The 43,763-nt window shown below is 70.4% G+C and carries 33 protein-coding genes and 1 pseudogene (1 of these 34 cut by a window edge); 19 read left to right on the forward strand and 15 right to left on the reverse strand.

All coding sequences use genetic code 11. From position 1 onward, the window contains the following. Positions 1-565, reverse strand: the 5' portion of a protein-coding gene (locus tag U9J39_RS23390) for a LysR family transcriptional regulator (protein ID WP_116312551.1). 464 nt of this gene lie to the left of the window's left edge; the window shows 565 of its 1,029 coding nt (coding positions 1-565); it begins with the start codon at positions 563-565; its stop codon lies beyond the left edge, outside the window. A 240-nt stretch (positions 566-805) separates the two neighbouring features. Between U9J39_RS23390 and U9J39_RS23395 the strand changes: the two genes are divergently transcribed. Beyond that, positions 806-2,284 (forward strand): glycine betaine ABC transporter substrate-binding protein, encoded by a 1,479-nt coding sequence (locus U9J39_RS23395; protein ID WP_115711639.1) that lies wholly within the window; start codon positions 806-808, stop codon positions 2,282-2,284. On the opposite strand, the gene U9J39_RS23400 is transcribed toward U9J39_RS23395, so the two are convergent. Continuing rightward, the gene (locus U9J39_RS23400; RefSeq protein ID WP_116312552.1) at positions 2,281-3,699 is read right to left on the reverse strand and encodes an aminotransferase-like domain-containing protein; all 1,419 of its coding nucleotides are present in this window, start codon (positions 3,697-3,699) and stop codon (positions 2,281-2,283) included. The genes U9J39_RS23395 and U9J39_RS23400 overlap by 4 nt on opposite strands. 157 nt (positions 3,700-3,856) lie before the next feature. Here U9J39_RS23400 and U9J39_RS23405 point away from each other — a divergent pair, with 157 nt between their 5' ends. Genes U9J39_RS23405 through U9J39_RS23415 form a run of 3 tightly spaced genes read left to right on the forward strand, consistent with a single transcriptional unit; the run spans position 3,857 to position 7,251 of the window. Next, a complete protein-coding gene (locus U9J39_RS23405; RefSeq protein WP_012352788.1) occupies positions 3,857-4,042 on the forward strand; it encodes a DUF2970 domain-containing protein in 186 nt (61 codons plus the stop codon). 13 nt (positions 4,043-4,055) lie between these two features. Next, the gene (locus tag U9J39_RS23410) at positions 4,056-5,381 is read left to right on the forward strand and encodes a c-type cytochrome (protein WP_326348201.1); all 1,326 of its coding nucleotides are present in this window, start codon (positions 4,056-4,058) and stop codon (positions 5,379-5,381) included. A 7-nt stretch (positions 5,382-5,388) separates the two neighbouring features. Next, positions 5,389-7,251: an NAD(P)-binding protein gene (locus tag U9J39_RS23415; RefSeq protein ID WP_326348202.1), complete on the forward strand. Its 1,863-nt coding sequence runs from the start codon at positions 5,389-5,391 to the stop codon at positions 7,249-7,251. Between the two features lie 7 nt (positions 7,252-7,258). Here U9J39_RS23415 and U9J39_RS23420 read toward each other — a convergent pair whose 3' ends face one another. Then, positions 7,259-8,161: an acyltransferase gene (locus U9J39_RS23420; RefSeq protein ID WP_326348218.1), complete on the reverse strand. Its 903-nt coding sequence runs from the start codon at positions 8,159-8,161 to the stop codon at positions 7,259-7,261. 196 nt (positions 8,162-8,357) lie between these two features. Continuing rightward, entirely contained in the window at positions 8,358-9,314 is a 957-nt protein-coding gene (locus U9J39_RS23425) for a SphA family protein (RefSeq protein ID WP_115711641.1), read from the reverse strand. A gap of 212 nt (positions 9,315-9,526) precedes the next feature. On the opposite strand from U9J39_RS23425, the gene U9J39_RS23430 reads away from it, so the two are divergent. From U9J39_RS23430 to U9J39_RS23490, 13 genes are all read left to right on the forward strand, one after another. Beyond that, positions 9,527-10,675 (forward strand): BamA/TamA family outer membrane protein, encoded by a 1,149-nt coding sequence (locus U9J39_RS23430; RefSeq protein WP_115709452.1) that lies wholly within the window; start codon positions 9,527-9,529, stop codon positions 10,673-10,675. Positions 10,676-10,811: 136 nt separating this feature from the next. Continuing rightward, positions 10,812-12,044: a formylglycine-generating enzyme family protein gene (locus tag U9J39_RS23435; RefSeq protein WP_326348203.1), complete on the forward strand. Its 1,233-nt coding sequence runs from the start codon at positions 10,812-10,814 to the stop codon at positions 12,042-12,044. 58 nt (positions 12,045-12,102) lie between these two features. Further along, positions 12,103-13,176 carry an HAD family hydrolase gene (locus tag U9J39_RS23440; RefSeq protein ID WP_326348204.1) on the forward strand — a complete coding sequence of 358 codons (1,074 nt, stop codon included), beginning with the start codon at positions 12,103-12,105 and terminating at the stop codon, positions 13,174-13,176. A 65-nt stretch (positions 13,177-13,241) separates the two neighbouring features. Continuing rightward, positions 13,242-14,999, forward strand: a complete 1,758-nt coding sequence (locus U9J39_RS23445) for an arylsulfatase (RefSeq protein WP_116312558.1) — start codon at positions 13,242-13,244, stop codon at positions 14,997-14,999. Between the two features lie 69 nt (positions 15,000-15,068). Beyond that, on the forward strand, positions 15,069-17,717 hold the full coding sequence (locus U9J39_RS23450) for a fused MFS/spermidine synthase (RefSeq protein WP_326348205.1): 2,649 nt from the start codon (positions 15,069-15,071) through the stop codon (positions 17,715-17,717). Beyond that, positions 17,714-18,688 carry an AAA family ATPase gene (locus U9J39_RS23455; protein WP_326348206.1) on the forward strand — a complete coding sequence of 325 codons (975 nt, stop codon included), beginning with the start codon at positions 17,714-17,716 and terminating at the stop codon, positions 18,686-18,688. Before U9J39_RS23450 ends, U9J39_RS23455 begins: the two co-directional genes overlap by 4 nt. A 22-nt stretch (positions 18,689-18,710) precedes the next feature. Then, positions 18,711-19,733 (forward strand): DUF58 domain-containing protein, encoded by a 1,023-nt coding sequence (locus U9J39_RS23460; protein ID WP_115709464.1) that lies wholly within the window; start codon positions 18,711-18,713, stop codon positions 19,731-19,733. After that, positions 19,730-20,245, forward strand: a complete 516-nt coding sequence (locus U9J39_RS23465; protein ID WP_115709466.1) for a DUF4381 domain-containing protein — start codon at positions 19,730-19,732, stop codon at positions 20,243-20,245. Before U9J39_RS23460 ends, U9J39_RS23465 begins: the two co-directional genes overlap by 4 nt. Then, positions 20,232-21,317, forward strand: a complete 1,086-nt coding sequence (locus U9J39_RS23470) for a vWA domain-containing protein (protein ID WP_326348207.1) — start codon at positions 20,232-20,234, stop codon at positions 21,315-21,317. The genes U9J39_RS23465 and U9J39_RS23470 overlap by 14 nt, the downstream gene beginning before the upstream one ends. Continuing rightward, complete coding sequence (locus U9J39_RS23475) at positions 21,317-22,984, forward strand: VWA domain-containing protein (RefSeq protein WP_326348208.1); 1,668 nt, start codon at positions 21,317-21,319, stop codon at positions 22,982-22,984. The genes U9J39_RS23470 and U9J39_RS23475 overlap by 1 nt, the downstream gene beginning before the upstream one ends. Further along, positions 22,981-24,396 (forward strand): BatD family protein, encoded by a 1,416-nt coding sequence (locus tag U9J39_RS23480; RefSeq protein WP_326348209.1) that lies wholly within the window; start codon positions 22,981-22,983, stop codon positions 24,394-24,396. The genes U9J39_RS23475 and U9J39_RS23480 overlap by 4 nt, the downstream gene beginning before the upstream one ends. A gap of 45 nt (positions 24,397-24,441) precedes the next feature. Next, entirely contained in the window at positions 24,442-26,139 is a 1,698-nt protein-coding gene (gene aspT, locus U9J39_RS23485; protein WP_115709474.1) for an aspartate-alanine antiporter, read from the forward strand. A 129-nt stretch (positions 26,140-26,268) separates the two neighbouring features. After that, positions 26,269-27,147: a class II glutamine amidotransferase gene (locus U9J39_RS23490; RefSeq protein WP_115680231.1), complete on the forward strand. Its 879-nt coding sequence runs from the start codon at positions 26,269-26,271 to the stop codon at positions 27,145-27,147. 31 nt (positions 27,148-27,178) lie between these two features. Here the strand turns inward: U9J39_RS23490 and U9J39_RS23495 are convergent, their stop codons facing one another. From U9J39_RS23495 to U9J39_RS23545, 11 genes are all read right to left on the reverse strand, one after another. Next, positions 27,179-29,602 carry an SAM-dependent methyltransferase gene (locus U9J39_RS23495; protein WP_326348210.1) on the reverse strand — a complete coding sequence of 808 codons (2,424 nt, stop codon included), beginning with the start codon at positions 29,600-29,602 and terminating at the stop codon, positions 27,179-27,181. Between the two features lie 40 nt (positions 29,603-29,642). Beyond that, on the reverse strand, positions 29,643-30,335 hold the full coding sequence (locus tag U9J39_RS23500; RefSeq protein WP_373429538.1) for a protein-L-isoaspartate(D-aspartate) O-methyltransferase: 693 nt from the start codon (positions 30,333-30,335) through the stop codon (positions 29,643-29,645). A gap of 163 nt (positions 30,336-30,498) precedes the next feature. After that, a complete protein-coding gene (locus U9J39_RS23505; protein WP_326348219.1) occupies positions 30,499-33,279 on the reverse strand; it encodes an Hsp70 family protein in 2,781 nt (926 codons plus the stop codon). A 28-nt stretch (positions 33,280-33,307) separates the two neighbouring features. After that, entirely contained in the window at positions 33,308-35,155 is a 1,848-nt protein-coding gene (locus tag U9J39_RS23510) for an Hsp70 family protein (RefSeq protein WP_326348212.1), read from the reverse strand. After that, positions 35,152-35,724, reverse strand: a complete 573-nt coding sequence (locus tag U9J39_RS23515) for a DUF2760 domain-containing protein (protein ID WP_116312567.1) — start codon at positions 35,722-35,724, stop codon at positions 35,152-35,154. Before U9J39_RS23515 ends, U9J39_RS23510 begins: the two co-directional genes overlap by 4 nt. Before the next feature lie 38 nt (positions 35,725-35,762). Continuing rightward, positions 35,763-37,727: an RNA polymerase sigma factor RpoD gene (gene rpoD, locus U9J39_RS23520; RefSeq protein WP_116312568.1), complete on the reverse strand. Its 1,965-nt coding sequence runs from the start codon at positions 37,725-37,727 to the stop codon at positions 35,763-35,765. 329 nt (positions 37,728-38,056) lie between these two features. Beyond that, positions 38,057-38,515, reverse strand: coding sequence for an Lrp/AsnC family transcriptional regulator (locus tag U9J39_RS23525; RefSeq protein ID WP_326348213.1), 459 nt, complete (start codon positions 38,513-38,515; stop codon positions 38,057-38,059). A gap of 56 nt (positions 38,516-38,571) precedes the next feature. Continuing rightward, entirely contained in the window at positions 38,572-39,135 is a 564-nt protein-coding gene (locus U9J39_RS23530; protein WP_326348214.1) for a cysteine dioxygenase family protein, read from the reverse strand. Positions 39,136-39,335: 200 nt separating this feature from the next. After that, on the reverse strand, positions 39,336-40,100 hold the full coding sequence (gene tolA / locus U9J39_RS23535) for a cell envelope integrity protein TolA (RefSeq protein ID WP_115709484.1): 765 nt from the start codon (positions 40,098-40,100) through the stop codon (positions 39,336-39,338). Positions 40,101-40,226: 126 nt separating this feature from the next. After that, a complete protein-coding gene (locus U9J39_RS23540; protein WP_115709486.1) occupies positions 40,227-40,595 on the reverse strand; it encodes a VOC family protein in 369 nt (122 codons plus the stop codon). A 74-nt stretch (positions 40,596-40,669) separates the two neighbouring features. Beyond that, complete coding sequence (locus U9J39_RS23545; protein ID WP_115711648.1) at positions 40,670-41,365, reverse strand: TetR/AcrR family transcriptional regulator; 696 nt, start codon at positions 41,363-41,365, stop codon at positions 40,670-40,672. 344 nt (positions 41,366-41,709) lie between these two features. Between U9J39_RS23545 and U9J39_RS23550 the strand changes: the two genes are divergently transcribed. Then, the gene (locus U9J39_RS23550; protein ID WP_326348215.1) at positions 41,710-43,434 is read left to right on the forward strand and encodes an AMP-binding protein; all 1,725 of its coding nucleotides are present in this window, start codon (positions 41,710-41,712) and stop codon (positions 43,432-43,434) included. A gap of 57 nt (positions 43,435-43,491) precedes the next feature. Continuing rightward, positions 43,492-43,763 (forward strand): annotated as a pseudogene (locus U9J39_RS23555) (methylcrotonoyl-CoA carboxylase); the annotation flags it as partial.

A 43,763-nucleotide genomic window follows, 5' to 3' on the forward strand; every position in this document is an offset into this window, starting at 1 on the left:
GGCAGTCCTGCAAGGTGAGGGCGGGCCGTGCCGCGAGCGGATCGTCGGCGCGCAGCGCCGCCACGCACGCGGACTGGCCGATCCAGTGCACGGTCACGCCGCGGTGCTCCAGTGGCAGGCTGTTCAGGCCGATGTCGGCGGCGCCGGTCAGCACCGCGTGCACCACCTGTTCCGGCGACTGGCTCTGCACCGCCACGCGTTCCGGCGCGCACAGCCCGCGCGCGAACGCCAGTGCCAGCGCCGGCGGCAGCAGGCCCGCGGCCAGCGCGGGCGTGGCGGCAATGCGCAGCGGCCGGCCATCGCCGCGCGCCAGCGCCGCGGCGCGCGTGCGGATCCGTTGCATGCCCGCCAGCGTCTGCTCGACCTCGTCGTAAAGCAGGAAGCCTTGCTCGGTCGGGCTGACCCGCGGGCCGCTGCGTGTGAACAGGGCGAAGCCGAGCTCCGCTTCCAGTTCCTGGATCAGACGCGTGATGGCCGGCTGCGAGCGGCCGAGCAGCCGCCCGGCGGCGGTGACGCTACCGGTGGTGACGACTGCGGCGAAGGCTTCCAGTTGCCGGATATCCATGGGGCTCGAGAGGATTGGGGGCGCGCTAACGGGTTGTATGTCTAAACTGGATTCTGACGCCTTCAACATGCAGATTGCAAATACTATTTCGGGATAAGTTCATGCGCCGCCTATGATGTAGCGATGCCGGGCGCACACCGGCGCCATATCGGGACGGACGCGTTGGCCGGGATTCGTGGAAGTCGGGCAGGCGGCAGGGCATGGCCCGTGCAGCAAAGGCTGGGCCTGGCCCTGGCATGGGTGCTGGCGGCCGCACTTGGCGCAAGCCTGCCGGCCTATGCGGCGGATCCGCTGCGCGTCGGTTCCAAGCGCTTCACCGAGTCCTACATCCTTGGCGAACTGCTGAGCCAGGCCGCGGGGCCGCCCGGCACTGCGCAGCACCAGCCCGGCCTGGGCAATACCGCGATCGTGTTCGCAGCGCTGAAGGCCGGCAGCATCGATCTCTACGCCGACTACACCGGCACGCTGGCCGCCGAAATCCTCAAGCTGCCGCCCGGCGCCGGGCTCGACCAGATCCGGCGCGCGCTGGCGCCGATGGGGCTGGGCGCGGGGATTCCACTGGGATTCGAGAACACTTATGCGCTGGCCGTGTCCGACGCCCGCGCCGGGTCGTTGCAGCGCTTGAGCGATCTTGCGGCGCAGCCCGGGCTCAGGCTCGGGCTGTCGCACGAGTTCCTCGGCCGCGCCGATGGCTGGCCCGGGCTGGCCAGCCGCTATGGCTTGCCGCAACGCCCGCTCGGGCTGGACCACGGCGTTGCCTACGAGGCCCTGGCGGCAGGGCAGGTCGATGCCATCGACATCTATTCCACCGACGCCAAGATCCGCAAGTACCGGCTGCGCGTGCTGGCGGACGACCGGCATTACTTTCCGCGCTACGACGCCGTGGTGGTCTACCGGCTCGACGTGCCGCAGCGCTTTCCGCAGGCCTGGCAGGCGCTGCAACACCTGGCCGGACGCGTCAGCGCTGACGACATGATCGCCATGAACGCGGCGGCGGAGCTCGATGGCCAGCCGTTTGCCGCGATCGCGCGCGCCTTCCTCGACGGTGGCGGAGCGCAGGCAGCGCATGCTGCTGACGCTCAGCGCAGCCGGCTGCTGGCCGCGCTGTTCGGCCCCGACACCGCGCGCCTGGCGCGGCGCCATGTCGGGCTGGTGGCGGGCGCAGTCGGCGCCGCGACGCTGGTGGGCGTGCCGTTGGGGATGCTGGCGGCGCGGCGGCGCCGCACCGGTCAGGTGGTGCTGGGCGCGGTCAGCGTGCTGCAGACGGTGCCGTCGCTGGCGCTGCTGGCAATGCTGATCCCGCTGCTGGGCCGCATCGGCGTATGGCCGGCCATGGTGGCGCTGTTTCTCTATGCGCTGCTGCCGATCGTGCGCAATACCGCCACCGGGCTGGAGCAGGTGCCGCAGGGCATGCGCGACGCGGCGCGCGCGCTGGGGCTGCGCGGCGCGCAGGTGCTGCGCTATGTGGAGCTGCCGCTGGCGTTGCCGGTGCTGCTGGCCGGCGTCAAGACCGCGGCCATCATCAGCGTGGGCACAGCCACCATTGCGGCGTTCGTCGGCGCCGGCGGTTTCGGCGAGCGCATCGCCACCGGGCTGGCGCTGAACGACACCACGCTGCTGCTCGCCGGCGCGATCCCGGCTGCGGTGCTGGCGCTGCTGGTGCAGGCCGGGTTCGAGGCGCTGGAGTGGGCGCTGCGCCGGCAGCGGGATGCGCGCTAGGCCGCCTGCTGCTGCGCGATGAGCCGCCCCAGCGTGGCCACGGCGGCATCGGCCTGGTCGTTCCACAGATGCCCGTAATTGAGCCGGATGCAGTTGCGGTAGCCTTGCCGCGCCGAGAAGATCGGTCCCGGCGCGATGCCGATGCCGGCTTCCAGCGCGGCATGGTGCAAGGCCAGCGCATCGAACCCCGCGGCAAACTCGACCCACAGGAAATACCCGCCCTCGGGCCGCGACACCCGCACCTCTTCCGGAAAGTGCTGGCCGATCGCGTCGATCATCCGCCCCTGCTGCATCTCCAGCACGTGGCGCAGCTTGCGCAGGTGCTTGTCGTAGCCGCCGTGCTGCAGGTATTCGGCCAGCGCCACCTGCGCGGGCACGCCGGCCGACAGCGTGGTCATCAGCTTGAGCCGCTGGATCGCCTCGCCAAAGCGGCCCGGCGCGACCCAGCCGATGCGGAAGCCCGGTGCCAGGGTCTTGGAGAACGAGCTGCAATGCATCACCAGCCCGTGCGTATCGAAGGCCTTGGCCGGCAGCGGGCAGCGGTTGCCGAAGTAGAGCTCGCCATAGACGTCGTCCTCGATCAGCGGTACCTGGTGGCGCGCGAGCAAGGCCACCAGCGCCTTCTTCTTGTCCTCCGACATGCTGGCGCCGAGCGGATTCTGGAATTGCGTCATGAACCAGCACGCCTTGACCGGATGGCGCGACAGCGCGGTGTCGAGCGCGCCCAGGTCAATGCCTTCGGCGGGATCGACCGGAATCTCGACGGCCTTGAGCCGCAGCCGCTCCAGCGCCTGCAGCGAGGCGTAGAAGCCAGGCGACTCGATCGCGACCACGTCGCCCGGCTGCGTCACCGCCATCAGGCACAGGTTCAGCGCCTCGAGCGCGCCGTTGGTGACCACCAGGTCTTCGGCCGGCTGCGGCGCGCCCGCGCCCAGGTAGCGCAGCGCGATCTGGCGGCGCAACGCGGCATTGCCGGGCGGCAGGTCGTTGACCGAGTACCACGGGTCGAGTGCGCGGCCGGCGCGCGCCAGCGACTTGCCCAGCCGCTCCCATGGAAACAGCTCGGGTGATGGAAACGCAGAGCCGAACTGCACCAGGTCGCGGTCGCGCGCGCCTTCGAGCACGGCGAACACCAGCTTGGAGATGTCCACCTGCGTCGACACCTGCCGCGACGGGCGCGCCTGCGGCTGCGGCAGCTCGCGCCGCGCCGGCCCCGCCACGTAGTAGCCGGAGCGCTCGCGCGCCCGCACCAGTCCGCGCTCTTCCAGCCGGTAATAGGCCTGGAACGCGGTCGACGGGCTGACGCCGTACTGGGCCACGGTCTTGCGGATCGACGGCAGGCGCGTGCCCGGGGGCAGGCTGCCGTTGCGGATATCGGCGGCCAGGGTTTCGGCCAGGGCTTCGTACCGTTTCATGGTGGGGGGCAGGGCGGCGGCGGTCAGGGGATTATCGCCCGGACGCAGCCAACTGATACGTAAATTTTCCAGTTATCTGATGCTGGTATGGCTGGCGGCGACGGGCCATAATCGGCCTCTCGTCCCGATACCCGTTGCCCTTGTGCGAGGAGATGCCATGAACCCGTTGAGGCTGTTGCGGACCGTGCTGTGGGGCTTCTTCGGCCTGCGCCAGGGCAGCGAGCACCAGCGCGACCTGGACAACCTGCGCCCGGTGCCGCTGATCGTGACCGGCGTGGCCGTTGCCGCCGGACTGGTGGCCTGCCTGGTGCTGGCGGCCAACTGGGCCGTGTCGGCGGCATGAGCTGACTGCATCCATGCGCTTTCCTTTTCACGGGCCTGGCCTCGCTTTGTTCCGCGCGTTGCGCAATCTCGCCGGGCTGTCCGTGGCGCTGCTGCTGCCCGCGGGCCTGGCGCAGGCCGCCGGCGACGCGCAGCAGGTCGAACGCGGCCGCTACCTGGCCCGCATCGCCAACTGCGCCGCCTGCCATACCAGCACCGGCGGCAAGCCCTTTGCCGGCGGGCTGCCGATCCGCACCGCGGTCGGCACGCTGTATTCGACCAATATCACGCCCGATGCCGCCAGCGGCATCGGCGCCTACACGCTGGCCGAATTCGACCGCGCCGTGCGCCATGGCGTGGCGCGCGACGGCAAGCGCCTGTATCCGGCGATGCCGTACCCGTCGTACGCGCGCCTGCGCAGCGACGACGTGGCGGCCCTGTACGCCTACCTGCGCGCCGAGGTGGCGCCGGTCGCGCAGCGCAATCCCGCGCCGCAGATGCGCTGGCCGTTCGGCATGCGCGGCCTGCTCGCGGTGTGGAATGTGCTGTTTCTCGATGACGATCCGGTGCGTAACGACCCGGCGCGCGATGCCGCCTGGAACCGCGGCGCGTACCTGGTGCAGGCGGTGGCGCACTGCGGCGCCTGCCATACGCCGCGCGGCACGCTGTTCGCCGAAAAGGGCCTGGACGAGCGCAGCCGGCATTTCCTGTCCGGCGCCAGCGTCGAGGGCTGGTCGGCCACCAACCTGACCGGCGACCAGCTCACCGGACTGGGCGCCTGGTCGCGCGCGGACATCGCCGAGTTCCTGCGCACCGGGCGCAATGCGCACGCGACCTCGTTCGGCCCGATGTCCACGGTGGTTTCCACCGCCACCCAGTACATGAGCCCGGCCGACCTCGATGCGGTGGCCGCCTATCTCAAGTCGCTGCCCGGCGCGCGCGGCGAAGACAAGCCGTTCCGGCCCGATCCCGCCACCGCGCAACAGCTGCGGCATGGCCGCTTCGACCTGCCCGGCGCGCGCCAGTACGCGGTGTTCTGCATGCCGTGCCATGGCGCCGACGGCAAAGGTTTCGCCAGGGTATTCCCACCGCTGGCCGGCAACCCGACCGTGGCCGATCCGGATCCGGCATCGCTGGTCAACCTGCTGCTCGACGGCGCCGTGACCGCCCGGGTGGGCACCGCGCCGTCGGACTACCACATGCCCGGCTATGGCTGGACCCTGGACGACCAGGAGCTGGCCAACGTGCTGACCTTTATCCGCGGCAGCTGGGGCAACCGCGCCGCGCCGGTAGCGGAGGCCGACGTGGCCGCGCGGCGCCGGGCCCTGGCTGCGCAGCGCCAGGCCGACGCCCGACCATGAGCCGCCGATGACGATCACCCGAAGAGACTTCCTCAATGGCACCGCGCTGGCGATTGCCGCGGGACTGGCGCCGGCGCAGCTGCTGCACGCGCAGCCGCGCGCGGGCGCGCCGTCCGCTGCCTACCCGCCGGCGCTGACCGGCCTGCGCGGCAACCATGCCGGCACCTACACGCTGGCTCACAGCCTGGCGCGCGAAGGCGCGAAGTATCCCGCGGTGCTGGCGCGCGAAGCCTTCGACCTGGTGGTGGTCGGCGGCGGCCTCAGCGGCCTGGCGGCGGCGTGGTTCTACCGCCGCCGCTTCGGCGCCAACCGCCGCATCCTGATCCTCGACAACCACGACGATTTCGGCGGCCACGCCAAGCGCAACGAGTTCACGGTGCGCGGCAAGCGGCTGGTGACCTATGGCGGCAGCGCCGAGATGCCGGCAAGCGCGGCCGGCGACGCCGCGGTGCGCGAGCTGCTGGCCGGGCTTGGGCTCGATGCCGCGCAGCCGCCCGCGGCGGCGGCCGCTGACCCGTATGCCGCGCTCGGCATGGGCCGCGCGGTGTTCTTCGACGCCGAGCACTTCGGCCGCGACCAGTGGGTGGCAGGCGACCCCTTCGGCGAAGCGATCGACGCGCGCAGCGGCGCGCGCGCGGGCGGCCCGTCTGGCGGCCCCGATCCTGCGGCCTTGTCGCGCTTCCTCGACAGCGCGCCCTTGCCCGTCGCGGACCGCGCCGCACTGGCGCGGCTGGTCGCCGGCACCACCGATTACCTGCCGGCGCTGGCGGGCGCAGAACGCAGCGCGGCGCTGCGCACCATGCGCTACGCCGCCTTCCTGCGCGACAAGGCCGGCATCGGCCTGGCCGGGCAGCGCTTCCTGCGCAGCCGCAGCCTCGATGCCTACGCGCTCGATGCCGACGGCATTTCGGTGGCCGACGCCATCGCCATCGGCCTGCCCGCCGGCGCCAACATGCCAGCGCCGGCGGGCAACGCGCGGCTGGGCAAGTCGCCCGCCTCGCGGCTGTGGTTTGCCGATGGCAATGCCTCGCTGGCGCGACTGCTGGTGCAGAGCCTGATCCCGGACGTGGCCCGCATCGCCGCGCCGGCGCAGGTGGTGTCGGCCGCGTTCGATTACGGCCAGCTGGACCGCGACGGGCAACCGGTGCGGCTGCGCCTGAACAGCACCGCGATCGCGGTCGAGCCCGACGGCCCGATCACGCGCGTCACCTATGGCTTCAGCGGCAACCTGCATCGGGTCGAGGCGCGCCACGTGGTGCTGGCCGGCTACAACATGATGATCCCGTACCTGCTGCCGTCGCTGCCGGCGCAGCAGAAGGCCACGCTGCACAACGAGGCCAAGGCGCCGCTGGTCTATACCAAGGTGGCACTGGACCACTGGCAGGCGTTTGCGGCGCTGTGCACCCGCCGCATCCATGCGCCCGCCATGCCCTACACCGATCTCTGGCTGGAGCCGCCCGCGGGCCGGGAACCCTCCGATCCGGCGGTGCTGCACATGCTCCATGTGCCGACCGTGCCCGACAGCGGCATGCCCGCGCGCGACCGCTTCCGCGCCGGCCGCGCCCTGCTGCTGGGCACGCCGTTCGAGGCCATGGAGCGCGACATCCGCGCGCAACTTGACCGCATGCTGGGGCACCAGGGCTTTGCTTCGAAGGATGTCATCCGCGGCATTACCGTCAACCGCTGGGCGCACGGCTACAGCTACATGCCCGACAGCCTGGCCGGCGAGAACGTGGCGCCCGACGCGGCGTGGCCGGGCCTGGCTGGCGTCGGCAACATCAGCATCGCCAACAGCGACAACGCCGGCAGCCCTTCGCTGACGGCGGCGGTGGCGCAGGGCAAGCGCGCCATCGAGCGGCTGCCCGGCTAGCCGCGGCTCAGCCCTCGCGCGCCGGCGTCAGCGCGTCGATCTCCGCATCCTTGGCCTCCCACTGGCTTGCCAGCCAGTGGTGGAATTCGGTGCGGAAGGCCTTGTCGCTGCCGTAGTCTGCGTTGCAGAAGGACGGCGGCACCGGCAGCTGGCGCATCCGCACCAGCACCGGCCCCGCGCGCCCGCAGGCCAGGTCCCAGAAGCCGGGCGCGCCTTCCGGGTAGACGATGGTGACATCGATCAGCGAGCGGAACTTGTCGCCCATCGCGTTCAGCGCCACCGCCAGCCCGCCGGCCTTGGGCTTGAGCAGGTGGCGGTAGGGGGAATCCTGCGCGGCGTGCTTGGCCGCGGTAAAACGCGTGCCTTCCGCAAACACCATCACGCTGGTCGGCACCAGCGAAAACTTGGCGCAGGCGCGCCGGGCGGTCTCCTGGTCCTGGCGCCGCAAGGCCGGATTGCGCCGCAGCTCGGCCTTGCCGTGGCGCTTCATGAACGGAAAATCCAGCGCCCACCAGGCCAGGCCGATCACCGGCACATAGATCAGCTGCTGCTTCAGGAAAAACTTCAGCAGCGGGATGCGCCGGTTCAGCGCCCGCTGCAGCACGAAGATGTCGGCCCACGACTGGTGGTTGCAGTTGACCAGGTACCAGTCGGCATAGCGCAGGCCCTCGTTGCCCCGGACGTCCCAGGGCTCGCGCTGGATCCACGCGAACCAGCCGGTGTTGCCCGAGATCCAGGCGGTGGCGATGCCATTGAGCAGCGGGTCGATGCGCCGCCTGACGGCGGTGAACGGCAGCGCCAGCTTCAGCAGCGCGAATGGGAACAGCAGGGTGCACCAGAACAGCGTGCTGGCGATCAGCAGGGTCCAGCTGAGGAGGCCGGTGACAAAGGCGAAGCGGCCGCGCGGCACTAGCGCCCGGCGGCGCGGCGGCACGGCGGGGGCTGCGGAGGTGGGGTGGCTGGCGTCGGGGGGATGGCTGGAAGCGGGGGAAGAAGAGGGCAACGTCGTCATGGGCGCCAGTTTGCAGGCAGGAAAGGGATTGGAGCTTGCGCTTGATCAACGCGGACGCTGGCGCGTGGGTATCTCAAGTTGACGCGTGATGCCATCAAAACACCAGTGTCGCCGTGCCCATGAAGGTGTTGGTGCTCTTCAGCCGGTTCTTGCTGGCCACCGTGGGCACCCAGCGCAGGCCGAGCGACAGCAGGCTCCTGGCGCCAATCTTGGTGTCGTAGGTGACAATCGGACCTACCGCCCAGTCATGGCCGCGAAAGCCGTTCAGGCGGTCGGCCAGCGGGCCGCTGTCGTCGCCCAGCTGCTGCGTGGTGCCGGCGATCAGGCCGACGCCGGCGCCGTTGGCAAAGCGCTTGAGCAGCATCGTGTCGAGCGTGAACAGCGGTGCGTTCTGGTAATCGGTGGCGTGGTTGCGGGTGTAGAACTGGATGCCGGCGACGGCATCGAACTCGAGCCCGTGTTCGGGGAACAGCCGGGTGTAGGCCACCTGCGGGATGAAGGTCCAGTTGTTGAGACTGGGATTGGCCAGGGCGTTGGGGTCGTACTTGCCGGTCGGCGCCCACACGTTCAGGCTCAGCGCCACGTGTTCGGTCTTGGAAAAATGGTAGCCCGCGATGACCGGCGCGAACGAGATGTCGAACAGGTTCGAGGCGGTGTCCTGGGTGCCGAGGCTGCGGCCGCCGACGGCAAGGTTGGCCGTGACTTTGGTCCACACATACGGGAGCGTAAAGCTGGAGGCGAAGTTCCAGGCGCCGGTGTCGGTGTCCCACACTTTCATCACGGTCGCCAGGGTGAAGGCGATCTTGCCGTCGATGCCGGCCGAAGCCTTGCCCGCAACCGGCACGGTGCGGCTGCCGCCGATCGAGCCGTCGAGGTAGATCTCGCCGACATTGACGATCAGCGCCGGTTCGGGCGACACCACCCCCGCGTTGGGAAGCACGCTGGTGCCCGTCACGGGGCGCCCGAGCGCGCCTTCGGTGGCGTGGGCGCCGACGCAGGCCAGCAGCAGCGGGGCAGTCAAGGCAAGCCGTCGTGCGAAGGTCTTTGGCATGGGCATCAACAGGTAGGACAGCCGGGCAGGGCATGCGGTCGGCGTCCGCGCCGGTTTTTTGACATTGCATACTAGCAGCAAACCCCCGCGTCACTGTTGGCGCGAAAGCTCGCAAGAAAAGCACGTTAAAACTTTCAGCACGGCATCGCAAAGTTTTACTTCACAAGGCCGAAGCCGCCCGGCGATGATGCTTGCCGATGATTCATCCCGCCATGACAAAACGCCTTGCCGTGCTGATGGGCGCACTGGCCGTGTGCTGGTGCGGCGGCGCATGGGCGCAGGCCGACGCGCCTGGCGCAAAGAAGCCGCTGTCGTTCTTCGACCCGGACGACGGCGCGCTGGACCTGAGCGACTTCCTGCTCAACCACAGCGGCGCGCTGCCCGTGCCCACCATCATCACCGAGCCGGCGGTCGGCTATGGCGCGGGCCTCGGGCTGATGTTCTTCTCGCAATCGATGGCCGACGCGGCCGCCAGCGCCAGGGCCAGCGGCAAGGGTCCGGCGCCGCCCAACATCACCGGCATCGGCGGCGCGTATACCGAGAATGGCACCTGGGGCGCCGGCGTCGCGCATTTCCACACCTGGGACGGAGACCGCTATCGCTATCTCGGCGCGCTGGCCAAGGTCGACGCCAACCTCGACTACTACGGCTTGCGCAACCAGCCGCGTGCCTATGCGCTGCGCGGGGTGTTCCTGGTGCAGCAGCTGCTGGTGCGCATCGCCGACACGCGCTGGTACGCGGGCCCGCGCTATGTGTATTTCGATTCGACCGCGACCTTCAGGTTTGGCGATGCCGGCGAGCTCGGCAGCTTCGACCAGACCCAGCGCATCGGCAAGGCCGGCCTGGTGGTCGACTACGACTCGCGCGACAACATCTTCTACCCCAGCCGCGGCAGCTATGCCGAACTCGAGGCGCAGTTCGCGCGCGGCGGCTTCGGCAGTACCCAGTCGTTCAACATGTACAACGCGCGCGGCTTTACCTGGCTGCCGCTGGCGCGCACCGTGATCCTCGGCCTGCGCGCCGATACGCGCTTTTCCAGCGGCGAGGTCCCGTTCTACGCGCAGCCCTACGTCGACTTGCGCGGGGTGCAGAAGGGGCGCTACCAGGACCGCAATGCGCTCGCGGCGGAAATGGAATTGCGCTGGGACGTGACCCCGCGCTGGTCGCTGCTGGGCTTTACCGGCGTCGGCAAGGCCTATGGGCGCTGGCACGATTTTTCCGATGCCTCGACCATCTACAGCGTCGGCGCGGGCTTTCGCTACATGATCGCGCGCAAGCTGGGGGTGTCGATCGGCCTCGATGTGGCGCACAGCAAGGGCCAGAACGCGTTCTATATCCAGGTAGGCAGCGCCTGGCGCTGAGGCGCCAGCGGAATGCGAAAAAAACTTAATTCACTGCTGCCTGAAATCATAAAAAGCTGACTTCTGATTGCCGAACCCATCTGAGATCATTGTTTTCGCTGATCGGCGCAGTGTTTTGCATACAGAGACAATAGGAATGAGCGGACCACGTGATAGCGGCAATCCCGGTGCTGGCCCCGCGGCCCTGGCGCCCGCACGGCGCGGCGGCAGGCGGGCGTGGCTGCTGGCGAGCCTGCTCGGCGTCGGGCTCGCGGCCGGCCTTGGCGGCAGCTACTGGTATCTGAAGGGACGGATGCCAGCCACGCCCGCGATTGTCATCGGCGATGGCAGGAACGGCCCCGCCGGCATGGTGCGCGTGCCGGGCGGCGACTTCCTGATGGGCAGCGACAGCAAGATGGCGCAGCCCAATGAAAAGCCGGCGCACAAGGTGAGCGTGCATGGGTTCTGGATGGACCAGCACCACGTCACCAACGCGCAATTCCGCAAGTTCGTCGAAGCCACCGGTTATGTCACCACCGCCGAGCGCGCGCCCGACTGGGAAACCCTGCGCGTGCAGCTGCCGCCCGGCACGCCGCGCCCGCCCGACAGCGCCATGGTCGCGGGCGGCATGGTCTTCGTCGGCACGCCGCGCCCGGTGCCGCTGCAGGACTACTCGCGCTGGTGGCGCTATGTGCCCGGCGCCGACTGGCGCCATCCGACCGGCCCCGGCAGCTCGATCGAGGGCAAGGACAACCACCCGGTGGTGCAGGTTTCGTACGAAGACGCACAGGCCTATGCCAAGTGGGCCGGCAAGCGGCTGCCGACCGAGGCGGAATGGGAATTCGCCGCGCGCGGCGGGCTCGAGCAGGCGACCTATGCCTGGGGCGAGCAGTTTGCCCCCGATGGCAGGCAGATGGCCAATGTCTGGCAGGGACAGCAGAACCAGCCGTTCCCCGTGGTCAGTCCCAAGGCCGGCGGGGCGCTGGGCACCAGCCCGGTCGGCACCTTTCCGCCCAATGGCTACGGCCTTGCCGACATGACCGGCAATGCCTGGCAGTGGGTCGCGGACTGGTACCGCGCCGACCAGTTCCGGCGCGAGGCCGGCAAGGCGCAGCCGATCGACAACCCGGTGGGCCCGCTGGCATCGTGGGATCCGTCCGAACCGGGGGTGCCGGTCAACGCGCCCAAGCGCGTCACGCGCGGCGGTTCGTTCCTGTGCAACGAGGATTTCTGCCTGAGCTACCGCCCCAGCGCACGGCGCGGCACCGATCCCTTCAACAGCATGTCGCACCTCGGCTTCCGCCTGGTGATGGACGAAAGCCGCTGGGCCGAAATGCAGCGGCGGCCGCCGGTGGCGATGGCCGGGTCGGCCAAGCCGGCAGCGCGCTAACGCCGCGCGCGAACCAGGTTTCTTTCCAGCAGGGCAACACGCTACAGGAGCGAGCAACATGACCATGGCAGCGCCTCCCGCAATCCTTGCCAGCCACACGCGCAAGGCCATCGCCGCGCTGGCGCTGGCCGGCCTGGCGCTGGCCGGCTGCTCGACCTCCGCCACCGCGCCGGCGGCGCAGGATGCGGCCGCGCCGTCGGTGCAGGCCGCGGCAGCGGCGCTGCCGTCGTGGCGCGACGGTGCGGCCCGCCAGGCGCTGCTGAAATTCGTCGCCGACGTGACGCGGCCCGGCTCGCCCGGCTTCGTGCCGCCCGAGGAACGCGTGGCCGTGTTCGACAACGACGGCACGCTGTGGAGCGAGCAGCCGCTGTACTTCCAGTTCTTCTTCCTGCTCGACCAGGTGCGGGCGGCAGCGCCGCAGCACCCGGAATGGCGCAATAACCCCGCGTTCAAGGCGCTGATGGCCAATGACATGCAGGGCCTGATGCGCAACGAAAAGCAGTTGCTTGGCCTGATCGCCGAGGCCAACAGCGGCATGACCGTGGACGAATACGACCGCACCATCCGCGACTGGCTGGCAAAAGCGCGGCACCCCAAGTTCAACCGGCCTTACACCGAACTGGTGTACCAGCCGCAGCTGGAACTGCTGTCCTACCTGCGTGCCCACGGCTTCAAGACCTACATCGTCTCGGGCGGCACCATCGACTTCATGCGGCCGTGGAGCCAGGCCATCTACGGCGTTCCGCCCGAACAAGTGATCGGCTCCTCGCAGGCGGTGCGCTACCAGGTGCGCGACGGCAAGCCGGTGCTGGTGCGCGACCCCAAGCTGGACTTCATCGATGACGGGCCGGGCAAGCCGGTCGGCATCTACCGCCATATCGGCCGCCGGCCCATCCTTGCCGTGGGCAACTCCGACGGCGACCTGCAGATGCTGGAGTACGCCACGGGCGGCGACGGCCCGCGCCTGGCCATGCTGGTGCATCACGACGATGCCGAGCGCGAGTTCGCCTATGACCGCCAGTCCAAGGTGGGCAAGCTCGACAAGGCCCTGGACGCGGCCCGCGCCAGGGGCTGGACGGTGGTCAGCATGAAGCGGGACTGGCAGCAGGTCTATCCGGCCGGCAAGCCATGACCACACGTATCAGCAGCAAACCAGCAGCAAACCGACCGTAACGGGTCAATGAACGGAGGCGGGACATGCACAGAGTTGAAGAACGCATAGTCAGAGGGCGGAGTTCCAGGCTGGCGATGCTGGCCGTGGCCGCCGTGGTGGTCGCCGTGACCGGCTGCGACAAGAAGGAGACCCCGCCCAAGGCGCAGCAGCCGGCGGCGCAGGCGCCTGCCGCCACGCCGGCACCGGGCGCGGCCGCACCGGTACCGGCCCGCGAGAATCCGCCGGTGGCGACCAGCGCCCCGGTTGCCGCGGCCTCCGCGCCCGCGCTGGCGGCACCGGCCGCCTCCGGCAAGAAGCCTAACATCCTGGTGATCTTTGGCGACGACATCGGCCAGACCAACATCAGCGCCTACAGCCATGGCGTGGTGGGTTACCGCACCCCGAACATCGACCGCATTGCCCAGGAGGGCATGCTGTTCACCGACTACTACGGCGAGAACAGCTGCACCGCCGGCCGCTCCACCTTCATCACCGGTGAAGTCGGGCTGCGCACGGGCCTGCTGAAGGTCGGCATCCCGGGCGCGCCGGTCGGGCTGCAGGCGCAGAACGTGACCATTGCGCAGGCGCTCAAGCCGCTGGGCTATGCCACCGGCCAGTTCGGCAAGAACCACCTGGGCGACCGCAACGAGTACCTGCCCACCGCGCACGGCTTCGACGAGTTCTTCGGCAACCTCTATCACCTGAACGCGGAAGAGGAACCGGAGCGCCCGTACTACCCGAAAAACGACGAGGCCTGGGTCAAGGCCAACGCGCCGCGCGGCGTGATCCACTCGTTCGCCGACGGCAAGGTCCAGGACACCGGGCCGCTGAACCGCAAGCGCATGGAGACCATCGACGACGAGACCACGGCGGCGGCGATCGGCTTCATGGACAAGCAGGTGAAGGCCGACAAGCCGTTCTTCGTGTGGATGAATACCACCCGCATGCACGTGTTCACCCACGTGCGCGAGTCGATGCGGGGGCAGAGCGGCATGCCGGGCAACGAGTACGCCGACGGCATGATCGAGCACGACGGCCACGTCGGCAAGCTGCTCAAGGCGCTCGACGACCTGAAGATCGCCGACAACACCATCGTAATCTACAGCACCGACAACGGCCCCAACCAGTTCAGCTGGCCGGATGCCGCGACCACGCCGTTCCGCAGCGAGAAGGACACCAACTGGGAAGGCGCGTTCCGGGTGCCGGCGATCATTCGCTGGCCGGGCCGGATCAAGCCCAACACGGTATCCACCACGATGATCTCCGGGCTCGACTGGTTCCCGACGCTGCTGGCCGCGGCCGGCGATGCCGATATCAAGGAGCGCCTGCTCAAGGGCACCAGCATCAGCGGCAAATCGTTCAAGGTGCATCTGGACGGCTACAACTTCCTGCCATACCTGACCGGACAGACCAACACCGGGCCGCGCCAGGACTTCTTCTACTTCAACGATGACGGCCAGCTGGTGGCGATGCGCCACAACGACTGGAAGTTCGTGTTCTGCGAGCAGCGCCAGCCGGGCGGCTTCCAGGTCTGGGCCAACCCGTTCACCTGCCTGCGCGTGCCCAAGGCGTTCAACCTGCGCATGGACCCCTATGAGCGGGCCGATTCGGTTTCCGACCAGTACTACGACTGGACCGCGAAGAACGCCTACATGATCAGTTATGCGTCGTCGCGGGTGGCACCGTTCCTGCAGTCGTTCAAGGACTACCCGCCCAGCCAGCGGCCGGCGAGCTTCACCATCGACCAGATGACCGAGGCGGTGATGTCGTCGATCGACAGGGGCGCGGCCGGCGGCAAGTAGCCTCCGGCGTGACCGGCCAGCCGGCTTCCACTGCAAAGGCCGGCTGGCCCATTCCACAGGGATCGCACCATGGTAGAAGCGCGCGCCGGCGCAGGCTCCGGCAAGGATAAGGTGCGGTATGCGGCGGCCACCAACGGGCAGGGCGCCCGGGCCGCCGCGCAGGCGGGGCAGGACGGGCAGGCGTGGCATGACGCCGCGCTGGTGCCTGCCCTGCTGCTTTTTGCCTCGGGCACCGCGGGACTGGTGTTCCAGGTGCTGTGGATCAGGCAGCTCGCGCTGGTGGTGGGTGTCGAGGTACACGCCGTCACCACCGCCGTGAGCGCGTTCTTCGGCGGCCTGGCACTGGGCGGCTGGGTCTTCGGCCGCAGCGCCGATCGCCATGGCCATCCGCTGCGGCTGTATGCCTGGCTGGAACTCGCGGTGCTGGTGCTGGGCGTCGGCGCGACGCTGGCCCTGGCGCAGGCCGCCGCGCCGTTTGCCTGGCTGGAAAGCCGGGTGGGCCTGCTGGCGTGGGCGTTGCCGTTCGTGCTGGTGATCCTGCCGGCGGCCGCGATGGGCGGCACGCTGCCGGTGCTGATGCGCGTGCTGGGCTCGCGCCCGGGCCGCGTTGGCACGCACGGTGGCCGGCTCTACGCCGCCAACACCGCCGGCGCCATCGCCGGCACGCTGCTGGCTGGCTTTGTGCTGGTGCCCGGGCTTGGCATCCTCGGCAGCGCCATCGCGGCGGGCATGCTCAACGGCGTCGCGGCGCTGTGTGCCTGGCTGCTGGCGCGGCGGGCAACGAGTCCCTGCGCTCCCGCCAGCGCCCACGCAGCGCAACCTGCCGCTGCCGCCGGCGATGTCGCCAGCGGCCGGCTCGCGCTGCTGCTGTATGCCGCCGCCGGCGGCATCGCGCTGGGCTACGAGGTGGTCTGGTCGCAGGCCATCGTGCAGTTCCTCAGCACGCGCACCTTCGCCTTCACCGTGGTGCTGGCCACCTACCTGGCCGGGCTGGCCATCGGCAGCGCGCTGGCCGCGCGCCATGCCGACCGCGTGCGCGACCCGTGGGGTGCCTTCGGGCTGCTGGTGGCGGCGGCCGGGCTGGTGGCCTTGCTGGAATTCGTGCTGCTGGGCGAATGGCTGATGCGCGCACAGGGCAGCGTGTCGGCATGGGTGCAGGGCCTGAGCGCGAGCCCGCTGCTGGCGGCCTGCGCGCGCTTTGCGCTGGCGGCGCTGACGGTGGTGTTCGTGCCGACGCTGCTGCTTGGGGCGGCGTTCCCGTTCGTGTTGCGTGTCAGTGTCGACAGCCGGCGTATCGGCGCGGGCGTGGGCAGCGTGATCGCCCTCAACACGCTCGGCGGCATCGCCGGCACGGCGCTGGCCGGCTTTGTGCTGGTGCCGTACCTGGGGCTGGTGCGTACGCTGGCGCTGCTGGCGGTCGCGGCGGCGGTGGTCGGCGTGGTGGCGGTGGCGCTGGGCAGCGGCGTGCGGCCCGCGGCGCGCTGGGCGGTGCCGATGCTGGGCGTGCTGGCAGTGATCGCCGCCGCGCTGGCGCCGCCGGACCGCCTCGCCACGCTGCTGGCGCGGGCGCGCGGCGGCGAACTGGTGTTCTACGAGGAAGGGCGCGGCGCCACCGTGGCGGTGGTCGAGCAGAGCTCCGCCACCAATCGCTTCCGGCGCCTCTATATCCAGGGCGTGTCCAATTCCGGCGATGCCATGACCTCGCAGCGCTATATGCGGCTGCAGGCGCTGCTGCCGTTGATCGTGCACAACGGCGCGCCGAAGTCGGCGCTGGTGATCGGGCTCGGCACCGGCATCACGGCGGGCGCGACGCTGGCGTGGCCGGGGCTGGAGCGGCGCGTGGTGGCGGAGTTGCTGCCGCCGGTCGCGCGCGCGGTGCCCAGCTTCAAGGGCAATTTCGGCGTCGCCACCGACCCGCGCGTGGAGATCCGCCTGCGCGACGGCCGGCGCGAACTGCTGCAGAGCCCGCAGCAGTACGACCTGGTCACGCTGGAGCCGCCGCCGCCATCGGCTGCCGGCGTGGCCAACCTGTATTCGACCGACTTCTACCGGCTCGCTGCCACGCGGCTGCAGCCCGGCGGCCTGGTGGCGCAGTGGCTGCCGCTGCCGACGCAGAACGACGCCGATACGCGCATGCTGGTGCGAAGCTTCCTCGATGTGTTCCCGCACGCCACGCTGTGGACCACCGAGCTGCACGAGATGCTGCTGGTGGGTTCGATGTCGCCGCTGGCGCTGGATGTGGCGCAGGTCCGCGCGCGCTTTGCGCAGCCGGATGTCGCCGCGGCGCTGCAGGCGGTGGGGGTGCGCTCGGCGGCGGCGCTGCTGGCCACCTGGGTCACCGACCGCGCCGGGCTGGACTGGTATGCGGCCGATGCGCCGGCCGTGACCGACGACCGCCCGCGCATCGAGTATGCCGGCTGGGTCCGCCCCGACGCCTTCCCGGAATCGTTGTCCAGGCTGCTGTCCCTGCAAAGCGAACCGCCGCTGGCGGGCGCCGACGATGCCTTCTGGCGCGAGCTGCGCCACGAGCGCGAGATCCTGCACACGTTCTACCGCGCCGGCCTCGACGCCTACCGCGGCGACCGCGAGGCGTGGGCCAGCCATATCACGCAGGCCATGCGCGCCGATCCCGACAATCCCTACTACGCATGGTTCGTCGGCGGGCAGGCCCGCCGTGCCCCGGCCGCATCCGAGAACACCCCAAGGAACGCCCCATGAGCACACGCGACGACGTCCTGGCCCTGCAGCAGCGCATGGGCGAATCGATCGTGGGCCAGCAGCGCATGATCGAGCGCCTGCTGCTGGGCCTGCTGGCGGACGGCCACCTGTTGGTCGAAGGCCTGCCGGGGCTGGCCAAGACGCGCGCCATCAAGATGCTGGCGCGCAACCTCGATGCGCGGCTGTCGCGGATCCAGTTCACGCCTGACCTGCTGCCGGCCGACATCACCGGCTCGGAAATCTACTTCACCGAAGGCGGCAAGGGCGAGTTCCGCTTCCAGGCCGGCCCGGTGTTCGCCAACCTGGTGCTGGCCGACGAGGTCAACCGCTCGCCGGCCAAGGTCCAGGCGGCGCTGCTGGAGGCGATGGAAGAGCGCCAGGTCACCGTCGGCGGCACCACCCACAAGCTCGAGTCGCTGTTCCTGGTGATGGCGACGCAGAACCCGATCGAACAGGAGGGCACCTACGCGCTGCCCGAGGCGCAGATGGACCGCTTCCTGATGCATGTCAGCGTGGGCTATCCCGAAGCGCAGGCCGAGGCCGACATCGTCAGGCTGGCGCGCGCGGAAGAGGCGGGCGGCGCGGCGGCTGGCGCGAGCGCTCCGGTGCGGCTCGCGCCCGAGGCCATCTTCGCCGCGCGTGCGGCCATCCATGACATCCATGTCAGCGAGGCGGTGGAGCGCTACATCGTCGCGCTGGTGCAGGCCACGCGCGCGCCCAAGCTTGTCGACGACGATCTCGACAAGTGGATCCAGGTGGGCGTGAGCCCGCGCGGCTCGATCGGGCTGGACAAGGTGGCGCGCGCGCATGCGTGGCTGCACGGGCGCGACTTCGTCACGCCCGAGGACGTGCAGGCCGTGGTCGGCGATGTGTTTCGCCACCGGCTGATCCTGTCGTACGAGGCGCATGCCGCCGGCGTCGGCGCCGATGCCGTGATCGAGCGCCTGGTGCAGCAAGTGGCGGTGGCCTGAACCAGCGCGAGGGCCGCCTTTCATGCGCCTGCCATTCCGCGCCATCGCCCGCGCCGCCCCGGCGGCGGCGCACGCGCCGTCTTCACAGGCGCTGGCCGGAGTCAGCGTGGATGCCGCGGCGCTGGCCCGGCTCGAGGTGGCCGCGCGCGACTTCCATTTCCTGCCGCGCCAGCCGGTGCACAGCGTGCTGGCCGGGCGCCATGCCTCGCGCGTGCGCGGGCGCGGGCTGACCTTCGAGGAATTGCGCCTCTACCTGCCCGGCGACGATATCCGCAGCATGGACTGGCGCGTGACCGCGCGCACCGGCCGGCCCCATGTGCGCGTCTACACCGAGGAAAAGGACCGGCCGGTGCTGCTGGTGGTGGACCAGCGCATCAACATGTTCTTCGGCAGCCGGCGCGCGATGAAATCGGTCAGCGCAGCCGAAGCAGCGGCGCTGGCCGCGTGGCGCGTGCTCGCCGAAGGCGACCGCGTCGGCGGCGTGGTGCTGGGCGACGAGCGCATCGAAGCGTTCGCGCCGCGCCGCAGCCGCGACGCGGTGCAGCAGCTGCTGGGCGGCATCGCTCGCTTCAACCAGGCCCTGCGCGCCGACGCGCCGGCGCGCCGCGCCGCCGGGCAGCTCAACGCGGCGCTGGAGCGCACCGCGCGCATGGCGCGCCACGACTGCCTGGTGATCGTGGTCAGCGATTTCGACGGCCATGACACCCGCACCCGCGACCTGATGCTGGCGCTGGCAACGCACAACGATGTGCTGACCATCCTGGTCCACGACCCGTTCCTGGGCGCGCTGCCGGGCTCGGGGCAGCTGGTGGTCAGCGACGGCGAGCTGCAGGTCGAGCTGGGCTTCGGCCACGCCGCCACGCGGCGCGGCATCGCCGAGTTTGCCGATGCCCGCGCCAGGGCACTGCTGGACTGGCACCATGCCATGGGCGTGCCGCTGCTGCCGCTGTCAGCCGCCGAGGAGACCGCGCCGCAGTTGCGCCGGCTGCTGGGCCGGCCGCTGCAGCAGGCACCGGTGCGGCAACGCGCGGGGGCGGCGCGATGAGCCTCACGCACAGCGCCGCCCCGGCGACCCTGGCAACGCTGGCCGACCTCGCCGTGCCGCCGCCGCCGTCGTGGATGCCGCAGACCATCGGCTGGCCGATCGCCGGCGGCGTGCTGCTGCTGGTGCTGGCCTGGGCCGGCTGGCGCGGCTGGCGGCGCTATCGCGCCAACCGCTACCGGCGCGAGGCGCTGGCGGAACTGGCGGCGCTGCCGCAGGACCCGGACCCCGCACACCGCGCCGCGGCCTTGCGCGCGATGGCGGCGCTGCTCAAGCGCACCGCGCTGGCGGCGTGGCCGCGCGCGCAGGTGGCCAGCCTGGCCGGCGGCGGCTGGGCCGAATTCCTGCGGGCGCATGCGGGTCGGGCCGGGGATGTCGCACCGCAGCTGGCGGCCCTGGTGCAAGACGCCGAGTACCGTGGCGACGCCGCGCTGGCGCAATGGCCGGACGCCGAGGTGCGCGCCGTGGCCGCGGCATGCCGGCGCTGGATTGCGGAGCACCATGTACCAGTTTGAATATCCGTGGCTGTTCGCGCTGCTGCCGCTGCCCTTGCTGCTGTGGTGGTGGCTGCCGCCGTACCGCGAGGAAAGCCGGTCGGTGCGGCTGCCGTTCTTTGGCGAGGTCGCCAGTGCCGCCGGGCTGACGCCGGCGGCCGGCGCCGTGGTGCCGCGCCGCAACCGGCTGCAATGGGTGCTGGCGCCGCTGGCGTGGGTGCTGGTGGTGACGGCGCTGGCGCGGCCGCAGTACCTCGAGGCGCCGGTGCAGAAGGTGCAGCCCGCGCGCGACCTGCTGCTGGCGCTGGACCTGTCGCAGTCGATGGACACGCGCGACTTCCGCGATCCGTCCGGCGCGCTGATCCCGCGCGTGCAGGCGGTGCGGCAGGTGGTCGGCAATTTCGTGGCGCGGCGCCCGGGCGACCGCATCGGCCTGGTGGTGTTCGGCGATGCGCCGTACCCGCTGGCGCCGTTTACCCTGGACCACCAGCTGGTGCAGGCGCTGCTGGCCGACCTGCTGCCCGGCATGGCCGGACCGAGCACGGCGCTGGGCGATGCCATCGGCCTCGGCATCAAGCTGTTCGGGCACAGCGAAGCGCCGGAGCGCGTGATGATCGTGCTGACCGACGGCAACGACACCGCCAGCCGGATGCCGCCCGAGCGCGCCGGCGGCATCGCGCGCGAACGCAAGGTGGTGGTGCATACCATCGGCATCGGCGACCCCAACGCCGCGGGCGAAGAGAAGGTCGATCTCGACGTGCTGCAGCGGCTGGCGGCGCAGACCGGCGGGCGCTATTTCTTCGGCGCCGACCAGGCCAGCCTGGAGAGCATCTACGCGACCCTCGACCGGATCACGCCGCATGAGCAGAAGACGTTGTCCTGGCGGCCGCGGCGCGAGCTGTTCATGTGGCCGCTGGGCGCGGCGCTGGCGCTGGTGCTGGCGTACCAGCTGCTGATGTTCGGCTATTCGGCGTGGGTCGCGCGGCCCAGGCCACCCCGAGCCGGCGTGGTGGAAGCGACGGAAGCGACGGAAGCGACGGAAGCGGTGGACCCGCCGGGCGCGATGGCGGATGCCGCCGGGAGCGGGCGCTGATGCCGGCCTGGCTCGAGCCGCTCGCCCACTTCCATTTCCTGCGCCCGTGGTGGCTGCTGGGGCTGCTGCCGGCCGCGCTGCTGGTGTGGGCGGTGCGGCGCCGCGGCGACGTGCGGCGGCGCTGGCGCGACACCATCGCGCCGCACCTGCTCGACGCGCTGATGCTCGGCGAGCGCCGCCGCCTGGCGCTGCGCCCGGTGCACCTGACCGCGCTGCTGCTGGCGCTGGGCACGGTGGCGCTGGCGGGCCCGAGCTGGCGCCAGGAACGCCCGCCGTTCCTCGACGACAAGGCGCCGCTGGCGATCGCCGTGGACCTGTCGCCGAGCATGGACGCGGTCGACGTCACGCCCACGCGGCTGGAGCGCGCCAAGCTCAAGGTCAAGGCGCTCCTGGCGCGCCGCGACGGCGGCCGCACCGCCATCTACGCCTATGCCGGCTCGACCCACCTGGTGTTGCCGCTGACCGACGACGCCAGCCTGCTGCAGACCTTCGCCGATGCGCTGCAGACCCGCATCATGCCGGTGCCCGGGCGCGACATGGCGCAGGCGCTGCGCGTGATCGACGCCGACCTGAAGCGTGAGCCGGTGCCGGGCACCATCCTGTTCCTGACCGACGGCGTCGACCCGGCCGCCGCGGCGGCGTTCCGCGCCCAGGCCGGCAGCGGCCGCAGCCAGCCGGTGGTGCTGGCGCTGGGCACCGCGCAGGGCGGGCCGCTGCGCGATGCCGCCGGCGGCTTTGTCGAGCAGGACGGCGCGCGGGTGTTTGCGCGGCTCGATGTGAAAGCGCTGGAGCGCTTCGGCGATGACAGCGGCGTGCCGGTGGCGACCTTCACGCCGGACAGCGACGACGACGTGGCCTGGGTGCAGCGCCACGTGCAGTCGCATCTCGAACAGATGCAGGCCGGCGACCGCACCCGCTGGAAGGATGAAGGCTGGTGGCTGGTGCCGCCGCTCGCGCTGCTGGCGATGCTATGGTTCCGCAAGGGCTGGACCGTGCGCTGGAACGCGGGCCTGCTGCTGGCGCTGGCGTTGGCGCTTGCCGCGCCGCCCGAGGCGCAGGCGCAGTCATCCGCGCCAGCCACGCAAGCCAGTGAGGTACGCCCATGGCGCTTCGTCGACCTGTGGCTGACCCACGACCAGCAAGGCCGGCGCGCCTTCGAGCAGGGCGATTTTGCGCGCGCCGCGACGCTGTTCGACGATCCGATGTGGCGGGGCATCGCCCAGTATCGCGCCGGCCAGTACGCGCAGGCGGTGCAGAGCTTCGCGCGGGTCGATTCCGCACAGGCCGACTACAACCAGGGCAATGCGCTGGCGCGGCAGGGCCAGTACCGGCAGGCCGCCGCGCGCTACCGCCAGGCGCTGAAGCGCCAGCCGCAATGGCCAGAGGCAAGCGCCAACCTGGCGCTGATGGAAAAACTGCTGGCGCAGCAGCTGCCGAAGGACAAGCCGGACCCCGACGACGGCGAAGAACCACCCGACCTGCCGCCGGACCAGGTCAAGTACGACGCCGCGAAGCCGTCGGCACCGGGCGGCAAGTCGCTGCAGGTGGTACTGACGCAGGACGCCGAGATGTGGATGCGCGCGATCCAGACCACGCCGACCGACCTGCTGCAGCGCAAGTTCGCGCTGCAGCACGGACAGGCGGCGCCGGCGCAGGGCGCGCGATGAGGCGCCACGCCATCCGGCCTCGCGCGTGGCTGCGGCGCGCCGCGCTGCTGGTGCTGCTGCTGGCGGCGTGGCTGTGGCCCTGGCTGGCGCGGGCCGCTGCCGGACCGGCCGGGCCCATCGTGCGTGTCGACGTGGGCGCGCACCAGCCGGTGCTGGTGGGCCAGCAGGTGGGCATCGACGTCACCATCCTCGCGCCCAACTATTTCCTGTCGGCACCCGAGTTCCCGCCGCTTGCGGTGCCGGGCGCGGTGGTCACCTTGCCCGATGCGCGCGCCGTGAATTCCACCGAGACCATCGACGGCGTGGCCTATGCGGGCATTCGCAAGACCTATGCCTTCACTGCCGAGCAGGATGGCGACTTCCGGCTACCGGCCGCGACCATCCGCGTGACCTACGCCGGCGACGACGGCGCGCCGCGCGAGGGCAGCGTCACCTTGCCGCTCACCACGATCCGGGTCGGCACGGGCGGCACCGGCACCGCGGCGGCGGGCGCCACCGCCGGCCGGCGCTTGCTGCCGGTGGCGCGGCTCAGCGTGACGCAGACGCTGGACCACAACCCCGACCACGGCGTGGTCCGGCTGCATGCGGGCGATGCGCTGGTGCGCACCGTCACCACCTTTGCGCCGCAGACCCAGGCGATGATGATCGTGCCGCCGCATGCCGCGTCGCCGCGCGGCGTGCGCATGTTCCGCGCGGACGCGCGGCTGTCCGACCAGGCCCAAGGCGACCAGGCCCAGGCGGCGCCGGAGCCGGGCGGCACGCGCATCGATACGCTGACCTACGTGTTCGAGCGACCCGGCACCTATACGCTGCCCGCGGTCACAGTGGACTGGGTCGATCCCGCCACGCGCCGGCCGACCAGCTCCGAAGCGCCGGCGGTAAAGGTCGAGGTGGCCGCCGCGCGCAACGCCGGGGCGCTGGCGCCGGGCGGGCCGTCGGCCGGCGCGCTGCCGGGCGCGGGCGGCCTGCCGTGGCGCACGCTGCTGTGGGGCGCGGTCGCGCTGCTCGGCGTCGCCTTGCTGGCGCTGCTGTGGCGGCGGCTGCGGCCGCGCCTGGCGCGCCTGCGGCAACGCCGCGCCGAGCGCCGCCGCGCCCGCGCCGGGGGCGCCGAGGCGCGGCTGGCGGCCACGCTGCGGGCCTGCCGCGCGGGCGATGCGGCCGCCGCCAGCCAGGCGCTGGGCGACTGGACCCGCGCAGCGCATGGCACCACGCCCGCGGCCTGGGCCGAAGCCGCCGGCGATGCCGCGCTGGCCGACGCCGTCACCGGCCTGCAGCGCCATCTCTACGGGGCGGTGCCGGTCCCGTCCGCCTGGGACGGCAACCCGCTCGCGCAAGCACTGGGCCGCCACGCCAGGCCCGCCCCGCAGCGCCGGCGCCACGCCGCGCCGGCGCTGCCACCGCTCAATCCCTGATCCCGCCCTGATCCAGCCGCTACCACGAACCCAACCCGCGCCCCCATGACCTGTACCGTTGATTTCCTTGCCGCCAACCCGTTGCTGGTGCTGTTCATCACCGTCGGACTTGGATACTTCGTCGGCAAGGCGCGGGTGGGACCGATCCAGCTGGGAGGCGTGTGCGGCACGCTGATCGTCGCGCTGTTCATGGGGCAGACCGGCTGCCAGATGCATGGCGAACTGAAGGACATGGCCTTCGCGCTGTTCATCTTTGCCATGGGCTATTCCGGCGGGCCGCAGTTCTTTGCCAACCTGAACCGCTCGAGCCTGCGCTATATGGTGCTGCCGGTGGTGGAGGCGGTGGTGGTGCTGGCGATCGCGCTCGCCGCGGCGGCCTGGCTGGGCTTCGATCCGGGCACCGCCGCCGGGCTGGCCGCCGGCGCCGCGACCGAGTCGGCGGTGGTGGGCACCGCCGCCGAAGCGCTCAAGCACCTCGGCCTGGATGCCGCCACCGTGGGCCGCTACGAGGCCAATATCGCCACCGCCTATACGCTGACCTACTTGGTCGGGCTGATCAGCATCGTGTTCTTCACCAGCCAGATCGCGCCGGCGCTGCTGGGCATCGACCTGCGCCAGGCCGCGCGCGAGGTCGCGGCGCGCATGGAGGCCGCGTCCGACGACGACGTGGCCACCCAGCCGGCGCTGCCGCGGCTGATCGGGCGCGCCTACTCGGTGCACCAGGCCGCCGGCATGACGGTGAGCCAGCTGCAGCACCAGGTCGGCGGTCGGGCGTCGGTGGTCAAGGTGCTGCGCGGCGGGGCCGGCATCGAGCTGGGCGATGACGACGCCGTGCAGGCCGGCGATATCCTGGCCCTGGTCGGCATCCGCAGCAACCTGCTGAAGGCCGCCGCGCTGATCGGCCCGGAAGTGCTGCTGCCCGAGGCGCACACCGATGCCATCCAGCTGGTGGAGAAGCGGGTGGTGGTGAACAAGCGCCGCGTCAACGGCAAGACCCTTGGCGAGCTGGCGCGCCTCGCCGGCCCGCGGCGGCTACGCGAGGTCTGGGTGCTGGAAGTGCGGCGCTCGGGCCTGTCGCTGCCGATCACGCGCTCGACGCCGCTGCAGCTGGGCGACGTGATCACGATCGTCGGCCTGGAGCCTTCCCTGTCCGAGGCCATCGCCGGCATCGGGGTGGAGGCCAAGGCCTCCGAGGTCACCGACCTGGTGTTCCTGTGCGTGGGCATCCTGGCCGGCCTGCTGGTGGGCACGCTGAGCCTGAGCCTGGGCGGCATGCACATCTCGCTGGGCAGCGGCGGCGGGGCGCTGCTGAGCGGGCTGGTGTTCGGCTGGGCCCAGTCGCGCAAGCCATCGCTCGGCACCTTTCCGGCGTCGGCGGTGCAGATCCTGAAGGACCTGGGGCTGGCGGTGTTCGTCGCCTGCGTCGGGCTGTCGGCCGGGCCGGATGCGATCGCGCTGATCCGCGAGCACGGCGCGGTGCTGCCGCTGATCGGGCTGGCGGTGTCGCTGGTTCCCGCGTGCCTGTCGTTGTGGATCGGGCACAAGCTGCTCAGGATCGAAGGCCCGCTGCTGGTCGGCGCGATTGCCGGGCAGCATGTCAGCACCCCGGCGATCAGCGCGATCCTGGCCGCCAGCCAGAGTTCGGTGCCGCTGCTGGGCTACACCATCACCTATGCCATTGCCAACGTGATGCTGCCGGTATTGGGGCCGATCATCATTTCGCTGGCCTACCGCTTCACCTGAGTCCGGCTGGCCGGGCGCCGGCGGGTGCCTGACAGACCATTTCTTTGCCGTTCGCGCCGCGCCGTCCTACAACTGATGGGTGGGGCGGAGGGCACCGCGCCGCACCCGCAAAGGACAAGGAGGAGCAATATGTGCCGCTGGCTGGCGTACTCGGGCAGATCCGTTGCATTGGAAACGGTGCTGTTCCAGCCGGAACACTCGCTGATCGACCAGAGCCTGAATTCCCGGCTGGGCCATACCACCACCAACGGCGACGGCTTTGGCGTTGGCTGGTACGGGCGCCATGCCGAGGTGCCGTTCCGCTACCGCTGCCTGCATCCGGCGTGGAGCGACACCAACCTGCGCGAGACCGCCAGGGCGGTGCGCGCGCCGATGTTCGTGGCGCACGTGCGCGCCGCCACCGGCACGCCGACGCAGGAAACCAACTGCCATCCGTTCCGCTTTGGCCGCTGGCTGTTCGTCCACAACGGCCTGATCCGCGACTATCCGCTGGTGCGGCGCGACCTGATGATGGCGGTGGCGCCGCACCTGTTCCGCTGGATCGAGGGCTCGACCGATTCCGAGGTGATGTTCTTCCTGGCGCTGACCTTTGGCCTGGAGCGCGATCCGGTCGGCGCGCTGGAACAGATGGCCGGCCTGATCGAGGATGTCGGCCTTCGCCACGACGTGCAATTCCCGCTCAACATGACGGTCTGCGTGACCGACGGCCGGCAGATCGTCGCGGTGCGCTATTCGAGCGAGACCAACTCGCGCTCGCTGTTCCACAGCACCTCGTTCCGGCAGTTGCGCGAGCTCTATCCGGACGACCCGCGCATCGCCGCGGCGGGCGACGATGCCTTCCTGGTCCTGTCGGAGCCGCTGATCGACGTGCAGGGCGTGTGGGAGGAGATTCCCGAGGGCACCATCCTGGTTGCGCGCGGCGGCGAGATCGACCGCCACCGCTTCGTGCCGCGCCTGCCGAGCCAGCCGGCATTGCACGTGGTTCAGGGCAACGCGGCCGCGGGCTGAGGGTCGCGGGCCCGGCAGCACCACGCAAGTCTCAGGGGCACGCCAGCGCGGCGGTGGCGTACATCAGCAGCGCCACCAGCACCACCACGGTAAAGCCGGCGTGGATCGCCAGCAGCGTGGCCAGCACCGCCGCCACCACCGAGGCGCAGGCGTTGATGCCCCAGGCCCACGGCACCAGTGTGTCGTCGCGGGCCGCGAGCCCGGACAGCCCGAGCGGGAACGGCATCCCCATCAGGAAGCCCAGCGGCGCGATCAGTGCCACCGCAACGGCGACCCGGGCGGGATCCGGCCAGGCAATCAGCCGCGGGAACACATCAGGCAGCGCCACCAGGTAGAGCAGCGCCACGGCACACACGCCGCCGATCGCCAGCGCCACCTGGCGCCGGCCGCGCCCGGGCCCGGCGCGCGCCGGCAGGCGCGGGGCAAAGCGGCTGCCCAGCCCGGCAAAGCACAGGAACGCGCACAGCACCACCGCCACGGCATAGAGCGGATGGCTCAGGAACAGGATGAATTTCTGGATAAAGGCGATCTCGACGAACATGAAGCCAAGGCCGACCGCGACAAAGTAGAAGCCAGTGCGCGCTACTGGCACCAGCGGCACCGATGACGCTGGCGCGCGCCGCCGCAGCACGCGCAGCGGCACGCCGATCAGCAACAGCGCCGCGGCCGTGGCCTGCAGCAGCGTTGCCACCAGCACCGGATAGCCCCAGTCCAGCAAGGGCAGCCCGCCCTGCGCCTTCAGCGAGATCAGCTCCGGCAGCGTGCGCCATTTGAAGAAGTGGAAGAAGTAGGGCCGGTCGTCGGTGGCGGGCCGCACGTCGAACTTGTAGCGCGCCAGGAAGCGCTCGCGCTCGGGGCCGAGCAGCGCCTGCGCGGCGGCGTAGAAGTCTGGCTGGTCGAGCACGTTGTAGCGGTTGGCCGCGCCGGGCCGGATGCCGGGATGGTATTCGACGTCGAACGAGCGCATACGCCCGAAGTCGAGCAATGCGCCGATTTCCGCGGGCTGGAAGTCGCCGTGCTTGACCACCAGCGTGGCCGTCTTCCAGCCGCGCAGCAGCACCAGCCGGCGCGACGGATCGGACACGCCCGCGCGCGCCATCGCCGCCACGGCGGTGGCGAACAGTTTCGGGATATCGCGCGGCGGCAGCGAGACCCAGCGCGTGATCGCCAGCAGGCCGCCGGGCCGCAGGTGGCGCAGGTAGGCCTCGAACGCTTCCACGGTATAGAGGTAGCTTTCGGAGAGCGCATACAGGCCCGCCGACGAGGTGCTGAAGGAATCCAGCAGCGCCACCTGGATCAGGTCGTAGCGCTGCCGGCTGGCGGCCAGGAAGCCGCGCGCCTCGCCGACATGCACCTGCACGCCCGCCGCGCTGTACGGCTTGCCCGAGAACGCGCCGAAGCGGTCCTGCACCAGCCCGATCACCTGCGGGTTCAGCTCGACCGCATCGACCGCGCTGGCGCCGTGGTAGAGCGCCTGCAGCACGTCGGCGCCGGCACCGCTGCCCAGCACCAGCACGCGCGGCGGCGCCTGCAGCAGGTGATACGGCAGCGCCGAGGTCAGGTCGCCCAGGTAGGCCAGCGGCTCGCGCCGGCCGTCGTAGCGGTTGAGCGCGCTCAGGCCGTCGCCGTCGGCCAACACGGCAAGCTGCGGCGGCGGTTCCGCGGTGGCATTCAGGCTGAGCCCCGGCGCATGGCGCAGCGGAATCGCCGGACTCTCGACTACCGTGATCAGCCCCAGCGGACTGGAGCGCTGCGCCACCACGCGCGCGTCGCCGATGCGCAGCAGCTGGCTCAATTCCTTGTAATCCGACGGCCGCAACGTCATCCAGCTGCCCGGGATGGCCGCGGGTAAGGCTGCCGCCGCCAGCAGCAGCGCCGGCAGCCACGGGCGATGCCAGCGGCATTCCATGCAGGCCAGCGCCGCGGCCGCCATGCCCGTCATGCTGACCAGGCGCAGGGCGTCGATGGGGGCCAGCACGAACAGCGCGGCGATGATGCCCAGGCTACCCAGCCCGGCGCCGAGGATGTCGAAGCTGTAGAGCCGGGGTACCTGCACCGGGAAGCGGGCAAAGGCCAGGCACACGCTGGTGGCCGCGCACAGGAAGGGCACGAACAGCAGCAGGTAGATCGCCACCAGGCGCAGCGGCTGGGTGGGTTCCCACAGGATTTCCAGCGGGTTGAAGCCGACGCGCTGCGCCAGCTCGAAGCAGACCAGGGCGCTGATGCCGAACAGCAGCGCGCCGCCGGCAAACACCGGCACGAAATGCCGCACCAGCCCCGGCTGCGCCAGTGCCACCAGCGCCCCCGCGGCGCCGTAGCCGAGCAGGGCCACGCTGATCATCATGTAGGCGAAGTGATGCCACAGGATGATCGAAAGCAGCCGCATCAGCAGGATTTCATAACCCAGCGCGGCGGCGGAGAGCAGGGCCAGGGCAAACAGCGGCGGGCGTGGCATCGCGTTCATCGCCTGGGGTGTCCCGCCGGGTGCCCGCGCCTCAGTGCTTGCCGACCAGCGGCACGAAGCGCACCGGCAGGATCTGCCGGGTGCTGACGCTGCCGTCCGGGGACTTTTCCACCAGCAGCAGGTACTGCGTCAGGAACTGCGCGCCCACCGGGATCACCATGCGCCCGCCCGGCTTGAGCTGCCGGATCAGCGGCGGCGGCACGTGGCTGGCCGCGGCGGTGACGACGATGGCGTCATAGGGGGCATGCTCGTCCCAGCCGTAGTAGCCGTCGCCCACCTTGCACGCCACCTGCCGGTAGGCCAGCCGCTGCAGGCGCTCGCAGGCCTGGCGCCCGAGCGGCTCGATGATCTCGATGGTATAGACCGCGCGCGCCAGCTGGCTCAGCACCGCGGCCTGGTAGCCGGAGCCAGTGCCGATCTCGAGCACGCTGTCGCCCGGCCGGACCCGCAGCAGATCGGTCATCAGCGCCACGATATACGGCTGCGAAATGGTCTGGCCATGGCCGATGGGCAGCGGCCGGTTCTCGTAGGCGTGCGGCTTCTGCGGGTCCGGCACGAACTCATGGCGGGGCACCTGGCCCATCACGGCCATCACGCCCGGGGCGATGCCGTGGCTGCGGTTGGGCACGCCGGCGCCGGCGTCGATCGCCACAATCTCGCTGACCATCTCCGCGCGCTGCTTCTGCCGTGCGTCGTCGGCGCGGCACAGCCCGGCCGATGCCATGGCGGCAACGGCGAGCAAGGCGAGCAAGACGATAGAGGGATGGCGGGTGAACGGCTGCACGATGGGACCCCCGGGGAGCCTACCGTCATCGTAGGTCATCGCCTGCCCCGGCGCCGGCAAGTGGCAAACGAGGCGCTTGCGGGCGCTCGCCGCCCGGGGCGGGCTAGCCCGCGATCAGCTTGAGTCCGGCCGGCAACGCCTCGCCGAAGACCCGTCCCTCGTCCGCGGCGTCGAGTTCGACTACCTCGCGCACCATCGCGATCCAGCCCGGCGGCGCGTTGGCGGCCTGCAGCCGGCGCACCACGTTCGCGCGCAGCTCGTCGGGCAGGTCGCGGGTGCGGTCGCCGGTCAGGCGTGCGATCTGCACCGCGGCGAACGCGGCCGGCTCCACCTTTTTCCAGTCGAGCGCCAGGATGGCGTCCAGCCACTGGCCGGCGGTGTCGGCCGGCACCACGCTGTGGGCGCTGCCGTAGAACGGCATGCGGGCGCCGATGCGGCCCACCGCCCACCAGCCCTGGTTGTTCTCGGAGGGTTTGCGCAGCCGGGTCAGCAGCCAGCCGGCCAGCTCGGTCTTGGCGTCGACGGGCAGGCGCTCGAGCGAGCCGGCCAGCCGGACCATGTCGGCATAGCCGCCACGGGTGGGCCCGGCCGGCTTCTTGAAGTGCGCGCTGCCCGGCGGCTGCAGGTAGAAGGCCATGTCTTCCAGCAGGCGCAGCTGCGCGCTTTCGTCGAGCCCGCCGGCGGCGCGCCGCCACAGCGTCCACCATTCCGACCAGTTCTGGCTTTCGTTGACGTACTGGATGCCCTGGTCGTACTGCGACCACAGCTGCGCGACGCGCCATTCGTCGAGCGGGTAGCCAAAGCCGGGGCGCACGCAATAGCCCGCCAGGTTAAGCCACAGGCGCTCATGGTCCGCCGTGCGGCGGCGGCGCCTGGCGCGTTCCCACAAGGCGCCGAACAGCTCGCGCAGCAGCGCGCTGTCCCACTGCTCGCGCGCGCCCAGGATCTGCTCCAGCTGCGCGCGCAGGCGCTTGACCTCCTTCGGCCCGACCTCCTGCGAACGCGCGCCGAAGGTGCGGTCGATCAACTCCAAAGCCTGCGGCAGAGACGGGTGGGCCGTTGGCGCCGGCGCGGCCGCCGCGGCGTCGTTGCCGCGCAGCTGGAACTCCAGGCGCCAGCGCTGCGCGGCATCGCCGGTGTTGATGCAGTGGACTTCGAGCGTGCCGACTTCGGTCAGCGACGTGGTGATCTGCACCGGCGTTTCGCGCGGGCCGCCGGCGCCGCGCGTCGGCACCACGGTGGCGATCGGCGGCAGGCGCACGAAGTCGCCGCCGGACAGGTCGGTCAGCGCGCCGGCCCGGTAGGGCGTCTCGGCCACCGAAGACACCAGGTGGAACTGCACCGGGTGCCCCAGCCGCAAGGCGAAGGTGCGGTCGCTGAGGTGGATTTCGTGGCCTTCCTCGGTGCCGCGCGGCAGCAGGCAGATCCCTTGCTGGCCCGTGGCGCCATCGTCGAGCACCAGGAAATAGCTGCGCGCCGAGCCGCCGCCGATGCGCGGCGCCTGTCCGGCGCGTGCGCGCGCATACGCGACCGCGCCGCGCGCCACGGCAATGTCGGGATCGGCGTTGTGCAGCACCTGCAGCGGCGCGCCGCGCCAGCCGCCGAGCGTGTCGGCGATGCGGTCGGCCAGCGCCTGCGCGCGGAACACGCCGCCGTTGAGCAGCAGCGTGTCGGGCACCGGCAGGATATCGTCCGGCGCGCCCTCCAGCTCCAGCGCGGCACGGGCCTGCGCGGCATGCTGGCCAAGGAAGGCGGCGACGTGGCGGGTCACGGCGGGATCGGCGGCATAGGGCAGGCCGAACTCGACGATGGCGCCGCGCGCGCGCCGGGGACGTTCGCTGGCCGGCACGTTGGGGAAAAAGCCATCGACCACCAGCTGCTCGACTTCCTGCCGCGTCACCTGTACCGAGCGCGCGCCGCCGACCAGCCGGGAACCCGCGCCCAGCAGCGTTACGTTGACGGCATCGGGCGCGTCCGCGCCCAGCAGTTGTTCCTTGGCGGCGCGGCAGCGCGCCACCAGCTGCGACAGGCTCGCGGCCGACAGGCGCGGCTGCGCCGGCTCTGCCTTGCCCAGGCGCGCTTCGACCTGATGCGCCAGCCCCAGGTCCATGTTGTCGCCGCCGAGCATCAGGTGGTTGCCCACGCCGATACGGGTCAGCTGCGGCTGCCCGTCCTGCATCGCCACGCGGATCAGGGTGAGGTCGGTGGTGCCGCCGCCGACGTCGCAGATCAGCACCAGCCGGGTTTGCGCGAGGTCCTGCTCCAGCGTGTGGCGATGGTGGAACAGCCAGTCGTAGAGCGCGGCCTGCGGCTCTTCCAGCAGGCGCAGCGCGGGCAGGCCCGCCAGGCGCGCGGCTTCCAGCGTCAGCGCGCGCGCGCCCTCGTCGAACGAGGCCGGCACGGTCAGCACCACGTCCTGCTGTTCGAGCGGCGCCTCGGGGAAGCGGTGATTCCAGGCCGCGCAGACATAGCCGAGATAGCTGGCGCTGGCGACCACCGGCGAAATCTTGTCGAGATCCTCCTCGCCGCCCCAGGGCAGGATCGGCGCGGTGCGGTCGACCGAGGCATGCGACAGCCAGCTCTTGGCGCTGGCCACCAGCCGGCCCGGCACCTGCGCGCCCAGCGTCGCCGCCAGGCGGCCGAACACGGTGCGGCGCGCGGCTGCGCTGGCGGCCGATTGCCAGGGCAGCTGCAGGTCATCGCCATTGAGCTCGCCCGACGCCGCGTGGTAGCGCACCGACGGCAGCAGGGGGCGGGCCGCGACCTCGCCCGGCGCGACCAGCTGGTCGATGTCGAACACGCGGATATCGTCGGAGCCGGCCCGGGCGTAGGCCACCACCGTGTTGCTGGTGCCAAGGTCGATGCCGACGATGTATTGCTTCATCGACTGCTTCATCGCCGCTGCCGCGGCTTCAGGCATCGGCGTTGCCGCGCACGTCGAATTGCACCTTCCAGCGTTCGCCGCTGGCACGCGGCACCGCCTCGAGCTCCAGCGTGCCGGCCTCGGTCACGCGCGCATGCAGCCTGACCGGCACCACTTCGCCGGCGGTGCGGCCTTCGGCGGGCAGCGTCGCCTGGATTTCTTCCAGTTCCTGCAGCTCCTCCGGCCCCCAGAAGTCGAGCAGGGTGCCGACCTGGTCCTGGCGCCGCACGGATGAGCCGAAGAAGCGGAAATGCACCGGTTCCCCCACCACCAGGCCGAACTCCTGCGGCGGCAGCTCGGCCTCGGTGCCTTCTTCCATGCCGAACGGCGCCAGGCACAGCGCCTGGATCGGCGGCTCGAAGCCCGGCACGGCGGGCATCGACGATTCCACCGCGACGTAGTAGGCGCGTGCGGTGCCGCCGCGGATGCGCACGCCCTTGCCGCGCCGCACATAGCCGTAATAGGCGGCGCCGCGCGCCACCGCCAGGTCCAGTTCGGCACCATCGAGCAGGCGCGCCGGGGCCGCGCCCTCGGCAGCGAGCCAGCCGTTGAGCGTCTGCAGGATGCGCTCGACCAGCAGGCCCGACTTGAACACGCCGCCGTTGAACAGCACGGCGGTGGGGCGCAGGAAGCTGGCGCCTTCCGGCTGCGTGGCCTGCAGGCCTTCGATCTCGGCCAGCGCGCCTGCTTGCCGCCCCAGGAACGCCGCCAGGTGGCGCGTGATGGCCGCGTCCTGCGCGTAGGGCAGGCCCAGCTGCGTCAGGCCGGCACGGGCCCGGGTGACGGGGCGCGCCGAGGCGTCGACTTGCGGGAAGAACCCTTCGAGAATGGTCTGGGTCAGTTCGGCGCGGGTCAGTTCGGTGCGGATCGAGCCGCCGATCAGCTTCGCGCCGCGGCTGGGCACGACCAGCGGCACGCTGTCGGTGGCCGGGTCGGTCAGCAGGGTTTCCTTGGCGGCGCGGCAGGCGTAGGTCAGCGCGCGCAGTTGCCACGGGTCGGCCTGCGTGCCCTGCGCCGCCAGCTTGCGCGCGACCACGTGCGCCAGCGCCAGGTCCATGTTGTCGCCGCCCAGCAGGATATGGTCGCCGACCGCGATGCGATGCAGTTCCAGGTTGCCGTCACGCTCGATCACCGCGATCAGCGACAGGTCGGTGGTGCCGCCGCCCACATCCACCACCAGGATGATGTCGCCCACCTTGACCTGCTTGCGCCATTGGCCGGCGCTTTTCTGGATCCAGCTGTAGAGCGCGGCCTGCGGCTCCTCGAGCAGGGTCATGCGGGCATAGCCGGCCGCCGCGGCGGCCTCGGCGGTGAGTTCGCGCGCGGCAGGATCGAACGACGCGGGGATCGTCACGGTGATGTCCTGCTCGCCGAACGGCGCGTCGGGATGGGCCTGGTCCCACGCTTCGCGCAGGTGCGTCAGGTAGCGCACCGAAGCCTCTAGCGGCGACACGCGCGGCACCTCCGGCGGCGCGTCGGCGGGCAGGATCGCCGCGCGGCGGTCGACGCCGGCATGGCACAGCCAGCTCTTGGCGCTGGACACCAGCCGGATCGGCGTGCCCGCGCCGCGGCTGCGCGCCATCTCGCCGACCGCGAAGTCGCGCGTGGCGCTCCATGGCAGGTTCAGGTCGCCCGGCGCCAGTTCGCTTTCGTGCGGCAGGTACAGGAACGAGGGCAGCAGGTCGAGATCCTCGACCGCGCCGGGCGCGGTCAGCTGCGTGACCGGCAGCACGCGCTGGCTGGTCTTCTCGCCATCGCTGGCGGCCAGGTCGACGTAAGAGACCGCGCTGTGGGTGGTGCCCAGGTCGATGCCGATTGCATAGCGGGCCTCGCTCATAGCTCCACCTCGGCGGGGGCGATCACGCTGGCGTCGTGGCGCTCGGCCAGGCGCGGCAGGCGCACGTCTTCGACCTTCCAGCCGCGATGGCTGATGGCGCCATGGAACGGCGCGCTGCCCACCACGTTGCCGGTCAGGCGGATCGCGCTGGCATCGAAGCCGTCGGCCAGCGTGACGCGGCTGCCCTCGGCTTCCTCGCGCACCGGCCGGATGGTGAAATGCTCGCGCAGCACCGCGCGGCAGCCATCGTGCACCAGGCGCGCGGCGGCGCCGATCTCGGCGTCGGCATAGCGCGTGATGTCTTCCTCGACGAAGTCGACGAAGCGGGCATCGCGCTGCAGCAGTCCGAGCAATTGCAGCGCGGCCACCGGGCTGGCTTCCTTCAGCGCGGGCGCGGGTTCAGCAACCGGCGCGGGCGCGGGGGCGCTCACCGGGGCCGCCGGCGCAGCGGCCTCGCCCGCGCGCAGGCGCTTGATGCCTGCAGCCAGGTCGCGGTCGCCCAGGATGGCGAAGAACGTGCCCATGGCAAGCGAGAGCCTGCCAAAGAAAGAGAGGTTCGGGTCAGGCATGGATAACACTCCTCTGTGCGCGGATGGCGGAGGACCGCTCAGGCGTCGCGCAGATAGGTGATCAACTGGTCCGCGCGGCTGGGATGCCGCAGCTTCTTCATCGCCTTGCTTTCGATCTGGCGGATCCGCTCGCGCGTGACATCGAACTGCTTGCCGACTTCTTCCAGCGTGTAGTCGGTCGACATGTCGATGCCGAAGCGCATGCGCAGCACCTTGGCTTCGCGCGGCGAGAGCTCGTCGAGCATCTCGCGCACCACCGCGCGCAGGCCGGCCTGCAGGGCGGCGTCGGCGGGCGTGGCGGTGTCCGAGTCGGCGATCATGTCGCCCAGGCTGGTGTCGCCGTCCTCGCCTACCGGGGTCTCCATCGACACCGGCTCCTTGGCGATCTTCATGATCGAGCGCACCTTGTCCTCGGTCATGTCCAGGCGCTCGGCCAGCACCGCCGGATCGGGTTCCTTGCCGGTCTGCTGCATGATCTCGCGCGACAGGCGGTTGAGCTTGTTGATCTGCTCGATCATGTGCACCGGCACGCGGATGGTGCGGGCCTGGTCGGCGATGGCGCGCGTGACCGCCTGGCGCACCCACCAGGTGGCGTAGGTGGAGAATTTCCAGCCGCGGCGGTACTCGAACTTGTCGACCGCCTTCATCAGGCCGATGTTGCCTTCCTGGATCAGGTCCAGGAACTGCATGCCGCGGTTGGTGTATTTCTTGGCGATCGAGATCACCAGGCGCAGGTTGGCCTGCGTCATCTCGTGCTTGGCCTGGCGCATCTGGCGCTCGGCGGCCAGCATCTTGCGGTTGACTGACTTCAGCTCGGCCAGCGACAGCGCCGCGCGGGCCTGGATGTCGATCAGCTTCTGCTGGTGGGCTTCCAGGTCAGGCAGCGCGCGCGCGACCGCGGCGCTGTAGGGGCGGCCTTCGGCGGCCAGGCCCTGGCCCCAGGCGAGATTGGTCTCGTTGCCGGGGAAGCGCGCGACGACGTCCTCGCGTTCCATGCCGCAGCGCTCGACCAGCAGCTGCACCACCTGGCGCTCGATCGCGCGCACCTCGTCGACCATGCCCTGGACGTTGGCGCACAGGCGCTCGATGGTGCGGGCGGTAAAGCGGATCGTGCGCAGCTCCTCGCGCACCGCGTCGCGCGCGGCGGCGAAGGCCGGTGCGGCCGCGCGGCCGGCTTCGCTTTCGGCGCGCATGCGCTCGAACTGCTCGGCGACGCGCGCGAAGCGCTTCATGCATTCGTCGCGCAGCCGGGCCAGGTCGGCTTCGGCGCTCTGCTGGGCGCTGCTGCCTTCATCGGCGCTGTCGTCGTCGTCTTCGTCGGACTCGTCGGCGCTGTCGAGGCTGCTGTCGTCGGCGTCATCCGCGGCGGCGGCGGGCTCGGCGATGGTCTCGTCGCTGAGCCCGTCGACCACGTCGTCGATGCCGATCTCGTTGGCGGCGACCTTGGCCGACAGCTCGAGGATGGCGGCGACGGTGAACGGGCACGCCGAGATCGCGTGGACCATGTTGTTCAGGCCTTCCTCGATGCGCTTGGCGATCTCGACTTCCTGCTTGCGCGTCAGCAGCGTGGCCGAGCTCATTTCGCGCATGTACATGCGCACCGGGTCGGTGGTGCGGCCGAACTCGGAATCGACGGTGGCCAGCGCCACCTCGGCTTCCTCTTCGGCCTGCTCGTCGGAGGCCACCACCGGGCCGTCGCTCAGCAGCAGGGTCTCGGCATCCGGGGTCTGCTCGTAGATCTTCACGCCCATCTCGGCGAAGGTGCCGACGATGCTTTCCATCGCGGCCGTATCCGTGAAGTTCTCGGGCAGGTGGTCGCTGATGTCCGCGTGCGTCAGGTAGCCGCGCTGCCTGCCCAGCTGGATCAGCGCGCGCAGCTGCTGGCTGCGCGCGGCGGCTTCGGCCGTCGGATCAGTGTGTGCCGCGGCCGGGCTGGCCTGGCCGTTGTCCTTGACTGCTGCTGCTCGTGTTTTGGCTGCCGTTCGTTGTGCGCCACTTGTCATTGACTGCTGTTTCCTTCGTGCATCGCGTGTCGACGGCAGTGCGCACGAGGGCGCGCGTGATTCCAACCTGCTGTCAAGGCTCGCGTGGGGTTCGGCGGGGGCGGGGCGGATAACCGTTGGCCGCGGCCGTTTGAATAGGGGCCGCATATTCTACAGCCATTGCTGCGTCGCAGCAGGTTCCGGGCCCGGAATGCGTGGCGGCTAGTCTGCCGGAATGCGTGGTATTTGCAACAGGATGCGCCGAAAAGCGCGGCAGAAGCCGCTGCCATGGCGGAAATTGCGAGAAATTCCGCACCGGGCCGCCGCGCTACGGCCAGCCAAGTGCCGCCTCAGGCATAGTCCAGCGGCAGCGCGGTGGTGTACTTGATCTGCTCCATCGCGAAGCTGGAGCTGACATCGGCCAGCTCGGCGCCCTGGATCAGCTTCTTGTAGACGCTGTCGTAGGCGGCGATATCCGGCACCACCACGCGCAGCAGGTAGTCGGTGTCGCCCGCCATGCGATAGAACTCGGTCACTTCCGGGATCGACGACACCAGTCCGTGAAACTGCTTGAGCCATTTCACGTTGTGCTGGCTGGTGCGGACGGAAACGAACACCGTGACGCCTGCATTGAGCTTGGCGGCGTCGAGCAGCGCCACGCGCTTGCGGATCAGGCCGGCTTCCTCCAGCTTCTGGATGCGGCGCCAGCACGGCGTCGAGCTCAGGCCGACCCGCTCGCCGATTTCCGCCACCGGCAAGGTGGCGTCTTCCTGCAGCAGGGCGAGGATCTGTTTGTCGTAGCGGTCCATGGCGCGTGGCGGTCAGGTGGAAAGGGTGCGCCCGCACCAGGCGCGAAGCGGGTCGGCTAGGCGTCGGCGGGCACCAGCAGGTTCACGCCGGTCGCGATATGGTCGCGGCTGACCCCGTAGAGATGCAGGGAAACCGCGATCTCCTCGCTGGCGTTGCCGAGCGCGTGGATATGCTGCAGGCCGCCCGGCACGCTGAAGGTATCGCCGGCGCTGCGCGTGACGGTGTTGGCATGGTGCGCATGCCGGCTGGCGGGATCCCACCGGTAGTGCTGCTCGGTCAGCGTGCCGCGCAGCACGCGGTAGGCGCACCAGGTGCGGTGGCCATGCACCGGGCTGGCCTGGCCCGGAAGCCAGACCAGCACCATGGCCGAGAAGCGTTCCAGCGGATCGCCGTAGACCAGGTGCCGGGTATAGGTGTCGGCTGAGCCCAGCAAGGCCCCCGGCGGCAACGCCGCCAGCAGCGTTTCGGTGTCGGGCAGATGCTGCGCGATGTGGCTGGCAACCAGGCGCGCGCTGTTGCTGAAGATGTCGGCGAGGTCTAGCGCCAGCCGGTCGAGCGGGGCGCCGGCCGGGCGGGCGGCGGCAAGAGGAGAGGCAGTAACGGGGGAGGCGGTCGTCATGGCTGGCTTCGTCGGCTTGTTCTTGTCTGTTCATGATATGGACCGGCGGTAGCACAGGCATGCGATTTGTCCTTCCAGGTAGGCTGGAATTGTAATGCTATTCCTGTAGACCGCGAATTATTGGAATTTTGTTCTATCGGGTCGCGGTTGGCGCGATAACGCCCGCTGCGGGTTGCGGGGGCGCCTGGGGCGGCGACGGCCTAGCCGCCTTCGTCCTTGGGCCAGAACGTGATCAGGATATTGGACGGCGCCACGCCGTTGCTGTCGCGCGGCAGCGGATCGGAGCGCTGCACCGCGCGCAGCACCGCGTTGTCCCAGCCGGCATTGCCGCTGGACTTGGCAAGCCGCGTCGACAGCAGCGAGCCGTCGGGCGCCATGTGCACGGCGACCACCGCCGCCGGATTGCCGGCGACATCCTCGTCGAAGATGATGTTGGGCTTGACCCGCTGGCGCACGCGCTCGGCATAGCCCGAGGACGGCCTGGCCGACGAGCCGGAACCGGCCCCGGTGTTGGCCGTGGCGCCGGCACCGCCGGCCTGCGCGCGCAGGCGGGCCAGTTCGGCCTGGCGCTCGGCGTTGCTGGCCTGGCGCTGCGCCTCCGAGGCCTTGCGTTGCGCATCCTTGCGTGCCGCTTCGGCGCGGGCCTGGTTTTCACGCTGCCGCGCCTGCTCGGCCTCGCGCTCGGCCTGCCTGGCCTTGCGCTGCTTTTCCTGCAGCGAGATATCGGCGTCTTCTTCCTCGACGGGCTGCGGCACCGGCGCCGGCTTGACGGCAGGTTCGGGCGCGGTGGCTTCGGGGACGGGCTCCCACAGTTCCGCCGCGACGCCGGTGGGCACGGCGTTGCGCCAGCGCACGCCGTAGTACAGCAGGGCCCCCAGCAGCAGGTGCATGAGCAGGGCCAGCAGGAAGCAGGTCAGCGTGCGCCGCTCGCGCACGGGCTGGTAGGGATAGGCGGCGGTCTGCATGGTCCTTGGGTGCGGCGGAAACCAGGCCATTTCATTCTATGAGGCGCAACCGCATCAACCAAGGCAGGGCGGCGCAGGCTGCGCCCGCCGTTGTCTCGCCAAAGGCACGGCAAGGCCGCGCGGGCTTCAGCCCCTGGTGAAGATCTCGAGGAAGTGCTTGCTGGGATCCTCGAAATAGATGCGCCGGCCACCGTCATCGGTATTGACCTCGCCGGGGCGCCGCCGGTACGGGTCGGCCCAGTACGTGAGCCGGTGCGCGCGGACCCGGGCAAAACCGTGGTCGAACTCGGCGTCGCTGACCAGGAAGGCATAGTGCTGCATGGCGATCTCGCCTTCCGCGTCCATGAAGTCGAGGGTCACGCCGTTGTCTAGCGCCACGCCGAGGAAGGGGCCGAACGGCTCGGCTGGCGGACGGCCCAGGACCTCGCACAGGAAGTCCGCGGAGGCCTGCTTGTCGTGAGAGAAGACGATGGTGTGGTTAAGCTGGACGGCCATGTCGCAATCTCCGTGCTGGGGTGGATGCCTCCTCCAGCGTACAAGGAAATCGCCGGTTTGGCCGGGGGATCGGGTCAGGCGCCGTCCAGCTTGCGCAACGCCGCGCCGACTTCGCCATGGAACGCGCGCAGCGCTTCCAGCTCGATATTGGCCGGCTGCAGCGCGGGCCACAGCAGGGCCACCATGCCCGCGGCGGTCTTGTCGATATCGACCTCGCGCTCGCGCGCGATGGCATCCCACAGGATATGCTCCATCGGCCCCAGGATGGCGGAGCGCAACAGGCTCAGCGGCAGGTCGGCGCGAATCTCGCCATGTTCGCGGCCGCGCGCCAGCAGTTCCATCAGCGGCGCCGTATAGCGGCGCTGCAGCGGCACGAACTCCTGCCCGAGGTCCGGCCCCTTGGCCCGTCCTTCGGACAACACCAGCGCGCACAGCCCGGTGCCCTGGATCAGAAACAGGCGCAGGTGCGTCTTCACGTAGAACGCCAGCTGGTCCCTGGTGCTCTGGTGCCGCGGCATGCCGCGCTCGACCGCGTCGATGATTTCGTCGTACCAGTCCTCGATGACCCGCACGCACAGCTTGCGCTTGCTTTGGAAGTACGTGAACACCGTGGCCTCCGACACGCCCAGGCGCTGGGCAATCTCGGTGGTGGTGGTCTTGTCGTAGCCCAGTTCGGCGAACACCTCGCGGCTGACGCGCAGGATGTCGCGGATGCGTTGTTCCGCCCTGGCGCCGGACGGGATCCGGCGGGTGGCGGCGTTGTCTTCCATGGTGGCGGTTCCCGGCAGGCGAAAGCGCGAATGATAGGCCGCATCCCCGATTGGGGGGTGCGGAACTGCGGCAGCGCGGACCAGGCGGTTGCCGCGCAATGCCGTCACATCGTACTCCATTTCACGCGAAGTTGAGTAAGCCTCAAATTAATGTTGAATTTTCCGGCCGGCCCGTATACCTTTTCGTCATTCCGCTGTGACGAGACCGGAAGTCGAATGACCATCCGGCAGCACTAGCAGCAGCTTCACGGGGTTAACCCCGACTGGGCGAATCACCCCGGCGATATTCGTGATCTTGAGTTTAGCTCAACTCAAGTCGAAACCGACGCGCTTTGGAGACAACGATGAAGATGCAGGGAGAGCCGCTTCCCACCATTCTGCCGATCGGCGGGCTGTCGCACGTCCGAGGCGACACCAGCATTGCGCTGTCCGAGCAGACCGTGCCGGCGCTGCTGGCGCAGACCGTGGCAGCGTTCCCGGAACGCGAGGCCGTGGTCTTTCGCGAGCAGGGCGTGCGCTGGGACTGGCGCGAGTTTGCCGACGCCATCGATGCGCTGGCGGCCGGGCTGCACGCGCTCGGCCTGGCCCGGGGCGATCGCGTCGGCATCTGGGCGCCGAACCGGGTGGAGTGGCTGGTGACGCAGTTCGCCACCGCCCGGCTGGGCCTGGTGCTGGTCAACATCAATCCGGCATACCGGCTGGCGGAGCTGGAATACGCGCTGAACAAGGTTGGCGTCAAGGCCATCGTTGCCGCCGAGGCCTTCAAGACGTCGCGCTACCTCGAGATGCTGCAGGCGCTGGCGCCGGAGCTGGCCACCAGCGCGCCGGGCGCGCTGCAGGCCGCGCGGCTGCCGTCGCTGCGCTGGGTGATCCGCATGGGCGAGGGCGAGACTCCGGGCATGATCCGCTATGCCGAGGTGCTGGCGCGCGGCGCCGGCGTGGCGCGGACGGAGCTCGACCGCATCACGGCGCAGCTCGACCGCCATGACCCGATCAACGTGCAGTTCACCAGCGGCACCACCGGCGCCCCCAAGGGCGCCACGCTGACGCATCGCAATATCGTCAACAACGCGCGCTTCATCGCCATGGCGATGCGCTTCTCCGAGCAGGACAAGCTGTGCATCCCGGTGCCGTTCTACCACTGCTTCGGCATGGTGCTGTCGGTGCTGGCGTGCGTGTCGACCGGCGCGGCGATGGTGTTCCCGGGCGAGGCCTTCGACCCCGAGGCCACCATGCGCGCGGTCAGCGAAGAGCGCTGCACCGCGTTGCACGGCGTGCCGACGATGTTTATCGCGCAGCTGGACCATCCGCGCTTCGCCGGCTACGACTTCTCCTCGCTGCGCACCGGCATCATGGCCGGCTCGCCATGCCCGATCGAGACCATGAAGCGCGTGGTGGCGCAGATGAACATGTCCGAGGTGACCATTGCCTACGGCATGACCGAGACCAGCCCGGTGTCGTTTCAGAGCAGCACCATCGATCCGCTCGACAAGCGCACCACCACGGTGGGCCGGGTCCAGCCGCACCTGGAAATCAAGATCGTCGATGCCACCGGCGCGACCGTGCCGGTGGGCGAGAAGGGCGAGCTGTGCACGCGCGGCTATTCGGTGATGCTCGGCTACTGGGACGACGAGGCCCGCACCGCCGAAGCCATCCGCGACGGCTGGATGCACACCGGCGACCTGGCCACCATCGACGAAGAGGGTTACTGCAATATCGTCGGCCGCGTGAAGGACATGCTGATCCGCGGCGGCGAGAACATCTATCCGCGCGAGATCGAGGAATTCCTGTTCCGCCATCCCAAGGTCCAGGCAGTGCAGGTGTTCGGCGTGCCCGATGCCAGGTATGGCGAGGAGGTGTGCGCGTGGATCGTGCTGAAGCCGGGCGAGAGCGCCACCGAAGACGAGATCCGCGCGTTCTGCCGCGACCAGATTGCGCACTACAAGATTCCGCGCTATATCCGCTTTGTCGACGAGATGCCGCTGACCGTGACCGGCAAGGTGCAGAAGTTCGTGATGCGCGACCAGATGGTGCGTGAACTGAACCTCGATGAATCCAGGACGGCCTGAGCGCCGGGTCCGAGAGATTATCCCCACACAACCGATAACCGACTGCCCGAGGCCCCTATGGCGGTAATTGAAACCAAGCTGAACGCCCGCTCCGAGTCGTTCAGGACCAATGCGCAGGCAATGCAGGACCTGGTTGCCGACCTGCAGGAAAAGATCGCCAAGCTGGCCGAAGGCGGCGGCGCGGCCGCACGCGACAAGCACCTGGCGCGCGGCAAGCTGCTGCCGCGCGAGCGCGTGCAGCAGCTGCTCGACCCCGGCACGCCGTTCCTGGAGCTGTCGCAGCTGGCCGCGTACGACATGTACGACGATGCCGCGCCCGGCGCCGGCAT

It is taken from the genome of Cupriavidus sp. SS-3 (assembly GCF_035818815.1).
In the GTDB taxonomy this organism is placed as follows: domain Bacteria; phylum Pseudomonadota; class Gammaproteobacteria; order Burkholderiales; family Burkholderiaceae; genus Cupriavidus; species Cupriavidus taiwanensis_C.

Excerpts from the sequence above, each read along its gene's own strand:
- rpoD (WP_116312568.1), bottom strand. The coding sequence starts at position 37,727 with ATGACAAGTGGCGCACAACGAACGGCAGCCAAAACACGAGCAGCAGCA.
- U9J39_RS23500 (WP_373429538.1), bottom strand. The coding sequence starts at position 30,335 with ATGGCATCGGCCGGGCTGTGCCGCGCCGACGACGCACGGCAGAAGCAG.
- U9J39_RS23425 (WP_115711641.1), bottom strand. The coding sequence starts at position 9,314 with ATGCCAAAGACCTTCGCACGACGGCTTGCCTTGACTGCCCCGCTGCTG.
- U9J39_RS23410 (WP_326348201.1), top strand. The coding sequence starts at position 4,056 with ATGCGCTTTCCTTTTCACGGGCCTGGCCTCGCTTTGTTCCGCGCGTTG.
- tolA (WP_115709484.1), bottom strand. The coding sequence starts at position 40,100 with ATGCAGACCGCCGCCTATCCCTACCAGCCCGTGCGCGAGCGGCGCACG.
- U9J39_RS23435 (WP_326348203.1), top strand. The coding sequence starts at position 10,812 with ATGAGCGGACCACGTGATAGCGGCAATCCCGGTGCTGGCCCCGCGGCC.
- U9J39_RS23545 (WP_115711648.1), bottom strand. The coding sequence starts at position 41,365 with ATGGAAGACAACGCCGCCACCCGCCGGATCCCGTCCGGCGCCAGGGCG.
- U9J39_RS23465 (WP_115709466.1), top strand. The coding sequence starts at position 19,730 with ATGAGCCTCACGCACAGCGCCGCCCCGGCGACCCTGGCAACGCTGGCC.
- U9J39_RS23405 (WP_012352788.1), top strand. The coding sequence starts at position 3,857 with ATGAACCCGTTGAGGCTGTTGCGGACCGTGCTGTGGGGCTTCTTCGGC.
- U9J39_RS23550 (WP_326348215.1), top strand. The coding sequence starts at position 41,710 with ATGAAGATGCAGGGAGAGCCGCTTCCCACCATTCTGCCGATCGGCGGG.
- U9J39_RS23470 (WP_326348207.1), top strand. The coding sequence starts at position 20,232 with ATGTACCAGTTTGAATATCCGTGGCTGTTCGCGCTGCTGCCGCTGCCC.
- U9J39_RS23445 (WP_116312558.1), top strand. The coding sequence starts at position 13,242 with ATGCACAGAGTTGAAGAACGCATAGTCAGAGGGCGGAGTTCCAGGCTG.
- aspT (WP_115709474.1), top strand. The coding sequence starts at position 24,442 with ATGACCTGTACCGTTGATTTCCTTGCCGCCAACCCGTTGCTGGTGCTG.
- U9J39_RS23400 (WP_116312552.1), bottom strand. The coding sequence starts at position 3,699 with ATGAAACGGTACGAAGCCCTGGCCGAAACCCTGGCCGCCGATATCCGC.
- U9J39_RS23450 (WP_326348205.1), top strand. The coding sequence starts at position 15,069 with ATGGTAGAAGCGCGCGCCGGCGCAGGCTCCGGCAAGGATAAGGTGCGG.
- U9J39_RS23525 (WP_326348213.1), bottom strand. The coding sequence starts at position 38,515 with ATGGACCGCTACGACAAACAGATCCTCGCCCTGCTGCAGGAAGACGCC.
- U9J39_RS23440 (WP_326348204.1), top strand. The coding sequence starts at position 12,103 with ATGACCATGGCAGCGCCTCCCGCAATCCTTGCCAGCCACACGCGCAAG.
- U9J39_RS23430 (WP_115709452.1), top strand. The coding sequence starts at position 9,527 with ATGACAAAACGCCTTGCCGTGCTGATGGGCGCACTGGCCGTGTGCTGG.
- U9J39_RS23455 (WP_326348206.1), top strand. The coding sequence starts at position 17,714 with ATGAGCACACGCGACGACGTCCTGGCCCTGCAGCAGCGCATGGGCGAA.
- U9J39_RS23480 (WP_326348209.1), top strand. The coding sequence starts at position 22,981 with ATGAGGCGCCACGCCATCCGGCCTCGCGCGTGGCTGCGGCGCGCCGCG.
- U9J39_RS23475 (WP_326348208.1), top strand. The coding sequence starts at position 21,317 with ATGCCGGCCTGGCTCGAGCCGCTCGCCCACTTCCATTTCCTGCGCCCG.
- U9J39_RS23415 (WP_326348202.1), top strand. The coding sequence starts at position 5,389 with ATGACGATCACCCGAAGAGACTTCCTCAATGGCACCGCGCTGGCGATT.
- U9J39_RS23505 (WP_326348219.1), bottom strand. The coding sequence starts at position 33,279 with ATGAAGCAATACATCGTCGGCATCGACCTTGGCACCAGCAACACGGTG.
- U9J39_RS23515 (WP_116312567.1), bottom strand. The coding sequence starts at position 35,724 with ATGCCTGACCCGAACCTCTCTTTCTTTGGCAGGCTCTCGCTTGCCATG.
- U9J39_RS23540 (WP_115709486.1), bottom strand. The coding sequence starts at position 40,595 with ATGGCCGTCCAGCTTAACCACACCATCGTCTTCTCTCACGACAAGCAG.
- U9J39_RS23490 (WP_115680231.1), top strand. The coding sequence starts at position 26,269 with ATGTGCCGCTGGCTGGCGTACTCGGGCAGATCCGTTGCATTGGAAACG.
- U9J39_RS23510 (WP_326348212.1), bottom strand. The coding sequence starts at position 35,155 with ATGAGCGAGGCCCGCTATGCAATCGGCATCGACCTGGGCACCACCCAC.
- U9J39_RS23530 (WP_326348214.1), bottom strand. The coding sequence starts at position 39,135 with ATGACGACCGCCTCCCCCGTTACTGCCTCTCCTCTTGCCGCCGCCCGC.
- U9J39_RS23495 (WP_326348210.1), bottom strand. The coding sequence starts at position 29,602 with ATGCCACGCCCGCCGCTGTTTGCCCTGGCCCTGCTCTCCGCCGCCGCG.
- U9J39_RS23460 (WP_115709464.1), top strand. The coding sequence starts at position 18,711 with ATGCGCCTGCCATTCCGCGCCATCGCCCGCGCCGCCCCGGCGGCGGCG.